This window comes from Streptomyces sp. NPDC090045 (assembly GCF_044747975.1).
In the GTDB taxonomy this organism is placed as follows: Bacteria; Actinomycetota; Actinomycetes; order Streptomycetales; family Streptomycetaceae; genus Streptomyces.
Map to the genome: position 1 here is coordinate 792096 of NZ_JBIVFA010000002.1, position 57517 is coordinate 849612.

The 57517-nt window shown below is 72.1% G+C and carries 47 protein-coding genes (1 of these 47 running past the window's edge); 26 read left to right on the top strand and 21 right to left on the bottom strand.

The genetic code is table 11. The annotated features are described in order from the left end of the window. On the top strand, positions 1-773 hold the 3' portion of the coding sequence (locus ACIPYQ_RS08620; protein WP_401247534.1) for a Bax inhibitor-1/YccA family protein. It extends 79 nt beyond the left edge of the window; only the last 773 of its 852 coding nucleotides appear in the window; the start codon falls outside the window, past its left edge; it ends in the stop codon at positions 771-773. 118 nt (positions 774-891) lie between these two features. On the opposite strand, the gene ACIPYQ_RS08625 is transcribed toward ACIPYQ_RS08620, so the two are convergent. Further along, the gene (locus tag ACIPYQ_RS08625; protein WP_319721871.1) at positions 892-1122 is read right to left on the bottom strand and encodes a DUF4287 domain-containing protein; all 231 of its coding nucleotides are present in this window, start codon (positions 1120-1122) and stop codon (positions 892-894) included. 101 nt (positions 1123-1223) lie between these two features. Between ACIPYQ_RS08625 and ACIPYQ_RS08630 the strand changes: the two genes are divergently transcribed. After that, entirely contained in the window at positions 1224-1568 is a 345-nt protein-coding gene (locus tag ACIPYQ_RS08630; protein ID WP_401247537.1) for a hypothetical protein, read from the top strand. Here ACIPYQ_RS08630 and ACIPYQ_RS08635 read toward each other — a convergent pair. From ACIPYQ_RS08635 to ACIPYQ_RS08645, 3 genes are all read right to left on the bottom strand, one after another. Continuing rightward, positions 1552-2367 (bottom strand): hypothetical protein, encoded by an 816-nt coding sequence (locus tag ACIPYQ_RS08635; protein WP_361756205.1) that lies wholly within the window; start codon positions 2365-2367, stop codon positions 1552-1554. The two genes, ACIPYQ_RS08630 and ACIPYQ_RS08635, sit on opposite strands and share 17 nt — an antisense overlap. Before the next feature lie 295 nt (positions 2368-2662). Beyond that, positions 2663-3883, bottom strand: a complete 1221-nt coding sequence (locus ACIPYQ_RS08640) for an acetyl-CoA C-acetyltransferase (RefSeq protein ID WP_361756063.1) — start codon at positions 3881-3883, stop codon at positions 2663-2665. Between the two features lie 236 nt (positions 3884-4119). After that, positions 4120-5130 carry an SGNH/GDSL hydrolase family protein gene (locus ACIPYQ_RS08645; protein ID WP_401247540.1) on the bottom strand — a complete coding sequence of 337 codons (1011 nt, stop codon included), beginning with the start codon at positions 5128-5130 and terminating at the stop codon, positions 4120-4122. Between the two features lie 128 nt (positions 5131-5258). Here ACIPYQ_RS08645 and ACIPYQ_RS08650 point away from each other — a divergent pair, with 128 nt between their 5' ends. Further along, complete coding sequence (locus ACIPYQ_RS08650) at positions 5259-6641, top strand: cystathionine beta-synthase (RefSeq protein ID WP_361756208.1); 1383 nt, start codon at positions 5259-5261, stop codon at positions 6639-6641. A 373-nt stretch (positions 6642-7014) separates the two neighbouring features. On the opposite strand, the gene ACIPYQ_RS08655 is transcribed toward ACIPYQ_RS08650, so the two are convergent. Continuing rightward, positions 7015-7395: a hypothetical protein gene (locus ACIPYQ_RS08655; protein ID WP_361756069.1), complete on the bottom strand. Its 381-nt coding sequence runs from the start codon at positions 7393-7395 to the stop codon at positions 7015-7017. A 140-nt stretch (positions 7396-7535) separates the two neighbouring features. Between ACIPYQ_RS08655 and ACIPYQ_RS08660 the strand changes: the two genes are divergently transcribed. Continuing rightward, the gene (locus ACIPYQ_RS08660) at positions 7536-8378 is read left to right on the top strand and encodes a MurR/RpiR family transcriptional regulator (protein ID WP_361756072.1); all 843 of its coding nucleotides are present in this window, start codon (positions 7536-7538) and stop codon (positions 8376-8378) included. A 3-nt stretch (positions 8379-8381) separates the two neighbouring features. Here the strand turns inward: ACIPYQ_RS08660 and ACIPYQ_RS08665 are convergent, their stop codons facing one another. Next, positions 8382-9563 (bottom strand): FAD-dependent oxidoreductase, encoded by a 1182-nt coding sequence (locus ACIPYQ_RS08665; RefSeq protein ID WP_401247544.1) that lies wholly within the window; start codon positions 9561-9563, stop codon positions 8382-8384. A gap of 105 nt (positions 9564-9668) precedes the next feature. Here ACIPYQ_RS08665 and ACIPYQ_RS08670 point away from each other — a divergent pair, with 105 nt between their 5' ends. Continuing rightward, complete coding sequence (locus ACIPYQ_RS08670; RefSeq protein WP_401247546.1) at positions 9669-10229, top strand: TetR family transcriptional regulator; 561 nt, start codon at positions 9669-9671, stop codon at positions 10227-10229. A gap of 183 nt (positions 10230-10412) precedes the next feature. Here ACIPYQ_RS08670 and ACIPYQ_RS08675 read toward each other — a convergent pair whose 3' ends face one another. Next, positions 10413-11774, bottom strand: a complete 1362-nt coding sequence (locus ACIPYQ_RS08675) for a diaminopimelate decarboxylase (RefSeq protein WP_401247549.1) — start codon at positions 11772-11774, stop codon at positions 10413-10415. Positions 11775-11869: 95 nt separating this feature from the next. On the opposite strand from ACIPYQ_RS08675, the gene hutU reads away from it, so the two are divergent. The 8 genes from hutU (at position 11870) to ACIPYQ_RS08715 (ending at position 21798) form a co-directional block, all read left to right on the top strand. Beyond that, entirely contained in the window at positions 11870-13534 is a 1665-nt protein-coding gene (gene hutU, locus ACIPYQ_RS08680; protein WP_361756078.1) for a urocanate hydratase, read from the top strand. Between the two features lie 11 nt (positions 13535-13545). Beyond that, positions 13546-14736 carry an allantoate amidohydrolase gene (locus tag ACIPYQ_RS08685; RefSeq protein WP_401247732.1) on the top strand — a complete coding sequence of 397 codons (1191 nt, stop codon included), beginning with the start codon at positions 13546-13548 and terminating at the stop codon, positions 14734-14736. Next, complete coding sequence (locus ACIPYQ_RS08690) at positions 14727-16067, top strand: formimidoylglutamate deiminase (protein ID WP_401247552.1); 1341 nt, start codon at positions 14727-14729, stop codon at positions 16065-16067. The genes ACIPYQ_RS08685 and ACIPYQ_RS08690 overlap by 10 nt, the downstream gene beginning before the upstream one ends. Positions 16068-16312: 245 nt before the next feature. Further along, positions 16313-17491 (top strand): imidazolonepropionase, encoded by a 1179-nt coding sequence (gene hutI, locus ACIPYQ_RS08695; RefSeq protein WP_401247555.1) that lies wholly within the window; start codon positions 16313-16315, stop codon positions 17489-17491. A 113-nt stretch (positions 17492-17604) separates the two neighbouring features. Then, positions 17605-18282: an LPXTG cell wall anchor domain-containing protein gene (locus ACIPYQ_RS08700; RefSeq protein ID WP_401247557.1), complete on the top strand. Its 678-nt coding sequence runs from the start codon at positions 17605-17607 to the stop codon at positions 18280-18282. A gap of 17 nt (positions 18283-18299) precedes the next feature. After that, positions 18300-19367 carry a hypothetical protein gene (locus ACIPYQ_RS08705; protein ID WP_401247560.1) on the top strand — a complete coding sequence of 356 codons (1068 nt, stop codon included), beginning with the start codon at positions 18300-18302 and terminating at the stop codon, positions 19365-19367. A 5-nt stretch (positions 19368-19372) separates the two neighbouring features. After that, a complete protein-coding gene (locus ACIPYQ_RS08710) occupies positions 19373-20506 on the top strand; it encodes a neocarzinostatin apoprotein domain-containing protein (RefSeq protein ID WP_401247735.1) in 1134 nt (377 codons plus the stop codon). 14 nt (positions 20507-20520) lie between these two features. Beyond that, positions 20521-21798, top strand: a complete 1278-nt coding sequence (locus tag ACIPYQ_RS08715; RefSeq protein ID WP_401247563.1) for a hypothetical protein — start codon at positions 20521-20523, stop codon at positions 21796-21798. Positions 21799-21874: 76 nt separating this feature from the next. Here ACIPYQ_RS08715 and ACIPYQ_RS08720 read toward each other — a convergent pair whose 3' ends face one another. Further along, positions 21875-23395, bottom strand: a complete 1521-nt coding sequence (locus ACIPYQ_RS08720; RefSeq protein ID WP_401247566.1) for a peptide MFS transporter — start codon at positions 23393-23395, stop codon at positions 21875-21877. Positions 23396-23894: 499 nt separating this feature from the next. Here ACIPYQ_RS08720 and ACIPYQ_RS08725 point away from each other — a divergent pair, with 499 nt between their 5' ends. Further along, complete coding sequence (locus ACIPYQ_RS08725) at positions 23895-24572, top strand: response regulator transcription factor (protein ID WP_401247569.1); 678 nt, start codon at positions 23895-23897, stop codon at positions 24570-24572. A 68-nt stretch (positions 24573-24640) separates the two neighbouring features. Next, on the top strand, positions 24641-25906 hold the full coding sequence (locus ACIPYQ_RS08730) for an ATP-binding protein (protein WP_361756099.1): 1266 nt from the start codon (positions 24641-24643) through the stop codon (positions 25904-25906). Positions 25907-25920: 14 nt separating this feature from the next. Here the strand turns inward: ACIPYQ_RS08730 and ACIPYQ_RS08735 are convergent, their stop codons facing one another. Beyond that, entirely contained in the window at positions 25921-26463 is a 543-nt protein-coding gene (locus ACIPYQ_RS08735; protein WP_401247573.1) for a GtrA family protein, read from the bottom strand. A gap of 187 nt (positions 26464-26650) precedes the next feature. Here ACIPYQ_RS08735 and ACIPYQ_RS08740 point away from each other — a divergent pair, with 187 nt between their 5' ends. Further along, on the top strand, positions 26651-27790 hold the full coding sequence (locus tag ACIPYQ_RS08740) for a 5-(carboxyamino)imidazole ribonucleotide synthase (RefSeq protein ID WP_401247576.1): 1140 nt from the start codon (positions 26651-26653) through the stop codon (positions 27788-27790). A 12-nt stretch (positions 27791-27802) separates the two neighbouring features. Here the strand turns inward: ACIPYQ_RS08740 and ACIPYQ_RS08745 are convergent, their stop codons facing one another. After that, on the bottom strand, positions 27803-29020 hold the full coding sequence (locus ACIPYQ_RS08745) for an RNA-guided endonuclease InsQ/TnpB family protein (RefSeq protein WP_401247579.1): 1218 nt from the start codon (positions 29018-29020) through the stop codon (positions 27803-27805). A 146-nt stretch (positions 29021-29166) separates the two neighbouring features. Here ACIPYQ_RS08745 and purE point away from each other — a divergent pair, with 146 nt between their 5' ends. From purE to ACIPYQ_RS08760, 3 genes are all read left to right on the top strand, one after another. Then, positions 29167-29703 (top strand): 5-(carboxyamino)imidazole ribonucleotide mutase, encoded by a 537-nt coding sequence (purE, locus tag ACIPYQ_RS08750; RefSeq protein ID WP_401247582.1) that lies wholly within the window; start codon positions 29167-29169, stop codon positions 29701-29703. Further along, entirely contained in the window at positions 29700-30878 is a 1179-nt protein-coding gene (locus ACIPYQ_RS08755; RefSeq protein WP_401247585.1) for a dipeptidase, read from the top strand. The genes purE and ACIPYQ_RS08755 overlap by 4 nt, the downstream gene beginning before the upstream one ends. Before the next feature lie 140 nt (positions 30879-31018). Next, a complete protein-coding gene (locus tag ACIPYQ_RS08760) occupies positions 31019-32089 on the top strand; it encodes a membrane dipeptidase (protein WP_401247588.1) in 1071 nt (356 codons plus the stop codon). 107 nt (positions 32090-32196) lie between these two features. Here ACIPYQ_RS08760 and ACIPYQ_RS08765 read toward each other — a convergent pair whose 3' ends face one another. Both ACIPYQ_RS08765 and ACIPYQ_RS08770 read right to left on the bottom strand, forming a co-directional pair. Then, positions 32197-35598, bottom strand: coding sequence for an Ig-like domain-containing protein (locus ACIPYQ_RS08765; protein ID WP_401247591.1), 3402 nt, complete (start codon positions 35596-35598; stop codon positions 32197-32199). Between the two features lie 362 nt (positions 35599-35960). After that, positions 35961-37304, bottom strand: coding sequence for a UDP-glucose dehydrogenase family protein (locus ACIPYQ_RS08770; RefSeq protein WP_401247593.1), 1344 nt, complete (start codon positions 37302-37304; stop codon positions 35961-35963). A gap of 206 nt (positions 37305-37510) precedes the next feature. On the opposite strand from ACIPYQ_RS08770, the gene ACIPYQ_RS08775 reads away from it, so the two are divergent. Together ACIPYQ_RS08775 and ACIPYQ_RS08780 are read left to right on the top strand one after the other, a co-directional pair. Continuing rightward, positions 37511-38683: an acyl-CoA dehydrogenase family protein gene (locus tag ACIPYQ_RS08775; protein WP_401247595.1), complete on the top strand. Its 1173-nt coding sequence runs from the start codon at positions 37511-37513 to the stop codon at positions 38681-38683. A gap of 108 nt (positions 38684-38791) precedes the next feature. Then, positions 38792-39874, top strand: a complete 1083-nt coding sequence (locus ACIPYQ_RS08780; RefSeq protein ID WP_361756152.1) for an NDP-sugar synthase — start codon at positions 38792-38794, stop codon at positions 39872-39874. Between the two features lie 30 nt (positions 39875-39904). On the opposite strand, the gene ACIPYQ_RS08785 is transcribed toward ACIPYQ_RS08780, so the two are convergent. Continuing rightward, positions 39905-41200 (bottom strand): LCP family protein, encoded by a 1296-nt coding sequence (locus tag ACIPYQ_RS08785; protein ID WP_401247598.1) that lies wholly within the window; start codon positions 41198-41200, stop codon positions 39905-39907. A gap of 106 nt (positions 41201-41306) precedes the next feature. Between ACIPYQ_RS08785 and ACIPYQ_RS08790 the strand changes: the two genes are divergently transcribed. After that, the gene (locus ACIPYQ_RS08790) at positions 41307-41843 is read left to right on the top strand and encodes an acyl-CoA thioesterase (protein WP_361756158.1); all 537 of its coding nucleotides are present in this window, start codon (positions 41307-41309) and stop codon (positions 41841-41843) included. Between the two features lie 49 nt (positions 41844-41892). Here the strand turns inward: ACIPYQ_RS08790 and ACIPYQ_RS08795 are convergent, their stop codons facing one another. Next, positions 41893-43275, bottom strand: coding sequence for an LCP family protein (locus ACIPYQ_RS08795; RefSeq protein WP_401247738.1), 1383 nt, complete (start codon positions 43273-43275; stop codon positions 41893-41895). Positions 43276-43565: 290 nt separating this feature from the next. Here ACIPYQ_RS08795 and ACIPYQ_RS08800 point away from each other — a divergent pair, with 290 nt between their 5' ends. Then, positions 43566-44591, top strand: a complete 1026-nt coding sequence (locus tag ACIPYQ_RS08800) for a glycosyltransferase family 2 protein (protein ID WP_362236101.1) — start codon at positions 43566-43568, stop codon at positions 44589-44591. A gap of 98 nt (positions 44592-44689) precedes the next feature. On the opposite strand, the gene ACIPYQ_RS08805 is transcribed toward ACIPYQ_RS08800, so the two are convergent. The 4 genes from ACIPYQ_RS08805 to ACIPYQ_RS08820 all read right to left on the bottom strand — a co-directional run bounded on the left by ACIPYQ_RS08805 (position 44690) and on the right by ACIPYQ_RS08820 (position 50688). Then, on the bottom strand, positions 44690-46411 hold the full coding sequence (locus ACIPYQ_RS08805; protein WP_361756163.1) for an LCP family protein: 1722 nt from the start codon (positions 46409-46411) through the stop codon (positions 44690-44692). A 60-nt stretch (positions 46412-46471) separates the two neighbouring features. Beyond that, a complete protein-coding gene (locus ACIPYQ_RS08810; RefSeq protein WP_401247602.1) occupies positions 46472-48223 on the bottom strand; it encodes an LCP family protein in 1752 nt (583 codons plus the stop codon). A 222-nt stretch (positions 48224-48445) separates the two neighbouring features. Beyond that, positions 48446-49861: an LCP family protein gene (locus ACIPYQ_RS08815; RefSeq protein ID WP_401247605.1), complete on the bottom strand. Its 1416-nt coding sequence runs from the start codon at positions 49859-49861 to the stop codon at positions 48446-48448. A gap of 74 nt (positions 49862-49935) precedes the next feature. Then, the gene (locus ACIPYQ_RS08820) at positions 49936-50688 is read right to left on the bottom strand and encodes a TIGR03089 family protein (RefSeq protein WP_401247608.1); all 753 of its coding nucleotides are present in this window, start codon (positions 50686-50688) and stop codon (positions 49936-49938) included. Positions 50689-50828: 140 nt separating this feature from the next. Between ACIPYQ_RS08820 and ACIPYQ_RS08825 the strand changes: the two genes are divergently transcribed. Beyond that, positions 50829-52232, top strand: coding sequence for a peptidoglycan recognition protein (locus ACIPYQ_RS08825; protein WP_401247611.1), 1404 nt, complete (start codon positions 50829-50831; stop codon positions 52230-52232). A 396-nt stretch (positions 52233-52628) separates the two neighbouring features. Next, positions 52629-53630, top strand: coding sequence for a DNA-3-methyladenine glycosylase family protein (locus tag ACIPYQ_RS08830; protein WP_401247614.1), 1002 nt, complete (start codon positions 52629-52631; stop codon positions 53628-53630). Positions 53631-53640: 10 nt separating this feature from the next. Here ACIPYQ_RS08830 and ACIPYQ_RS08835 read toward each other — a convergent pair whose 3' ends face one another. The 3 genes from ACIPYQ_RS08835 to ACIPYQ_RS08845 all read right to left on the bottom strand — a co-directional run bounded on the left by ACIPYQ_RS08835 (position 53641) and on the right by ACIPYQ_RS08845 (position 56582). Then, the gene (locus ACIPYQ_RS08835) at positions 53641-54897 is read right to left on the bottom strand and encodes a coenzyme F420-0:L-glutamate ligase (RefSeq protein WP_401247741.1); all 1257 of its coding nucleotides are present in this window, start codon (positions 54895-54897) and stop codon (positions 53641-53643) included. A gap of 53 nt (positions 54898-54950) precedes the next feature. Beyond that, positions 54951-55910 carry a 2-phospho-L-lactate transferase gene (cofD, locus tag ACIPYQ_RS08840; RefSeq protein WP_361756184.1) on the bottom strand — a complete coding sequence of 320 codons (960 nt, stop codon included), beginning with the start codon at positions 55908-55910 and terminating at the stop codon, positions 54951-54953. Between the two features lie 108 nt (positions 55911-56018). Continuing rightward, positions 56019-56582: a cysteine dioxygenase gene (locus tag ACIPYQ_RS08845; protein WP_401247618.1), complete on the bottom strand. Its 564-nt coding sequence runs from the start codon at positions 56580-56582 to the stop codon at positions 56019-56021. Positions 56583-57228: 646 nt separating this feature from the next. Here ACIPYQ_RS08845 and ACIPYQ_RS08850 point away from each other — a divergent pair. After that, entirely contained in the window at positions 57229-57492 is a 264-nt protein-coding gene (locus ACIPYQ_RS08850) for a WhiB family transcriptional regulator (protein WP_003983763.1), read from the top strand. The last annotated feature ends 25 nt before the right edge of the window (positions 57493-57517 follow it).

Genomic DNA, 57517 nt, shown 5'->3' on the forward strand with positions numbered 1-57517 from the left:
AGCACCAGCAGGCCGGGACCAACCCGTACGCGACGAACCCGTACGCGACCGACCCGGCCACGGGTATGCCGCAGGCACCGGCGCGCGCCAACGCGATGACCATGGACGACGTCGTGAGCCGTACGGCCATGACGCTCGGCACGCTCGTCGTGACGGCAACCCTCGCGTGGGTGTTCCTGCCCGTCGACCCCGGCAACATCAACAAGTCGTACGGCATCGCCATCGGCGCCATGCTGGTCGCGTTCGTCTTCGCGATGATCCAGTCCTTCAAGCGCAAGCCCTCCCCGGGTCTGATCCTGGCCTACGCGGCCTTCGAGGGCGTCTTCCTCGGGGTCATCAGCGCGGCCGTCAGCACCTACCTCGGCCCCGGCGTGGTCATGCAGGCCGTGATGGGCACGATGTGCGTCTTCGCCGCCGTGCTCCTCGGGTACAAGATGGGCTGGATCCGCGTCACCCGCCGCTTCTACGGCTTCGTGATGGCCGCGGCCCTTGGCTTCGTCCTCCTGATGCTCGTGAACATGCTCTTCGCGGTGTTCGGCGGCGGTGACGGCCTCGGCTTCCGCAGCGGCGGCCTCGGCCTCCTGTTCGGTGCCATCGGCGTCATCCTCGGCGCCTGCTTCCTCGCCCTCGACTTCAAGCAGGTCGAGGACGGCATCACCTACGGTGCCCCCCGCGAGGAGGCCTGGCTGGCGGCCTTCGCCCTCACCATGACCCTGGTGTGGATCTACGTGGAGATGCTGCGCATCTTCTCGATCCTCTCGGGCGACGACTAGCAGGACCCGCAGGCCGCCACGGCCTGCGCGCACCACCCGCAGCACGGGGAAGGCCCCGCGAGCACACGGCTCGCGGGGCCTTCCCGCGTCTAGGGGACACGGGGGTCGGGGGAGGGGTTCAGCCGAACCGGCGCGCTGCTCTGCGCAGGTCGTACTCGTGGATGATCGCCTTGGCCTGGCCGTACGACAGCTCGTGCGCGCCGCGGAGCCAGCTGACCTTCTCCTCGAACCGGACGAGTGAGGGGCCTTCGTCGACGGCGCGGAGCCAGTCGGAGACCTCACGACCGGTGGTCTGGGGGATTCTGTCGATCATGTTGCGGTGTGTCTGCTCGGAGAACTCTACGGACATGGGCGCCTCCGGAGGTATCGCCGTGCTGTTCTCTTCACGCCACCGTGCCGGAGAGTTCGCCCGTTGGCAATGGTGCCCGGGCGGCGCGTAAGGTCGGCCGGGTGCTTGATACTTCGCCCCTGACCGCCGTCGTGGAACGTTTCGCCGACCGGCTGCGGGCCGCGCCGCAGAGCCGCCTGCAGCAGGGAGCCGCCGCCGCGGCCCTGGAGCTGGCCCGAGAGCTCTCCGTACGGGCGCAGCGGCTGGAGACGCCCGGGCAGGCGCCGCGGGAGCTTCCGGACGCGGGCATCTTCGTCGTCGGGGACCAGGTGGCGGTGGCCGGCCTGGACCTCGCCGAGGCGCTGCGCGCCGCCGCCGGCGCCCCGGACGGCAAGACGGCCCCGTCCCTGATGCTGGACGAGGCCGTGGGGCTGGTGGAGCAGGCGGAGATCAGAGCGATGCGATGACGCGGTCCGCGAGGATGTAGACGTTGCTGTCGGGGTCCTCGGAGTCGCCGCAGGAGAAGGTCAGCGCGTAGGCGCCGGAGATGCCCGAGCCGCCGAGCAGGACCGGCGCGGTGCCCGAACGCAGGGCCTCGGCGAGGCGCTCCGCGGTCTCCCGGTGCCCGGGGGTCATGCACAGCGTCGTGCCGTCGGTGAAGACGTACACGTCGAGCGTGCCCAGCGGGCCGGGACGGACGTCCGCGAGGGCCGTACGGGCCTCCGCGAGCTCCTCCAGGCGGCTGACGGTGCGCTCGTGGTCGGCGCCGGGGTGCGAGGCCTGGACCGGTACGAAGTCGGGGTGCGAGGGGTGGCGCCGGCGGGCGGCGGCCAGCTCGGCCGAATCCTCGGGGTAGCCGGGGAGCTCGTCGAGGGCGTCCTCGCCCAGGACGGGCTCCAGACCCACCATGTCGGCCTGCCGGGGCAGGAAGACGGGGCTGTCCTCGCCGAGCCCGGCCAGGCCGCCCAGCAGCGACGGGGCGTCGGCGGCGTCACGGGCCTCCTGCGCGGCCCAGAAGGCACGCGCCTCGGCCAGCTCGCGCTCGCGCTCCTCGGCGAGGGCTTCGGCCACGGCGGCTCGTATCTCCGCGGCGGGGGACTCCACGGCGCTGCGGGCGTGCGGGACGGTCGCACCGCGGTGGTGGACCGGCGCAGCCAGCTCGGTGCGCAGGGCGGTGACCTGCTTGCGCAGACCGTGGACGGCGTGCAGCGCAGCAGCGCCCACGACCGCGGCAGCGGCAGTGGTCAGCAGCAGGGCAAGAGACATGGCGCTCACTGACTAACTCCTGAGGTGATTCGATCCCCCGACTTCCTACATCAGAGTGTCCCGACCTGGGAATGGCGTGCAGTGCATTACGTCACGAATTGGACAGGGCTTTGGTCACACCCGCGCCCCCCACATTGCCTCTGACCTGCATAAATGCCGATCCCCCAGGAGATAGGTCACATCCTGGGGGAGATTCGGTCACAGGTCGGCCGCGACGGGATTAGATCCGGTGTCAGTACGCCGCAAGGGATCCGGCCGGATCCCTTGCGGCGCCTGGGCGCCGGTCTTGATCCAATTAGCTCAGGCGCTCGATGACCATGGCCATGCCCTGGCCGCCGCCGACGCACATCGTCTCGAGGCCGAACTGCTTGTCGTGGAACTGCAGGCTGTTGATCAGAGTGCCGGTGATGCGGGCACCGGTCATCCCGAAGGGGTGACCGACGGCGATGGCCCCGCCGTTGACGTTCAGCTTGTCGAGGGGGATCTCCAGGTCCCGGTACGACGGGATGACCTGGGCCGCGAAGGCCTCGTTGATCTCGAAGAGGTCGATGTCGCCGACCGTCAGGCCGGCCCGCTTCAGGGCCTGCTTCGACGCCTCGACCGGGCCCAGGCCCATGATCTCGGGTGAGAGGGCGGTGACGCCGGTGGAGACGATCCGGGCCAGCGGGGTCAGGCCCAGCTCGCGGGCCTTGGTGTCGCTCATGATGACCAGCGCCGCGGCGCCGTCGTTGAGCGGGCAGCAGTTGCCGGCCGTGATCAGGCCGTCGGGGCGGAAGACGGGCTTGAGGCCCTGCACGCCCTCCAGGGTCACGCCGGCGCGCGGGCCGTCGTCGGTCGAGACGACCGTGCCGTCCGGGGTGGTGACCGGGGTGATCTCGCGGGCCCAGAAGCCGTTCTTGATGGCCTCTTCGGCGAGGTTCTGCGAGCGCACGCCGAACTCGTCCATGTCCTGACGGGTCACGCCCTTGAGGCGGGCCAGGTTCTCGGCGGTCTGCCCCATCGAGATGTACGCGTCGGGGATCAGGCCGTCCTCGCGCGGGTCGCGCCAGGAGGAGCCCTCGCTCTGCGCGACGGCGGCCGTACGGGCCTCCGCGTCGCCGAAGAGCGGGTTGTGCGTGTCCGGCAGGCCGTCCGAGGAGCCCTTCGCGAACCGGGAGACCGTCTCGACGCCCGCGGAGATGAAGACGTCGCCCTCGCCGGCCTTGATGGCGTGCAGGGCCATGCGGGAGGTCTGGAGCGAGGAGGAACAGTAACGGGTGATCGTGGTGCCCGGCAGGTAGTCCATGCCCATCTGCACGGCCACGATGCGGGCCAGGTTGTGACCCTGCTCGCCGCCCGGGAGGCCGCAGCCGAGCATCAGGTCGTCGATCTGGCGCGGGTCCAGCTCGGGGACCTTGGCGAGGGCGGCCTGGATGATCGTCGCGGTCAGGTCGTCCGGGCGGACGTCCTTGAGGGAGCCCTTGCCGGCACGCCCGATCGGGGAGCGGGCGGTGGAAACGATGACGGCTTCGGGCATCGGGACTCCAAGGGGGTGCGTCGTTGCGGGACCGCATGCGAAGTTACCGCCCCGTACGGTCGAGGTCACCGGGCGGGGGGTGTGATGCCGGTCGCTCCCGCGGGGGTTGCGGTCCATCGGGCGGGTCCTGCACGTCGTTATGTGCGGCGCCGCTGCTGGGGCCCTGCCCCGGACCCCGCTCCTCAAACGCCGGCGGGGCTGAGAGGCGTCGGTGGGGCTGTGGGGGTGTGGAGGGGTCAGGTGGGGTCGGGGACGCCGGCGGGTGTGGACGGGTCTTCGGCCTGGACGCGGCGCCGGCGGCGGTGTTTGAGGAGGACCCACGGGCCGCGGGCGGCCGTGACCTCCGTGCCCGCCTGGCCCGCGGCGGCGGACGCGGCCTTCGCCACCGGCAGCATGTCCTCGTCCCGGGACACGTCCAGCCGGTCCGACTCGGGCCACAGGCCGAGCGCCGCGCACAGCGTCGGCAGCACGGCCATGGCGGCGGTCGCGTACCCCTCCGCCGACGGGTGGTAGGAGTCCGGGCCGAACATCTCGCGCGGGTTCGCGGCGAACTCCGGGCCCAGCAGGTCACCCATGGAGACCGTACGGGCGCCCAGCGCGACCACTCCTATGGTTTGCGCGGCGGCCAGCTGGCGCGAGACCCGCCGGGCCACCCAGCGCAGCGGCTGGTACACCGGCTCGATCGTGCCCAGGTCCGGACAGGTGCCCACGACGACCTCGGCCCCCGCCATCCGCAGCCGCCGCACGGCCGAGGTCAGGCAGCGCACGGACTGGGTCGGCGGCAGCCGGCGCGTCACGTCGTTCGCGCCGATCATGATCACGCACACGTCCGGGGCGGGTCCCGAGTCGTTCAGCAGCAGCCCCACCTGCCGGTCCAGGTCGTCCGACATGGCCCCCGACAGGGCCACGTTGCGCAGCTCCACCGGCCGCTCGGCCACCGCCGCCAGCCCGGACGCCAGCAGGGCCGCCGGAGTCTGCCGGGCCCGCCGTACGCCGAGTCCCGCGGCCGTGGAATCGCCCAGCATGCCCAGGCGCAGCGGGCCCGGGCTCTGCTCGGGGCCGCCGAACTCGCTCCCGTAGAGCCCGTCGGCGCGCGGCGGCTCGCCCAGCCCGGTGCCCACCGTCCGCTTCGCGAACTGCACCTCCGCCAGCACCAGCCCCACCGCGGCGGCCCCGACCAGTCCGAGTCCGCCCCCGCCGTACGCTGCCCCCGCCGCGATCCGGCGGGCCGTTCTCGCCCTGGACACCCTTCAGGCCACCTCCTCGGTCCTCATTGACCCCTACCTGCCCCGTACACACGGTCGGCCAATCCCTTTGCGCATACTCTGGCCGTGCCTCCCGGAGAACCCGTGGAGTCCCCTCCTTGGAGAACATGGTGCAATTCCACGACTCGATGATCAGCCTCGTCGGCAACACCCCGCTGGTGAAGCTCAACCGTGTGACCGAAGGCCTGCAGGCCACCGTCCTTGCGAAGGTCGAGTACTTCAATCCCGGTGGATCCGTGAAGGACCGGATCGCCGTACGGATGATCGAGGCCGCCGAGCAGAGCGGAGCCCTCAAGCCCGGCGGCACCATCGTGGAGCCGACCAGCGGCAACACGGGTGTAGGACTCGCCATCGTGGCCCAGCAGAAGGGCTACAAGTGCATCTTCGTCTGCCCTGACAAGGTGTCCATGGACAAGATCAACGTGATGCGCGCGTACGGCGCCGAGGTCGTGGTCTGCCCGACCGCCGTCGACCCCGAGCACCCGGACTCGTACTACAACGTGTCCGACCGCCTCGCGCGCGAGCCCGGCGCCTGGAAGCCCGACCAGTACAGCAACCCGAACAACCCCCGTTCGCACTACGAGACCACCGGTCCCGAGCTGTGGGACCAGACGGACGGGAAGATCACCCACTTCGTCGCGGGCGTCGGCACCGGCGGCACGATCTCCGGTACCGGCAACTACCTCAAGGAGGTCAGCGGCGGGAAGGTCAAGGTCATCGGCGCCGACCCCGAGGGCTCGGTCTACTCCGGCGGCTCCGGCCGTCCGTACCTGGTCGAGGGCGTCGGTGAGGACTTCTGGCCGACCGCCTACGACCCGAACGTCACCGACGAGATCATCGCGGTGTCCGACAAGGACTCCTTCCAGATGACCCGCCGCCTCGCCAAGGAGGAGGGCCTGCTCGTCGGCGGCTCCTGCGGCATGGCCGTCGTGGCCGCGCTCAAGGCCGCCGAGGGCCTCGGGCCGGACGACGTGGTCGTCGTCCTGCTGCCGGACAGCGGCCGCGGCTACCTCAGCAAGATCTTCAGCGACGAGTGGATGGCGGGACACGGCTTCCTGGAGGAGGCCGGCCCCGCCGCGCGCATCGGCGACGTGCTGAACGACAAGGAGGGCGGCATCCCCTCCCTCGTCCACATGCACCCCGAGGAGACGGTCGGTCAGGCGATCGAGGTCCTGCGGGAGTACGGCGTCTCGCAGATGCCCATCGTCAAGCCGGGCGCCGGTCACCCGGACGTGATGGCCGCCGAGGTCATCGGCTCGGTCGTCGAGAAGGAGCTGCTGGCGGCGCTGTTCGCGCAGCGGGCCTCGCTGACCGACCCGCTGGAGAAGCACATGAGCTCGCCGCTGCCGCAGGTCGGCTCGGGCGAGCCCGTGTCCGAACTGATGGCGGTGCTCGGCGAGGCCGACGCGGCGATCGTGCTGGTCGAGGGCAAGCCCACCGGTGTGGTGAGCCGTCAGGACCTGCTGGCGTTCCTCGCCAAGTCCTCCAAGTAGCCCGTACGGAGCCGCGCGTGGCCTTCGCGCAAACGGTACGGGCATGACACGTGACGGCAGCACCGGCTTAACACGGCTCCGGCACAGTGGTGGTTGTCGGCAGGGAAGCCCGGGAGACCGGATCCCGGCCGGTACCACCGAACGGCGTACGCGCACCTCCGGAGCGGCTCCCGGACCGCGCGGACGCCACGGACGCGGACGGCCCTGACCCGGCCGTGTCCTTCGCGGGGACCGCCGTCGTCCCGCCCCTCGGGCAACCGAGGGTGCGGCGGTCCCCGCGCACCCCTTTTTGCGGCTCGGTTCGCCTCCGGGGCGCTTTGTGCCGGCCCCTTCGGCTCACTCGCCGGTGCGGGCGGTGGTGGCGGGGCCGGGGTCAGTCCCGGGGGACCTGCGTACCGCGCCGGGGGCGACGGGCGTGGATGAAGTTCACGCCCACGATTCCCACCCAGGTGACGATCAGCCCCGGCAGCCGTGCCTGCGTGGCGGCGATGGCCGACAGCGGGATCGCCAGGACCAGCGTGATGATCGCGAAGCCGAAGCGCTCGCCGAAGTTGCCGTCCGCCGGCGAGGCGGAGGGGCGGGTGTCGCCGCGGGCCGCGGACAGGCGTTCCTCCGCGAGGCGCCGCCGGACCTGGGTGTCGACCTTCTCGACGAACGAGTCCACCAGTGCGGCCTCGTACTCCGGACCCAGCTCCCGCCGGGCGTCCATCGTGGCGTCGAGTTCCTTCTTCAGCTCTTGGGCGTGGGCGTCCATGCCTCCACGGTAGGAACCGCCGCGGGCCCCGGCACTGGGGATAGCCCCCCTATCCGGATCGCGGGCACGGCTTGCTCCGCTGCATAACCGCATGCAGAGTGCTCCGTGACTGAATATCTCACCGGGACGGAGGGGACGGCATGAGTGACAGCCCGGCCGCGCGGCTGCAGAAGCTGTTCGAGGGGCACCGGCTGACGCCCACCCAGCGGCGGATCGCGCACTGCATGGTCCGCGGAGCGGCGGAGGTGCCCTTCCTGTCGAGCGTCGAACTCGCCGAGCTGGCCGGGGTGAGCCAGCCGTCGGTGACGCGGTTCGCGGTGGCGCTGGGCTTCGACGGGTATCCCGCGCTGCGCCGGCACTTGCGCGAGGTGGCTCCCGCCGAGCGGGTCGAGGCCGCGCAGGAGGACGCGTACAACGAGTACCAGCAGGCCGTGCTCGGCGAGATCGAGAACCTGCGGCAGCTGGCCGAGATGCTCGCCGATCCCGCGCCCGTCGAGGAGGCGGGGCGGCTGCTCGCCGCCTCGGCCCCGCTGCCGGTGCTCGGGCTGCGGGCGGCGTCCTCGCAGGCGCGCGGGTTCGCGTACTTCGCGGCCAAGGTGCACCCGGACGTGCGCCTCCTCGACGAGGGCGGCTCGATGCTCGCCGACCGGATCGACGCGGCCGCCGGCGCGGGGGCCTCGGCACTGCTGTGCTTCGCGCTGCCGCGCCATCCCCGGGAGGTGGCGGAGGCGCTGGAGCACGCGCGTGCGGCCGGGCTGACCGTGGTGACGGTCGCCGACTCGGCCTTCGCGCCCGTGGCCCGCCACTCGGACCTGCTGATCCCGGCGCCGGTCGGGACCGGGCTGGCGTTCGACACCGCGTGCGCGCCGATGCTGCTGGGGCGGGTCCTGCTGGAGGCGATGGCGGACGCCCTCCCGGACGCCCAGGCCCGCCTGGAAGCCTTCGACGCGCGGGCCGCGGCCCGGGGCCTCTTCGTGGAGTGAGCCTCAGCGGTAGTTGAGCTCCGCCAGCTCGGTGGCGAGGCGGTCGCGCAGCGCCGGGATGCGGGCGAGCAGCGGCAGCAGGGCGTTGCGCGCGGTGCGCAGGACCGGGTTCCGGGTGGTCGCGGCCCGGGTCATCCGGTGCGTGAAGGCCACCACGCGCCGGGCGACGGGGCGGCGCCGGGCCTCGTAGCCGTCGAGGTCCCCGGTGGCCAGGGCGCGGCCGAGGGCGTAGCCGTCCTGGATGCCGGTGTTCATGCCCTGACCGCCGGCCGGGCTGTGCACATGGGCCGCGTCCCCGGCGAGGAGCAGCCGTCCGGCGCGGTAGGCGGCGGCGACCCGGTGGTGGATCCGGAACCGGGAGGACCATACGAGCTCGCGGACGGCCGCCTGGCCGGGGACGCGCTCGTCCATCAGGTCCCGGACGAAGGCGAGGTCCGGTTCGGCGGGGGCCTCGGCGACGGCGGCGACGATCCGGTAGCGCCCTCCGGGCAGCGGGGCGATCACGGTGGGCCCGGCGGCGCCGAAGGCGAGCGTGACCTCGTGGGGGCCCGGGGCCCAGTCCATGACCACGTCGGCGAGGACGAAGGACTCCCCGTACGCGCTGCCCTCGAAGGCGATGCCGGCGGCCCCGCGGACCGCGCTGTGCATCCCGTCGGCGCCCACGACGTGGGCGGCGCGCAGGGTCTCGCCGGTGGCGGTGGTGAGGGTGGCCCCGTCCGCGTCCTGGGCCACGGCGGTCACCTCGTACGGGCGGTGGACCTCGCCGCCGAGCGCCCGCAGGCGGCTCAGCAGGACGGCCTCGGTCTCGTACTGGGGGACCATCAGGGCGTACGGGTGGGCGGTGGGCAGGCCGTCGAAGTCCACGGCGGCGAGCGGGCGGGCGCCGTCGCGGATCCGGAACCGGGAGACGGGGACGCCGCGGCCGACGAGGTCGGCGGTCAGGGCGCCGCTCGGGTCCAGCTCGTCGAGGACCTCCAGGGTGCGCGCGTGCACGACGGCGGCCCGGGTGGGGGTCCCCCCGGCGGAGCCAGGGGGAGTGTTGGCGCCCTCGGCCTGCCGGTCGAGGAGCACGAAGTCGATGCCGGCTTCCGCCAGGGTCACGGCGAGGGCGAGACCGGTGGGTCCGGCGCCGACCACGGCGACCTCGGTGCGGGCGGGGAGCGGGAGTGCGGCGGTGCGGGTCATGCGGGCCTCCTCCGGCGGGCCAACGATTGTTGGCCAACGACTGTTGGCATAAGGATGCGCCTGCCGCACTGGCATGTCAACGCTTGTTGGCCTATGGTTGTTGGCATGACAGAGCGACGCTCCTCCGACCAGACCAGGGCCGTGATCCTGCGCGCCGCGCGCGAGCGGTTCGCCGCCGAGGGGTACGAGCGCACGACCATCCGCGCCGTGGCGGCGGACGCGGAGATCGACCCGTCGATGGTCATGCGGTACTTCGGCAGCAAGGGGCAGCTCTTCGACACCGCCCTGGCGGTGGACCTGCGCCTGCCCGACCTGGGCGCCGTGCCGGCCGCCGAGCTCCCCGCCGCCCTCGTACGCCACTTCGTGGAGCGGTGGGAGGGCGACCCGGCCGATGACGCCCTGCTGGTGCTGCTGCGCTCCGCGGTCACCAACGAGCAGGCCGCGGCCCGGATGCGGGAGGTGTTCGCGGCGCAGGTCGCCCCGGCGCTGGCGGCCGCCCTCGGCCCGGAGCGGGCCGCGGCCGTGGCGGGCCTGGTCTCCGCGCAGCTTCTGGGCCTGGCCCTGACCCGCTACCTGCTGCACCTGCCCGCGGTCACCTCGCTGACTCCGGCCGAGGTCGTGGCGGGCCTGGCCCCTGCCCTGGCGGCCATCCTGTCGGCCCACTGAGCCCGCCACCCGACTGTGGCCCGCCACCGGTGCTGAAGGATCCGGGGCCCCGCCCCGCACCCCGCGCCTCAAGCGCCGGCGGGGCCAATTCAGCCCCGCCGGCGCTTGAGGCGGGCGAAGGGAAACGGGGTGGCACCCGGGAAACGGAGAAAGGGTGGGGCGGGGAGGGGCTCCGCGCAACGGCTACCGCAGGGCGTCGCGGAGCCCGCCACCCGCCTCCGCCACGATGTCCGCGACGGACTGCGCCGGCCTGGCAAGGCTGAAGCGGACCTCGCCCGACGCCGTGAGCGTGAAGCCGTGGACCGCCGGGCGGGGGAGGCTGTTGTAGCCGTAGTGCGCGGTGAAGAAGTACGCGCCGGTGTCCGGGACGCCGATCAGGTCCCCGGGGGCGAGCAGCGGCAGCTCGCGGGCCGTCGCGAGCAGGTCCCCCGCGAAGCAGGCCGGCCCCGCGACGTCCTGGGCGACCGGGTCGCCGCTCTTCGGGTCCCCCTTCGCGTCGTACGGCAGGATCCGCACCGGCCAGGCCGCCGGCGCGTACGCGGTGCGCGTCGCCAGCTGCACCCCGGCGTGGGTGAGCGCGATCGGGCGGGACCCGGTGGTCTTGGTGTACTCGACCCGGGCCAGCACGAGGCCGTGCTTGGCCAGCAGGGACCGGCCGAACTCCGTGACCAGGCCGTACGCGCCGGAGAAGAGTGCGGGGGCCGCCTCGCGCAGTGCGGCCACGTACGCGGCGAACCGGGGCGTCTCCTCGTCCGACGCGAAGTTCACCGGCAGGCCGCCGCCGATGTCGAGGGTGTCGACCTGGCGACGCCCGGCGGCCGCGTTGATCTCCTCCGCCAACGCGTGCAGGTCCCGTACGCCTTCCGCGATCAGGGCCAGGGGGACGCCCTGCGAGCCCGAGTGGACGTGCAGGCGGGTGAGCCACGGCCGGTCCAGGTACGCCCGTACGAGCCACTCGCGGGCGCCGGGATCGCGCAGGGCGATCCCGAACTTCGAGGTCGCCGTGGCGGTGGACAGCGCGTCGATGGCGCCGGCGCCGGTCTGCGGGTTGATCCGCAGGCCGATCGGCGCCGTGGTGGGCGCCTGCGCGACGAGCGCGTCGAGGCGGGCCAGCTCCTGCGGGTTGTCGGCGTTGACGGCGATGCCCAGGGCCAGGGCCTCGCGCAGCTCGGCCACCGTCTTGGCGGGGGAGTCCAGGACGGTCCGTCCGGCGGGCACCCCGGCGGCCCGGGCCAGCGCCAGCTCGCCGGGGCTGGCCACCTCGCAGCCGAGCCCGGCGTCCGCGAGCAGCCGCAGCACCGGGACGAGCGGGGCGGCCTTGACGGCGAAGGCGTGCAGGACGGGGGTGCCGGGGGCCAGGGCGGCCGCGAAGGCGCTGGTCAGGGCGGCGGCGGAGGCCCGGATCCCGGCGACGTCCAGCAGGCAGACCAGGGGTGGGGCGGGGTCGGCCCCGCCGACGATTCCCTGCTCGACAGCGGCTCGTACGGCCAGATCGCGGCGCGCGGCAGCGCTGCCGGCGGCCTTCTCGGTGCCCATGTCGGCCATCCCATCATTCGACCGGGCCGCCCGCAGCTGTTGACTGAATCTATTCAGGGCGGGAGGATGTGAATAGATTGACCAACATCGGAGGAGGCAACGCCATGTCAGGACCCCGCCCCGTACGTGCCGCGCGAGGCACCGAGCTCAGCACCCTGGGATGGCAGCAGGAGGCCGCGCTGCGGATGCTCCAGAACAACCTCGACCCCGAGGTCGCCGAGCACCCCGACAAGCTCGTCGTCTACGGCGGCACCGGCAAGGCCGCCCGCGACTGGCGCTCGTACGACGCGATGGTCCGCACCCTCCAGACCCTCAAGCAGGACGAGACGATGCTCGTCCAGTCCGGCCGCCCGGTCGGCGTGATGCAGACCCACGAGTGGGCGCCGCGCGTCCTGCTCGCCAACTCCAACCTCGTCGGCGACTGGGCCAACTGGGAGGAGTTCCGCCGCCTGGAGCAGCTGGGCCTGACCATGTACGGCCAGATGACGGCCGGTTCTTGGATCTACATCGGCACCCAGGGCATCCTCCAGGGCACCTACGAGACCTTCGCGGCCGTCGCCGCCAAGAAGTTCAACGGCACCCTCGCCGGCACCATCACCCTGACCGCCGGCCTCGGCGGCATGGGCGGCGCCCAGCCGCTGGCCGTGACGATGAACGACGGCGTCGCGATCTGCATCGACGTCGACCCGCGCGCCATCGAGCGCCGCATCGAGCACCGCTACCTGGACGTCAAGGCCGACAGCCTGCAGCACGCCCTGCAGCTGGCCGTCGAGGCCCGCGACGCCCGCAAGCCGCTCTCCATCGGCCTGCTCGGCAACGCCGCCGACCTGCTCCCGCAGATGCTGGCCGAGGGCGCCCCGATCGACATCGTGACGGACCAGACCTCCGCGCACGACCCGCTCGCCTACCTGCCGACCGGCGTCGACTTCGACGACATGGCCGCCTACGCCGCCAAGGACCCGGCCGGCTTCACCACCCGGGCCCGCGAGTCCATGGCCAAGCACGTCGAGGCCATGGTCGGCTTCATGGACGCCGGCGCCGAGGTCTTCGACTACGGCAACTCCATCCGCGGCGAGGCCCAGCTGGCCGGCTACGACCGCGCCTTCGCCTTCCCCGGCTTCGTCCCCGCCTACATCCGGCCGCTGTTCTGCGAGGGCAAGGGCCCCTTCCGCTGGGCCGCCCTGTCCGGCGAGGCCTCCGACATCCACAAGACCGACAAGGCACTGCTGGAGCTCTTCCCGGAGAACGAGTCCCTGCACCGCTGGATCAAGATGGCCGGCGAGCGCGTCCACTTCCAGGGCCTGCCCGCCCGCATCTGCTGGCTCGGCTACGGCGAGCGCGACAAGGCCGGCGAGCGCTTCAACGAGATGGTCGCCGACGGCACCCTCGCCGCCCCGCTGGTCATCGGCCGCGACCACCTCGACTGCGGCTCCGTCGCCTCCCCGTACCGCGAGACCGAGGCCATGCTCGACGGCTCCGACGCCATCGCCGACTGGCCGCTGCTCAACGCCATGGTCAACGTGGCCTCCGGCGCCTCCTGGGTCTCCATCCACCACGGCGGCGGCGTCGGCATGGGCCGCTCCATCCACGCGGGCCAGGTCACCGTCGCCGACGGCACCCCGCTGGCCGGCGAGAAGATCCGCCGCGTCCTCACCAACGACCCGGGCATGGGCGTCATCCGCCACGTCGACGCCGGCTACGACATCGCCGAGTCCGTCGCCGACGAGCGCGGCGTCCGCATCCCCATGCGCGAGGGCGACGACGCGTGACCTTCCACGAGATGTGGGCCGAGCTGGCGCCCATCGGCCGCAACGCCGACAGCGGCGGGTACCGCCGCTACGCCTGGAGCGGGGCCGACGCCGACTGCCGCACCTGGTTCCAGGAGCAGGCCGAGGCGCGCGGGCTGACGTACGAGACCGACCGCAACGGCAACCAGTGGGCCTGGCTCGGCGACCCCCTCGCGGGGGACGCCGTGGTCACCGGCTCGCACCTGGACTCCGTCCCCGACGGCGGGGCCTTCGACGGCCCCCTCGGCGTGGTGTCCTCCTTCGCGGCCCTGGACGAGCTGCGCAGGAGGGGCGCGGAGTTCTCCAGGCCGCTCGCCATCACCAACTTCGGTGACGAGGAAGGGGCCCGCTTCGGCCTCGCCTGCGTCGGCTCCCGGCTCGCCGCCGGGCAGCTGACCAAGGAGAAGGCGTACGAGCTCCGCGACGCCGACGGCATCGGCCTGCCGCAGGCCATGGAGGCCGCCGGATACGACCCCGAGGCCATCGGAGCCGACCCCGAACGCCTCGGCCGGATCGGCGCCTTCGTCGAACTCCACGTGGAACAGGGCCGCGCCCTGGACCTCTCCGGGGACCGCGTCGGCATCGCCTCCGCGATCTGGCCGCACGGCCGCTGGCGGTTCGACTTCCGCGGCGAGGCCAACCACGCCGGCACCACCCGGCTCGTCGACCGCCGCGACCCGATGCTCACGTACGCGGCGACCGTGCTGGCCGCCCGTACGGAGGCGGCCCTCGCCGGGGCCGTGGCCACCTTCGGGAAGATCTCGGTCGAGCCCAACGGGGTCAACGCCATCCCCTCGCTCGTGCGCGGCTGGCTCGACTCCCGGGCCGCCGACCAGGCCACCCTCGACACGGTCGTCACCGCCATCGAGAAGGCCGCCCGCGAGCGCGCCGACCAGGACGGCATCGACCTCGGCATCGTCCGGGAGTCCTTCACCCCGGTCGTCGAGTTCGAACACGCCCTGCGCGACGAGATGAACCGGATCCTGGGCGGGGCCGTCCCCGTCCTCGGCACCGGGGCGGGACACGACGCGGGAATCCTCTCCGCGGCCGTCCCGACCGCCATGCTGTTCGTACGGAACCCGACCGGCGTCTCCCACTCCCCGAAGGAGTTCGCCGCCGAGGACGACTGCGTGGCCGGCGTCCTCGCCCTCGCCGACGTACTGGAAGGCCTGGCATGTCGTTGACGACGTACTGGCTGGAGCACGCCTGGCTCGGCACGCATGTCGAGCCGGGCGTCGCCCTGGAGGTTGACGAGCAGGGCCGGATCGGGGCCCTGCGCACCGGGGTCGAGACCCCGCCGCCGGGCGCCGAGGTGCTGCGCGGCCTGACCCTGCCCGGGCTGGCCAACGCGCACAGTCACGCCTTCCACCGGGCCCTGCGCTCCACGGTCCAGGTCGGCTCCGGCACCTTCTGGACCTGGCGCGACCTCATGTACAAGGTCGCCCAGAACCTCACCCCCGACAGCTACTTCGCGCTCGCCCGCGCCGTCTACGCCGAGATGGCGCTGGCCGGCATCACCAACGTCGGCGAGTTCCACTACGTCCACCACGCGCCCGGCGGCGCCCCGTACGCCGACCCCAACGCCATGGGCGAGGCCCTGATCGAGGCCGCCGCCGCGGCCGGCATCCGGATCACCCTCCTCGACACGGCCTACCTGTCCTCCGGCTTCGGCGAGGCCCCCAACAGCCACCAGCTGCGCTTCTCCGACGGCACCGCCGAGGCCTGGGCCGAGCGAGTGTCGGCCCTCAAGCCCCGCGAGCACGCCCTGATCGGCGCCGCGATCCACTCGGTCCGCGCGGTACCCGCAGCCGAACTGGCCACCGTCGCCGGCTGGGCCGAGGAGCGCCGGGCGCCCCTGCACGTCCACCTCTCGGAGCAGACCGCCGAGAACGACGCCTGCCAGGCCGCCCACGGCCGCACGCCGACCCAGCTGCTGGCCGACCACGGGGTGCTCGGCCCGCGCACCACCGGCGTCCACAACACCCACCTCACCGACACGGACATCGCCCTCCTCGGCGGGAGCACCACCGGCACCTGCATGTGCCCCACCACCGAACGGGACCTCGCCGACGGCATCGGCCCGGCGACCCGCCTCCAGCACGCGGGCAGCCCGCTCTCGCTCGGCAGCGACAGCCACGCCGTGATCGACCTGCTGGAGGAGGCCCGCGCGATGGAGCTGAACGAGCGCCTGCGCAGCCGTACGCGGGGCCACTGGACGGCGAACGCCCTGCTCACCGCCGCCACCGCCGACGGCCATGCGGCACTGGGCCTGGGCGACGCGGGCCGCCTGGAGACCGGCGCGCTCGCGGACTTCACCACGATCGCACTGGACTCCGTCCGGACGGCGGGAGCGCCGGCCCGACTGGGCGCCGAGACGGCGGTCTTCGCCGCCACCGCCGCCGACGTCCGCCACACGGTGGTCGGCGGCCGCCACGTGGTCCGCGACGGCCACCACACCCTGGTCGGGAACGTCCCGACGGCCCTGTCCGAGTCCATCGCAGCCCTGCGCGCCTGACCGCTTCGCCTGCTTCCCGCAACCGGGGGCTCCGCCCCCAGACCCCCACGCCTCAAACGCCGGCGAGGCTGAAGATCGGGGCTCCGCCCCGGACCCCGCTCCTCAAACGCCGGAGGGGCTGGAAATCCAGCCCCGCCGGCGTTTGAGGAGCGGGCGCGGAGCGCCGTAGGGGGTCTGGGGCGGAGCCCCAGTTTCGGGAAGGGGCGGGGTGGGGGAACAAAACAACTCGACCACCGCGAGGAATCATGACCACCACCGCCATCACCAACATCGGCAGCCTCGTCACCAACGACCCCGCCCTCGGCGACGGAACCCCCCTCGGCCTGATCGAGAACGCCGCCGTCGTCATCGACGGCGACAAGGTCGCCTGGGTCGGCCCCGCCGGCAAGGCTCCGGCCGCGGACGAGAGCTTCGACGCGCAGGGTCGGGCCCTGATCCCCGGCTTCGTGGACTCCCACTCGCACCTCGTCTTCGCCGGCGACCGCACCCAGGAGTTCAACGCCCGGATGTCCGGCCGCGCCTACTCCGCCGGAGGCATCCGCACCACCGTCGCCGCCACCCGCGCCGCCACCGACGCGGAGCTGGAGGCGAACCTCGTCCGGCACCTCGACGAGGCCCGCCGCCAGGGCACCACCACCTTCGAGACCAAGTCCGGCTACGGCCTCACCGTCGCCGACGAGGCCCGTGCCCTGCGCATCGCCGCCGCGCACACCGAGGAGGTCACCTACCTCGGCGCGCACATCGTCTCCCCGGACTACGCCGAGGACCCGGCCGGCTACGTCGACCTCGTCACCGGCGAGATGCTGGCGGCCTGCGCCCCGTACGCCCGCTGGGTGGACGTCTTCTGCGAGAAGGGCGCCTTCGACGGCGACCAGGCCCGTGCGATCCTCACCGCGGGCGCCGCCGCCGGCCTGATCCCGCGCGTGCACGCCAACCAGCTGTCCTACGGCCCCGGCGTACAGCTCGCCGTGGAGCTGGAGGCCGCCTCCGCCGACCACTGCACCCACCTCACCGACGCCGACGTGGACGCCCTCGCCCAGGCCGCGGGGACCACGGTCGCCACCCTGCTGCCCGGTGCCGAGTTCTCCACCCGCGCGGTGTGGCCCGACGCCCGCCGCCTGATCGACGCGGGCGCCACCGTCGCGCTGTCCACGGACTGCAACCCCGGCTCCTCCTACACGAGTTCGATGCCCTTCTGCATCGCCCTCGCCGTGCGCGACATGCGGATGACCCCGGACGAGGCCCTGTGGTCGGCCACCGCCGGCGGCGCCCGCGCCCTGCGCCGCGCGGACATCGGCGTCGTGACCCCCGGAGCCCGTGCCGACCTGGCCCTCCTGGACGCCCCGAGCCACGTCCACCTCGCCTACCGCCCGGGCGTTCCGCTCGTCTCGGCCGTCTGGCAGCGGGGCCGCCGGGCGCACTGACGAACGGTCAATCCGGGGCTGTCCTTTGTCTTCCCTCCGTAAGACCCCGGGCGTACCTTGAGCCACCAATCTGATGTGTCGTCAGTTATTTGTGGCCCGAGGGGAAGACGAAGGTGTCCGACCGCAAACGCTCCACCGCGCTCGCGCTGGCCTCCGCGCTGGCCGGATCGGCGGTCCTGCTGGCCGCCCCCGCAGCCCACGCCGCCGTCGTCGACGTGGCGTACGACTGCAAGACCCCGATCGGGGACAAGTCGGCGATCTCGCCCATCGACATCAAGGCCGTCAAGGACGGCGAGGCGTACAAGCTGACGATGTCCTTCCAGAAGGGCGTCTCGTCCAGCCCCATCGAGCTGGGCAAGGGCGCGATGAGCCCCAGCGCCGTCATCCTCGTCGGCGGCGCCGAGAAGGTGTCCGTACCGGTCTCCGGCCCGCCCAACCCCGAGGCCGCGCCCGCCGACACACCCATCAAGATCACCGACCTCTCGGGCACCTACACGCCCAAGAAGAGCGGCAAGGTCACCTTCACCGCAGGCGTGCTCACCATCAAGGCGATGGGCACCACCACCACCTGCACCCCGGGCAACAGCCCCGGCCCGTCCCTGGAGCTCGAGGTCACGGCCGCAGGCGGCGGCGCCGCCCAGTCCGGCGGCGGCTCGGACGCGGACACCCTCCCGCAGACCGGACCCACCGACTCCGCCCTCGCCCTCGGCACCCTCGGCGGCACCGTGCTGCTCTCCGGCGTCGCCGGGGTGCTCTGGCTGACCCGGCGCGGCCAGCGGGCCCGGTCCTGAACGGAGCACCCCCGGCCATGCCCGTGCTCCACGCCCCCCACCGCCTCCGGCGCGCCGCCCTGATCCTGCTCGCCGCCACCGCCCTGTACGCGGGCCCCGCCCGGCCCGCGTACGGCGCGCCCACCGACGGACCGGGCTGGACCGCCGAACCCGCCGCCGGCCAGGCAGTCCCCCGCACCGGCGACCGCCCCGACTCCACGCGCCCGTACTCCACGCGCCCGTTCTTCACGCGCCCGTTCTTCTACCTGGCGGGCACCGCCGGCACCGTGCTGGAGGACCGCCTCGCCCTGGCCAACACCACCGACCAGGAGCACACCGTCACCCTGCGCGGGGCCGACGCCTACAACACCGCCGACGGCGCCTTCGCGGTGCGTCCCGCCGCCGGGTCCACCGGCGCCGGCGCCTGGATCAGCTTCGGCGCCGGAGCCACCGTGAAGATCCCGCCCCACACCCGCGCGGTGGTCCCCTTCACCGTCACCGTGCCGCCCTCGTCCCCGCCCGGCGACCACCCCGCCGCCGTGGTCGCCACCGAGGCCGGCCGCGAGGTGGGCGTACGGGTCCACCTGCGGGTCGGCGGCCCCACCCTGGCCGCCCTCACCGTCGAGGACGTCGCCGTACGGGGCCGGGGCGCGGCCGCGGTCGTCGCGTACACCCTGGTCAACCGCGGCAACGTCGCCCTCGCCCCCGAGCTGACCCTGCGCGCCGAGGGCCGCTTCGGCGAGGTACCGGGCCGCGGCGCCCGGGCCCTGCCCGTCGAACTGCTCCCGGGCCAGCGGGTCGAGCTGACCGAACCCTGGCCCGGGGCCCCGGTGCTCGACCGGGTCCGCGTGCGCCTCACCGTCACGGCCCCCGGCGGCGCCCGGGCCGAGGGGAGCGCCTCCGCCTGGTTCGTGCCGTGGCGGGCCGCCGGCTGGACGGGCCTCGGCCTGCTCGGCCTCGGCGGGACCACGCTGGCCGCGCTGTTCCTCGTACGGGGCCGGCGTACCCGGCCGGGCCCGTCCGGCGGCGAGGAGCCCGGAGAGACGTCCGCGCGGCCCGAACCGACCCCTGCACCGGAACACGAACTGACGGGAGCGTCCAGGTGAGCGCCATGGTCGGCGGCACGGTCCGCGGCAAGGCCGGCCCCACGGTCCGGTTCCTCCTGGCGGGGCTGGTGGGGCTGGCGGTGTGCGCCCTCGCGCTGTTCCCGGCCGCCCCGGCCGCGGCCGACGAGGGCAAGCCCACCGTCGCCCTCTCGCTCCAGGAGGCCGCCAAGGGCACCGAGATCACCGTCACCGGCACCGGGTGGCGGGCCAAGACGCTGGTGATGCTGCTGGTCTGCGGACAGAACATGATCGGCGGCACCAACAGCTGCGCCAACGCCGACGGCGCCGCCGTCTCCGTCGCCGCCGACGGACGCTTCGCCGCCCAGCTGGCCGTGGTCGCGCCGCCCAAGCCCTGCCCCTGCGTCGTCAACGTCACCTCCGTCAACGGCGACCAGTCCACCGTCGCGGCCCCCCTGAAGATCACCGACCACCCGGTGGCCGAACTGCCCGCCGAATCCGGCACGGCCCGCCTCGCGATGCTCACCGGGGTCCGGCTGGAGGGCGAGGACGGGGTGCTGACCTGGTTCGGCGCCCCGCCGAGCCGGAAGTTCAAGGTCACCGTCGGCAATCTCGGCTCGGCCCCGGTCAAGGACCCGGTCTTCCAGCTCGGCACCGCCCACGGGGTGTTCGCCCCGCTGTGGGAGGAGGTCCGGTGGAAGGGCACCATCCCGCCGGGCGGCAAGGCGGAGATCGCCCTCGACGTGGCCCTCACCGCCGGCGCCCACGGCGACTACACGATCTCCCTCAAGTACGGCGAGACCGTCGTGGCCACCCAGCCCTGGGGCGTGGACCGCCCGTACGGGGTGCTGCTCTTCTGGGGCCTGCTCCTGCTCGTGATCCCGGCCGCGGTCTTCCGCATCGGCATGGCCGTCGTCGACAAGGTCCGGCCGCGCGCCGTGCCCGCGGCCGGCCGCCACCGGGGGGCGCGCCCCGCGGAGGCCGCGTCGGCCGTGACGGCCCGGCTGCCCCGGCTGCCCGCCCTGCGCCCGGCCGCGCCGGCCCGCTCCGCGCAGCCGGCCGAGCCCCCTACGACCACCACGGCGGTCCTGCCGTGGTTCACCCCGGACAGCGCGCCGGAGACAGCACCACAGACGTCCGCACCGTCTGAGAACCGTTCGACGACGAAGGGACCATTGTGAAGACCCAACGGAGGGTGAGCGCGGCCGTGGTCGCGCTGCTGCTCGGCGGCGCGGGCATCGCCATCACGGCTTCTCCCGCCCAGGCCGCCGAGGCCACGTTCAAGGTCAAATGCGTGCCGCCGGCCGGCGGTGGGGACCCGGTGGAGGGCGAGACCACCGCCAAGGTCACCGCTCCGGCCACGGCCAAGGTCGGCGACGAGGTGGAGGTGGTCTGGGAGACCGTCAAACCGGCCTCGAACAACACCGACCTCATGGACATCCCGAAGGACGCGGTCCAGCCCACCGGATGGATCACGGTGGGTGGCGGCCAGGCGGGCGAGCTGAAGGTCGTCGGGGAGAAGAAGAACCCGCCGATCCCCAAGAAGGCCCCCATGGTCATGTCCGCCATGAAGGGCAAGCTGAAGCTCACCAAGGCCGGCAAGGTCACCCTGACCCCCGGCAAGTACGACGTCGCCGTCACCTTCCCCTTCGGCACGTTCGTCACCAAGTGCGCTCCCGTCGGTGAGGTGAAGGGCGGGGCCACCATCGACGTGACGGGCGGCTCCGGCGGCGACAACGGCGGTGCCAACAACGGCGGTGCCAACAACGGCGGTGCCAACAACGGAGGGGCGAACAACGGCGGCGCCGACAACGGCGGCGCGAACGGCGGCTCCGGCGGTCAGACCGACTTCCCGGGCAAGGCCGTCGACGTGAAGTTCGACTGCGGTGAAACGGTCCCCGGCGGCATCACCACCCCGGTCACCGTCAACGCCAAGAAGAACGGCGGCAGCTACGACCTGACGGTCAAGACGGCCAAGGACGCCATGAAGGCCCCGGTGCCACTGCCCAAGGGCGCGCTCAAGCCGTCGATGCAGATCAAGCTCGGCGGCGCCGACAGCGGCGCGGTCAAGGTCTCCGGACCGGGCAACCCCGAGCCGATCGCGCAGGGCGCCGGCGTCAGCCTGAGTGACATGACGGGCACCTACAAGCCCGGCAAGACGGGCAAGGTCACGCTGAGCCCGTCCGACATGACCATCGAGGTCACGATGGTCGCGGGCTCCGCCCCGCTCTCCGTGCCCTGCAAGGCGGCCACCAGCGGCGTCTCTCTGGAGCTGGACACCGTCGCCCAGGAGGGCGGCTCCGGCTCGCCGTCCACGTCGGGCGGCACCAGCGCCTCGGGCGGCCTCGCCGAGACCGGAGCCGAGGACGAGGGCGGCATCAAGGCCCTGGCCTTGGTCGCCGGCACCGTGATCCTGCTCGGCGGCGCGGTGTTCACCTTCACCCCGTGGCGCCGCCTGCGCGGCACCCGGTAACCCGCCCTGAGACGCGGAACGGCCCGGCACGCCTTTCGGTGTGCCGGGCCGTTCCGTCGTACGGGGCGCGAACGCGTCAGCCCATGCCGTCCATCAGCTGGTTGACCTTCTTGCGGTACATGAAGATCGCGAGGCCGGCGAGCACGGCGGCGACCGCCTGGAAGAGGATCACTCCGACGCCGTTCAGCTGCACGTCGGCCAGGCCCATCAGACCGGTGATGCAGTCACCCGCGGTGACGGCCAGGAACCAGACGCCCATCATCTGGGAGCCGTACTTCTGCGGCGCCATCTTCGTGGTCACCGACAGGCCGACCGGCGACAGGCACAGCTCGGCGAGCGTGTGCATCAGGAAGATGAGCACCAGCCACCACATGGTGACCTTGGTGTCGTTGCCGGCGGTCTGGCTCAGCGGCAGCGCGAAGACGAAGAACGAGGCGCCGACGATGATCAGGGCCACCGAGAACTTCACGATGGTGCTGGGCTCGCGGTTGCGGCGGGCCAGGGCCACCCACGCGGCGGCGAAGACCGGGGCCAGGGCCACCACGAAGAGCGGGTTCAGCGACTGGAAGATGGTGGTCGGGACTTCCCAGCCGAACAGGGCGCGCTCGGAGTTCTTGTCACCGAAGAGCGAGAGCGTCGAACCGCCCTGGTCGTAGATCATCCAGAAGACGGCAGCGGCCACGAAGAACCAGATGTAGGCGCTCATCCGGGTCTGCTCGACGGCGGACAGGTCCTTGTCCCGCTTGATGCGGGCCAGGACGGCGACCGGAATGATCAGACCGGCGATGGTGATCGGGTACAGCGCCCACTTGATGGTGAACATGTCCGCCGCGACCACGGCGCCGTAGAAGACGGCGATGACGGCGATGACGGCCAGGGCCTTGACGATCACGGCCTTGCGCTCGACCGCGGACAGCGGGTTCGGGACGATGCTGCTCTTCGGGCTCAGGGTGCGGCCGGCGAGCAGGAAGACCAGCAGGCCGATGCCCATGCCGACGGCGGCGAGGGCGAAGCCGAGGTGCCAGCTCACGAGCTCGCCGACCATGCCGATGCCGACCGGGGCGAGGAGGGCACCCACGTTGATGCCGATGTAGAAGATCGTGAAGCCGCTGTCACGCCGCGGGTCGTCCACACCCTTGTAGAGGTGGCCGACCATCGTGGAGATGTTGGCCTTCAGCAGACCGGAGCCGACCGCGACCAGCAGCAGGCCGACGAAGAACGCGAGCTGGCCGGGGACGGCGAGCGCCACGTGGCCCGCCATGATCACGAAGCTGGCGATGGCGACCGTCTTGCGGGCGCCCCAGACGCGGTCACCGAACCAGCCGCCGGGCATGGCCATGAGGTAGACCATGGCCACGTAGACGGAGTAGATCGCCGTGGCCGTCGCAGCGGTGAAGCCGAGGCCGCCGCCCTGGCTGCCGGTCGCGGCGTCGACGCCGCCGGAGACCAGGTACAGGACGAGAAGCGCACGCATGCCGTAGTAGGAGAAGCGCTCCCACATCTCGGTCATGAACAGCGTGGCCAGGCCGATCGGGTGGCCGAGGAGGGTCTTCTCGTGAGCGGGGCTCGGAGAAGCCGTCGTCAGGCTGGAAGCCATGGTCGATCCTTGCTTGCTCGGGACGCTTGGCTTCGTGAGCTCATCCGCGCCCGGTGGGGGGTGGCCGGCACCGGCGGACGGATCTCCCACCCCACGCCCGGGGGTCTCGCTCCCCATGGTGTCGGGGGCGAAGGGAAGATCCGCAACCGGGATCCACGCCCGCCCGCGCACCATCGCGCGAGGGGCCCGGCCCAGAGGTCATTCACTGTCGTCGAGCCCGGAACAGGTGAGTCCCAACAAGACTGCCTGTCCGGTCAGGACAGCAATAGAGACCCTTGGCTCGCTTTTCGGCACAAAGGTCCCTGAGGTAGTGCATCAGGCGTCTCGCCACCATACGACACGACACTGCGGCATATGAAAGGACTTGAGAGATGGATCACAAGGTGAGTCGGGAACCGTCTGGCCATATTCGAAGGCGCTTAGTAGTTCATAAGCCCAGTTCGGAAGGGGTGTGCAGGCAGGCCCCTCGATTCAGTCGCCGCGGACTACCATCACCCACATGACGCGTGTACTGCTCGCCGAGGACGACGCATCCATCTCGGAGCCCCTGGCCCGCGCCCTGCGCCGGGAGGGGTACGAGGTCGAGGTCCGGGAGGACGGCCCCACCGCCCTGGACGCGGGACTGCAGGGCGGCATCGACCTCGTCGTCCTGGACCTGGGCCTGCCGGGCATGGACGGGCTGGAAGTCGCCCGCCGGCTGCGGGCCGAGGGGCACGGCTTCCCGATCCTGGTCCTCACCGCCCGCGCGGACGAGGTCGACACGGTCGTCGGCCTGGACGCCGGCGCCGACGACTACGTGACCAAGCCCTTCCGGCTCGCCGAACTGCTGGCCCGGGTCCGGGCCCTGCTCCGCCGCGGCGCCAACGAGGCCGCCCAGCCCCCCGCCACCCACGGCGTGCGGATCGACGTCGAATCGCACCGCGCCTGGATGGGGGAGGAGGAGCTGCAGCTCACGGCGAAGGAGTTCGACCTGCTGCGCGTCCTGGTCCGCGACGCCGGCCGGGTCGTCACCCGCGACCAGCTCATGCGCGAGGTCTGGGACACCACCTGGTGGTCCTCCACCAAGACCCTCGACATGCACATCTCCTGGCTGCGCAAGAAGCTGGGCGACGACGCCGCGAACCCCCGCTACATCGCCACCGTCCGCGGCGTCGGCTTCCGCTTCGAGAAGAGCTGAGCCCACCCGCGACAGCCTGAGGCCCGCTCCGGTCCGCCCCGGACCGGCGCTAGGGCATGCTCTAAGGCATGCGCCGCCGCCTCATCAACTCCACGCTCGCCGTGGTGCTCGTCGTGATCGCCGTCTTCGGCGTCTCCCTCGTCATCGTGGAGACCCGGACCATCACCAGCAGCGCCCAGGACCGCATCGAGTCCGAGGCGCTGCGACTGGTGGGCATCGTCGAGGCGAACGTCCTGGAGCACAAGCCGGTCGACCCGGTCACCCTCGCCGAGCAGCTGGACGCCGGCCACTACGCCCGGATCACCATCCCCGGCCGGCCGGCCGTGGAGGTGGGCACCCCGATCCCCGACAGCGTCATCCGCGGCACCGCCCGCGGCGAACAGGGCGAGGTCGTGACCGTCGAGGAGTCCCGCGCCACGGTGACCAAGGAGGTCGGGCGGACCCTCGCGGTGGTCGGCGCGGTGGCCCTGCTGGCCGTCGTGGCGGCCGTACTGCTCGCCGTACGCCAGGCGAACCGGCTGGCCTCCCCGCTCACCGACCTCGCCGAGACGGCGGAGCGGCTCGGCTCGGGCGACCCGCGCCCCCGGCACAAGCGGTACGGGGTCCCCGAGCTCGACCGCGTCGCCGACGTACTGGACTCCAGCGCCGAGCGGATCGGCCGGATGCTGACCGCCGAGCGGCGGCTCGCCGCGGACGCCTCGCACCAGCTGCGGACCCCCCTCACCGCCCTGTCCATGCGGCTGGAGGAGATCACGGTCACCGAGGACCTGGAGACCGTGCGGGAGGAGGCGACGATCGCCCTCACCCAGGTGGAGCGGCTCACGGACGTGGTGCAGCGGCTGCTCACGAACTCGCGGGACCCGCGGACGGGCTCCGCGGTCCCCTTCGACCTCGACGAGGTCGTCAAGCAGCAGGTGGAGGAGTGGCGGCCCGCCTACCGCAGTGCGGGCCGGGCCATCGTGCGCTCCGGGAAGCAGGGCGTGCGCGCCGTCGGCACCCCGGGCGCGGTCTCGCAGGTGCTGGCCACGCTGGTGGAGAACGCCCTGATGCACGGTGGCGGCACGGTCGCCCTGCGCACCCGCGTCATCGGCAACCAGGCGGTGCTGGAGGTCACGGACGAGGGGCCGGGGGTCCCGCCGGACCTCGGCAACCGGATCTTCGAGCGGGCCATCAGCGGCCGCAACTCCACCGGGATCGGCCTCGCGGTCGCCCGGGACCTCGCGGAGGCGGACGGGGGACGCCTGGAGCTGCTCCAGACGCAGCCGCCGGTGTTCGCGCTGTTCCTCAGCCGGACGGCGCCGGACCGGGCCGAGCCGGAGACCACCGTGCGCTAGGCGGCCGGCGCGTCCTAGTTGTTCGCGGGCTCCGGCTCGGGCAGCGGCTCCGGCCGGCGCTCGGGCCTGGGCAGCGGAGCGGGCCCCGGCAGCGGCTCGGCGGCCTCGGGCCGCGCCTCGGGCAGGGCCTTGAAGACCCAGGTCCGGTACGACCAGAAGCGGAACACGGTGGCGGTGCCGATGCCGATGAACTTGAAGACGTTGCTGGCCACCGAGCCGTCCCAGCCGAAGCCGTAGGTGGCGGTGTACAGCACGCCGTTCTCGATGACCAGACCGATCGCGCTGAACGCGGCGAAGAGGGACAGCTCACGGGTGCGGCCGCTCTTGGCGCGGTCCCGGTAGGCGAAGTAGCGGAAGCCGAGGTAGTTCGTGGCGATGGCCACGACGGTGGCTATCACGCTCGCGCGCACCACCTGGAGGTCGGTCGTGTGCCGGATCAGGTTGAAGACACCCAGGTTGACCAGCACACCCAGACCACCGACCGCCCCGAACTTGGCGACCTCGCGCACGAGACCGCGTACGCGTTCGAGAACTGATCCGTTCTCCGGCGTGCTCATCAGAAGGCCAGTCCCTGTCGGTCACCGCCCCGCTAAGGGCGTCCGGTGTTCTCCGTCAACCCGCCCATCGTAAGTGTCCCCCCACAGCCCCGTCTGTGCCTTCGGACACCGTGCGACGCACGGCACACCGACTGGTCCGGGCCAGGGCACGTCCGGATGGCGGAATACCGGCGGATACCCTGGAGGAGTGACGTTCCCGGTAGTCGGCATGGTCGGCGGCGGTCAGCTCGCCCGCATGACCCACGAGGCGGGCATCCCCCTCGGCATCAGATTCAAGCTCCTCAGTGACACCCCGCAGGACTCGGCGGCCCAGGTCGTGAGCGATGTCGTCATCGGCGACTATCGCGACCTGGAGACGTTGCGTGCCTTCGCGCGCGGCTGTGACGTGATCACCTTCGACCACGAGCACGTGCCCATCGAGCACCTGCGGGCCCTGGAAGCGGACGGCATCCCCGTCCGCCCGGGGCCCGACGCGTTGATGCACGCCGCCGACAAGGGGGTGATGCGCGCGAAGCTCGACGAGATCGGTGCGCCCAGCCCCCGCCACCGGATCGTGAGCGATCCGGCGGACGCGGCGGCCTTCGCGGACGAGGTCGGCGGGTTCCCCGTCATCCTCAAGACCGTGCGGGGCGGGTACGACGGCAAGGGCGTGTGGTTCGTCCGCACCCCCGAGGACGCGGAGGCCCCCTTCAAGGCGGGCGTCCCGGTCCTCGCGGAGGAGAAGGTCGATTTCGTCCGCGAGCTCGCGGCGAACATCGTCCGCTCCCCGCACGGCCAGGCGGTGGCCTACCCCGTCGTCGAGTCCCGCCAGGTGGACGGGGTCTGCGACACGGTGATCGCCCCCGCCCCGGACCTCTCGGAGAGCCTGGCGGGCGAGGCCCAGGCCCTCGCCCTGCGCATCGCCAAGGAACTCGGCGTGACCGGCCACCTGGCCGTGGAACTGTTCGAGACCACCGACGGCCGGATCCTGGTCAACGAACTGGCGATGCGCCCGCACAACAGCGGCCACTGGACCCAGGACGGCGCCGTCACCTCCCAGTTCGCCAACCACGTCCGCGCGGTCCTGGACCTCCCCCTGGGCGACCCGCGCCCCCGGGCCCGCTGGACGGTCATGGCGAACGTGCTGGGCGGGGACTACCCCGACATGTACGCGGCGTACCTGCACTGCATGGCCCACGACCCCCAGCTGAAGATCCACATGTACGGCAAGGACGTGAAACACGGCCGCAAGGTCGGCCACGTCAACACCTACGGCGACGACCTGGACGATGTGCTGGAGCGCGCACGCCACGCTGCCGACTACCTCAGAGGAACGGTCACCGCTTGACCTGCCCCTTCCCTAGCGGGAGGGGGTACCCACTCTCACGGGTGGGGTTTCCTGCTTCACCACGGACTGCCCCGGCCGAGAGGAGGACTCCCGTTGAGGTCTTACACCCGCTCCACAGGCAGTGACCGCCAGCCCGGCGGCCAGAAGGTTGATCGCTGCGTTCTCATCCCGGTCGTGGGTGGTCCCGCAGCTCTCACACGTCCACTCACGGACGTTCAGGGGCATCTTGTCGGCGATGGCCCCGCAGGCCGAGCACACCTTCGAGCTGGGGAACCACCGGTTCACGGTGATCAGCTCCCGCCCGTACCAGGCCGTCTTGTACTCCAGCATGCGCCGCAGCTCTCGCCAGCCCGCGTCGCCGAGGGCGCGCGCGAGGCGGTGGTTCCTGAGCATGTCGCGGACGGTCAGGTCCTCAATCACGAGCGTTTGGTTCTCGCGCACGAGTCGAGTCGTCAGCTTGTGCAGATGATCCCGCCGCCGGTCGGCGATCCGGGCGTGGATCCTGGCCACCCGGATGCGGGCCTTCGCCCGGTTGTTACTGCCCTTCTCCGTTCGCGACAGCGCCCGCTGGGCGCGCGTCAGGCGCTCCCGATCCTTGCGCTCGTGCCTCGGGTTCTGGACCTTCTCTCCGGTGGAGAGCGTGACCAGAGCCGTCAGTCCGACGTCGATGCCGATCGCGTTGGTCGTGTCCGGCATCGGAGATGGGGTGTCCTCACAGAGCAGGGACACGAACCAGCGTCCCGCACGGTCACGGGAGACCGTGACCGTGGACGGCATCGCCCCCGCAGGCAGGGGCCGGGACCACTCGATGTCCAACGGCTCGGTCATCTTCGCGAGCGTCAGCCGGCCGTCCGCGTAGCGGAAGGCACTGCGCGTATATTCGGCGCTTGCCCGGGACTTCCGTTTCGTTTTGAAGCGCGGGTGCCTCGCCCTTTTGCCCCAGAATCGAACGAATGCCGCCTGCAGGTGCCTGAGCGTCTGCTGGAGCGGTACCGAGGACACCTCAGCCAGAAAGGCCAGCTCCTCGGTCTTCTTCCACACGGTGAGCATGGCCGACGTCTGCCCGAAGCCAACTCGCTCCTGACTGGTCGACCACGCCTCGGCTCGGGCGGCGAGGGCCAGGTTGTAGACCTTCCGCACGCAGCCGAACGTCCGCGACAGCTCCGTTGCCTGCGCGTCGTTTGGATGGAAGCGGTACTTGAAAGCCCGCTTCACAGAAGAAGCCCCCACGTCCCGGACGCTAGAGCCGGTCATGATCCGAACACAAGCCCAGGTCACAGCATCACGGAGCGGTACATCGCCGCTGCACGGCTCCGGGCCGTGGATGCGTTTCCTACCCCGGCCGAGCCCGGGGATTCCCACGCAAGGAGATCGGGATGAGCACGTCCCCCGCAGCCCCCGTCGTCGGCATCGTCATGGGATCCGATTCGGACTGGCCCGTCATGGAGGCGGCCGCGCAGGCCCTCGACGAGTTCGAGATCCCCTACGAGGTCGACGTCGTCTCCGCGCACCGGATGCCGCGCGAGATGATCGCGTACGGGGAGGGGGCCGCCGACCGCGGTCTGAAGGCGATCATCGCGGGCGCGGGCGGGGCCGCCCACCTGCCCGGCATGCTCGCCTCGGTCACCCCGCTGCCCGTCATCGGAGTGCCGGTGCCGCTGAAGTACCTCGACGGCATGGACTCGCTGATGTCGATCGTCCAGATGCCCGCAGGGGTTCCCGTCGCCACCGTCTCGGTCGCCGGGGCGCGCAACGCGGGCCTGCTGGCCGTACGGATGCTGGCCGCCCACGACAAGGACCTCCTCGCCCGGATGCGCGACTTCCAGCAGGAGCTCAACGACCAGGCCACCGAGAAGGGCAAGCGGCTGCGTACGAAGGTCGCGAACGCGGAGTCCTTCGGGTTCGGCAAGTGAGCGCCGCGCAGCGTCTGGACGAGGCGCGCGAGCTGCTGGCCGAGCACCCCGTCGTGGACGGCCACAACGACCTGCCCTGGGCGCTGCGCCAGCAGGTGCGCTACGACCTGGCGCGACGGGACATCGCGGGCGACCAGTCCGCCCACCTGCACACCGACATCCCGCGGCTGCGCGCCGGCGGGGTCGGCGCGCAGTTCTGGTCCGTGTACGTCCGCTCCGACTACGCCGGCGACGAGGCCGTCAGCGCCACGCTGGAGCAGATCGACGTGGTCGCCCAGCTGATCGACCGTTACCCCGGCGACCTCGTGCGGGCGCTGACGGCGGACGACATGGAGGCGGCCCGCGCCGACGGCCGGATCGCCTCGCTGATGGGCGCCGAGGGCGGCCACTCCATCAACAACTCGCTCGCCACGCTGCGCGCCCTGCACCAGCTGGGCGTGCGGTACATGACGCTCACGCACAACGACACGATCGACTGGGCGGACTCGGCGACCGACGAGCCCCGGCACGGCGGCCTGAGCGACTTCGGCCGCGAGGTCGTCCGCGAGATGAACCGCGTCGGCATGCTGGTGGACCTCTCGCACGTCGCCGCGACGACGATGCGGGACGCCCTCGCGGTCTCGGCCGCGCCGGTGGTCTTCTCGCACTCCTCCGCGCGGGCCGTCTGCGACCACCCGCGCAACATCCCCGACGACGTGCTGGCGCTGCTGCCGGCCAACGGCGGGGTGGCGATGGCCACCTTCGTCCCGAAGTTCATCCTCCCGGCGGCGGTCGAATGGACCCTGGCCGCGGACGAGAACCTGCGGGCGCACGGCTTCCACCACCTGGACACCACCCCCGAGGCGATGGCCCTGCACCGGGCCTTCGAGGCGGAGCGCCCGCGCCCGGTGGCCACGGCCGCCACGGTGGCCGACCACCTGGACCACATGCGCGAGGTGGCCGGGGTCGACCACATCGGCATCGGCGGCGACTACGACGGCACGGCCTTCACCCCGTCCGGGCTGGACGACGTGGCCGGCTACCCGAACCTGGTCGCCGAGCTGCTGGCGCGCGGCTGGTCCAGGGCCGATCTGGCGAAGCTGACCTGGTCCAACGCGGTACGGGTGCTGCGCGACGCGGAAGCGGTGTCGCGCGACCTCTCGGCCACGCGGGGCCCGTCGAACGCGGTGATCTAGCGGCAGGACGGCGGATGTGGTGACTGGGTGTGACCTGTGGGGTCACCCGAACGCCACATCCGCCGGGCGTCCCTCCCGTCCCACGTGTCACGGTGGCACCATCTCTCCTCCCTGCTGCCGCCGAGACCGGAGCCAACGCCATGGCCGACCTGCAGGACGAACCCCACTCCGTGGGCATCGGAGCCGAAGACCTCTCCGCACCCGAGGTGCCGGCGAGCGCCCTCGACCGGGCCGTCGCACTGCTGTCCGTCCATCCCGTGGCGGACGGGTGCAACACCCTCGTCTGGACCCTGCGCCAGAGCCCGTACCACGACATCGACACCCCCGACGTCAATGTCGACACCGACATCCCGCGGCTGCGCGCCGGGGGAGTCGGGGCCCAGTTCTGGTCCCTCCTCGTACCGCCGGGCCGACCGCGCGCGGACACCACCGGTGACCAGGCGGTCTCCGACGCCCTGGAACAGATCGACGTGGCGCTGGCCCTGGTGCACCGCTACCCCGACAGCCTGTGCCTGGCGCTCAGCGCCGACGACATGGCGGACGCCCGCAACCGCGGCCGGATCGCCTCGTTCCTGGGCCCGGTGCCCGGCCGCACGCTGACCGACTCGCTGGGCGCGCTGCGCGCCTTCCACACGCTGGGCGTACGGATCCTCGCGCCCGCGGGAGCGCCCTGGGCGCAGGACGAGCTGACGGCCTTCGGCCACGAGGTGGTCCGGGAGGCGAACCGGCTGGCGATGATGCTGGACCTGACCGGCTGCCCGCCGGCGGTCGCCTGCCAGATCGCGGGGGCGTCCAAGTCCCCGGTGATCATCTCGAACACGGCGGCGGCCGCGCTGAACCCGCATCCGGCGAACGTGCCCGACGAGGTGCTGCTCGCGCTGGGCGAGGCGAACGGCCTCGCGATGGTCACCTTCGACGCCGCACGCACCGGGGACTCCCTGCACGCGGTCGCGGACCACCTCGACCACGTACGGGCCGTCGCGGGCCCGAACGGCGTCGGCCTCGGCGCCGCCTTCGGCACCGAACCGCAGGGCCCCCACCCGGCCGGCCTGACCGACCCCTCGGGCTACCCGCGACTGATCGCGGAACTCCTCGACCGAGGCTGGCCGGAATCCGACCTGGCCCTCCTGACCTGGGGCAACGCCCTCCGCGTGGTCCGCGACTCGGAATTCACGGCCCGCCGCTCGAAGGCCGGCCCCGCCGGCGCCTAGTACCGCCACCGCCACGGCACCGAGACGCACCGCGCCCCGTCCCGGTGGTCCGGGACGGGGCGCGGCTTCCGAACGGCGGCGAGGGCTTCCCGTCCGCTGCTCGCGTGCTAGGGCTTCCAGTCGAAGGGGTTCTCGCCGTGAGGCTTGGGCCTGCCTCCCTTGCCCTTGTCCCCGTGTTCGACCCTGAGGTCCTCGATCTCGGCGAAGTCGATGCGGGTCTCGGCACCGGTCGTCTTCGGGTACTTGACGAAGACCGATCCCTTGGCCGACTTCTCGTCGGACACCTCGTACAGCACGGCCTCGGGCGAGCCGCCGCGAACGATCAGCGCGTCGCCCTTCGGGGGCGGGACCTTGCTGGGGGGACCTCCGTCGACGGACAGCTGGGCGCTGACCGTGTCCTGGACGGTGAGGTCCACCGTGTCCTGGCCGCCGCGCGAGACGACACCGATCCGCTCGGTCTCGCCCGTGGTGATCCTGAGGCCGAGCAGCGGCGCCAGGGCCGGGGTACGGAGCATCGGCAACGCCTCGACCCGGAGCGTGGTGAACACGTCCACGACGCTGCGGATCACGTCCTGCCGTGTGGTTCCCACGATGGTGACCTCGTCGTCACCGCCGTCGGGGCTGACCAGAACGTCGCCCGCCACGTGGGAGAAGTTCAGCACCTGGGCGGAGTTCGAGCGGGTCAGCCGTCCGCTGTCGGCGCTGGTCGGGGTGAACGTCAGCTGCTCGTCGGCCGTGCCGCCCTGAACGCTCACGCCGTGACCGTTCGCGTCGAGGTTCACCACGGGGATACCGCGGATGCCGACGAAACCGCCCGGGATACCGGGGTAGCCCGTCACGGTCTCCTGGCCGACATGGACGAGCAGGTCACCGGTCGCGCCCGTGAGGGTGAGCGAGTGCTGGGCGATGGTCACCGCGAGGGACGGCGACGTCGGGCTCACATTGCCGGCGAGGTCCTCCAGCCCCACGGTGAAGTCGTACGTCCCGTCGTCGAGCGGGGCGCTGACGACCTCGTAGGTGCCGCCCGAGGTGACGGTGTCCTTGCCGACCACGGTCGGGCCGACGATCCCCGCCGGATCGGCGCTCAGCCGCACCAGTGCGTTGGGTTCGACCGACGAGCCCTGGAAGGCGGGCTTGGCGATCGTCGTGACGTTGTCGATGTCGTTGCCGCCGGTGTCGCTGGACGCGAGCAGGTCCGGGGCCGCCGGGCGGGCCGGGGCGGTGGTGTCGAGCATGATCAGCAGCCGGTGCGCGCTCTCCGCACCGGAGCCGATGACGTGGGAGACGCCGGCGGTCTGCGGGTTGTCGGACGGGTCGACGATCACCACCTCGGCGGTGATCTGGTTCTCCCCCTCCACCAGGACGGGGTCCAGCTGGATCCGGTAGAGCCCGGGCTTCGTGACCGGGTTCACCGGCTGTGCGAAGCCGACGAGTTCCCCGTCGCGCTCCACGGCCACCTTGTAGCCGGGGGTGTCGTCGGCGAGCGTGGCCGTCGCGTTCTGCGGCGACAACGGGATGCCCGCGGCCCGCAGTTCCGAGTCGTCGACCCGGAGGAAGAGCTCCGGCCCGGCGGTCCTGGTGACGTCGTCGTTGTCGAAGCGGCCCGAGTCGGACCCGCGCGCCAGATCGAGACCGAAGGGTTCGGGGGCCGCGCGGTTGACGACGCGGAGGTCGTACGTGGCCTGCGCCGGGTCCGTCGGCGAGGCGTCACCGGGCGCGGTCGGGTCGGCGATGCCGGCGTCGCTCACCACGACGAAGTACGGCTCGTCCTTGACGACCGGGATCGCGAGCCTGCTGGTGGAACTGCCCGGCCTGGTCGTGGCGACGGTGCCGGTGGCGACGTTGTTGCCGAACTTGTCGTACGCGCGGACCTGGAGCCCGGAGATCACCTCGTTGAAGGCGATCTCGGTCTGCAGGTGCCCGGTGTGGCGGGGTTCGATCCGGAAGAAGTCGACGTCGGTCGGGCTGTGCAGGGTCAGCCGCGGCTTGGTGACCCGGTTGTTCGTGCCGAGCGCGGTGGCGACGGCGGTGTCGATCGACTCGTTCGGTTCGAAGGTGTCGGGGAAGGCCCCGAGCAGCGAGAAGGTGTCGTAGTAGGTGGTCTGGGCGCCCTGGGCGGGGTTCGTGCCCGTCGGCGGGGTGGCGTTGCCGGTCCAGGTCGCGTAGCCGATCCCGTCGACGGCCCACACGCCGTTGTACTCGCCGATGCGCAGCGTCTGCTGGGCGGACGCGGTCACGGTGCCGCAGTTCGGGTTGTTCCCGAAACGGCACCGGGCGTTCAGGTCGGGGTCGAAGGCGTCGTCGCTGATCCTGAAGTCCTGCGACCAGGTGGCTCCGCCGTCCCGGCTCGCCGTCCCGTAGACCTCGAGCAGGAAGTTGTTGTTCCCGTTCGGCCCGGTGCCGCCGTTGCGCCGGCCGCTGCGGGTGTCGTACCAGTGGGCGACGATGTTCCCGTCCTGGTCGATGTGCGCGGTGGGCATGAGGGCGAGGGTCTGGCCCGGTCCGTGGTCGACCCTGACGGGTGCGGCGAAGGAGACGCCGTTGTCCGTGGAGCGGGCGATGCGGACGTCGCCGTCGTCGCCGGTTCCGAAGGTGTTGTCGGGGTCGTCGTTGGCGACGACGTAGACGTTGCCGGGCCGGGCCGGGTCGGGCAGGATCCAGGGCTGCATCGAGCCCTGGAGCCAGAAGTCCGTCCCCGGGACGTCGCCCGCGCCGTCCTGCACGTTGCAGGAGACGCTGGCCTCTCCGGCGGTGAACGCCGTGTTCCGCTGCACGACGGTGCCGCCGGCGAAGTCGACCCCGCCGGAGCCGTCACGGAGGACCTGCACGGTGCCCTGAGTGGGCACCCCGTCGGTCCCCTCGTTGCAGATGTTGGCGTGGTAGGCGACGTAGAGATCGCCGTTCGGGCCGACCGCCGCGTGGGAGGGCCAGCTGTCGTTGTCCGCGGCGACGGAGAGGACGCTCGGCGCCGACCACGTGGTGCCGCCGTTCACGGACCGGGAGAACCGGATCTGCCACGGGGCACCGAGGTCCGACCAGACGACGTAGAGGTTGTCCCGGTAGGGGCTGGTGGGGTTGGCGTCGGCCACCAGCCACTGCTTGTCCTGGTTGTTCGGGTCCGTCGGGTCGCTCACCACGACGGGGGTGTACGTCTGGTTCCCCGTCGTCGTGAGGTCGTTGATCCGGGCGACCCCCACCCCGAAGCGGTTGGCGGTGTTGTTGAAGCTCGTCGAGAGGTGCGTGACGAACAGGCGCCCCTGCGAGTCGAAGGCGAGGGACGGGTCCCCGCTACAGGGGAGGGTCGTCGTCCGCGTGATCGGGAAGTTGTCCTTCCCGAAGTTGTTGTCGATGCGGACCGTGCACCCCCGCATGACGGCCACCTGAGACGGTCTGCGGGGATTGGCCGTGGCGTTGTGCGGCTCGAAGCCGGTTTCGAGTGCCTGGTCGTCGCCGGCCAGCGCCGGGGGCGCGGCCCCCACGAACAACAGACCCTGCAACACGAGGAGCATGCTGCCGACAAGGGTGAGGGCACGCCGTTGAACCTTGCTGTTCAGCATGCGACCCCTCTGGTTCCGCTCATCCCTCTCCTTCCGACCCGGCCGCGGCACCTGCACCCGGACGGCCTGTGGATCTTGCGAGAGGGACTGTGGCAGCGCGCCGCCAGGGGCTGCGCGGGTCGGCGGCCGAGTCACGGAAATTCACCGGAATCCCGACCAGAATCACCCGTACGGCATATCCAGCCCCGCCGGCGTTTGAGGCGTGGGGGCCCGGGGCAGCGCCCCCTGGGGGTCCCCCCGGACGGAGTCTGGGGGAGGCGCCGCACCCGGCATGCGACCGCGTCGGGCAGATCCGCCGAGCAACCCCGCAGGGGTCAGGCGCGCGGGCGCCCCATCGCCCGGTACGTCCAGCCCGCGGCGCGCCACCGTACGGGATCCAGCGCGTTGCGACCGTCCAGCACCAGCCGGTCCGTCACGACGCCCGCCAGCTCCGCCGGGTCCAGCTCCCGGAACTCGCGCCACTCGGTGAGGTGGAGGACGACCTCCGCCCCCCGGGCCGCCGCCAGCGCGGAGTCCGCGTACCCGAGGGTCGGGAAGACGCGGCGGGCGTTGTCCATGCCCTTGGGGTCGTAGACGGTGACCTGCCCGCCCTGGAGGTGGATCTGCCCGGCCACGTTCAGCGCGGGCGAGTCCCGTACGTCGTCCGAGTCCGGCTTGAAGGTGGCGCCGAGCACCGCGACCCGCTTGCCGAGGAACGACCCGCCCACGGCCTCCCGCGCCAGCTCGACCATGTGCCCGCGCCGCCGCATGTTGATGGAGTCGACCTCGCGCAGGAAGGTCAGCGCCTGGTCGGCGCCCAGCTCACCGGCGCGCGCCATGAAGGCCCGGATGTCCTTGGGGAGGCAGCCGCCGCCGAAGCCGATGCCGGCGCGCAGGAACTTCGAGCCGATCCGCTCGTCGTAGCCGATGGCCTCCGCCAGCTTCACCACGTCGCCGCCGGCGGCCTCGCACACCTCCGCCATCGCGTTGATGAAGGAGATCTTCGTCGCGAGGAAGGAGTTGGCGGCGGTCTTGACGAGCTCGGCGGTCGGGAAGTCCGTGACGACCAGCGGGGTGCCCTCGGACATCGGCGTCTCGTACACCTCGCGCAGCAGCTTCTCGCCGCGCTCGCCCTGGACGCCGATCACGATCCGGTCGGGGTGCAGGGTGTCCTGGACCGCGAAGCCCTCCCGCAGGAACTCCGGGTTCCAGGCGAGCTCCACGTCCTCGCCCGCTGGGGACAGCTCGGCCAGCTTCGCCGCCAGCCGCTGCGCCGAGCCCACCGGCACGGTGGACTTGCCGACCACCAGGACGGGGCGGGTCAGGTGCGGGGCCAGCGAGGCCATCGCGGAGTCGACGTAGGACATGTCGCAGGCGTACTCGCCGTGCTTCTGCGGGGTGTTCACGCACACGAAGTGGACGTCGCCGAACTCCCCGACCTCCTCCCAGGAGGTGGTGAACCGCAGCCGCCCCGTCGAGCCCGGCAGCCCGGCCACGTGCTGGGCCAGCAGTTCCTCCAGTCCGGGCTCGTACATCGGCACCCGGCCCGACGCCAGCATCTCGATCTTCTCGGGCACCACGTCCAGGCCCAGCACCTCGAACCCCAGCTCCGCCATCGCCGCGGCGTGGGTCGCGCCGAGGTATCCGGTGCCGATCACTGTGATCCTGAGGGGGGCCATGGGTGCTCCAGAGGTGCGGGGCCGTTTGCGGCCACTGAGCATAGTCGGGCCCACCAGCGGGGACGTTCCCCAGGAGCCCACCGCTGTCGACACCGCTGTCACCCATCTCACGTGGGCTGTGCATATCGCCATCCGTGACCGGGCCACTAAGCTTGGGTTACTTAACGGTAGTTAGCATCACGCATCACCCTGGGGAGTGAGAGATCTTGGCGGGTTCTGCCGACTTCGACCTGTACCGCCCGGCCGAGGAGCACGACATGCTCCGCGAGTCGGTCCGCTCGCTCGCCGAGGCGAAGATCCTGCCGTTCGCCGCCGCGGTCGACGAGGAGTCCCGCTTCCCGCAGGAGGCCCTCGACGCCCTGGTCGCCAGCGACCTGCACGCCGTCCACGTGCCCGAGACCTACGGCGGCGCGGGCGCCGACGCCCTCGCCACCGTGATCGTGATCGAGGAGGTGGCCCGCGTCTGCGCGTCCTCCTCCCTCATCCCGGCCGTCAACAAGCTCGGCTCGCTCCCGGTGATCCTCTCCGGCTCCGAGGAGCTCAAGGCCAAGTACCTCGGCCCGCTGGCCAAGGGCGACGCGATGTTCTCGTACGCGCTCTCCGAGCCGGACGCGGGCTCCGACGCCGCCGGCATGAAGACCCGCGCCGTGCGCGACGGGGACTTCTGGGTCCTCAACGGCGTCAAGCGCTGGATCACCAACGCGGGCGTCTCCGAGTACTACACGGTCATGGCCGTCACCGACCCGGAGAAGCGCTCCAAGGGCATCAGCGCCTTCGTCGTCGAGAAGGGCGACGAGGGCGTGTCCTTCGGCGCCCCGGAGAAGAAGCTCGGCATCAAGGGCTCCCCGACGCGCGAGGTCTACCTCGACAACGTCCGGATCCCCGCCGACCGCATGATCGGCGCCGAGGGCACCGGCTTCGCCACCGCGATGAAGACCCTGGACCACACCCGCATCACCATCGCGGCCCAGGCGCTCGGCATCGCCCAGGGCGCCCTGGACTACGCCAAGGGCTACGTCCAGGAGCGCAAGCAGTTCGGCAAGCCGATCGGCGACTTCCAGGGCGTGCAGTTCATGCTCGCGGACATGGCCATGAAGATCGAGGCCGCCCGCCAGCTGACGTACGCGGCCGCCGCGAAGTCCGAGCGCGTCTCCGCCGGAGGCGACAAGGAGGACCTCACCTTCTTCGGCGCCGCGGCCAAGTGCTTCGCCTCCGACGTGGCCATGGAGGTCACCACGGACGCCGTCCAGCTCCTCGGCGGTTACGGCTACACCCGTGACTACCCGGTGGAGCGCATGATGCGCGATGCGAAGATCACGCAGATCTACGAGGGCACCAACCAGGTCCAGCGGATCGTCATGGCCCGCAACCTGCCGTAACGTCCTCCCAGGCCGGAGGCGGATGCGCATATCCGTCTCCGGCCTTTGCACGCCCCGGATGGGCTAAATTTGGACCTTCGTACGCCGGAATCGGTTGGGGAGAACGCAATGACGGAAGCGATCCTGCTGGTCGGCGGACAAGGGACGCGTCTGCGTCCGGTGACGGTGAACACGCCCAAGCCGATGGTGCCGACGGCCGGAGTTCCCTTCCTCGCCCACCAGATAGCCAGGGCCGCCGCCGCCGGCGTCACCCACATCGTGATGGCCACCTGCTACCTCGCCGAGGTCTTCGAGCCCTACTTCGGCGACGGATCCGCCTTCGGCCTCACCCTCGAGTACGTCGTCGAGGACGAGCCCCTCGGCACCGGCGGGGCCATCCGCAATGCCGGCCGGCGCCTGACCGGCGGCCCGGACTCCTCCGTCCTCGTCTTCAACGGCGACATCCTCACCGGCCTGGACATCGCGGCCCTCGTCGAGGCGCACGAGGCGGCCGACGCGGACGTCTCCCTGCACCTGGTCCGCGTCGAGGACCCGCGCGCCTTCGGCCTGGTCCCCACCGACTCCGAGGGGCGGGTGCTGGCCTTCACCGAGAAGCCGCAGACCCCCGAGGAGATCATCACCGACCAGATCAACGCCGGCTGCTACGTCTTCCGCCGCAGCGTGATCGACTCCATCCCGGCCGGCCGTCCGGTCTCCGTCGAGCGCGAGACCTTCCCCGGCCTGCTCGCCTCCGGGGCCAAGCTGCACGGCGTCACCGAGAACACGTACTGGATGGACCTCGGCAAGCCCGAGTCCATCATCCAGGCCTCCGCCGACCTGGTCCGCGGCGTGGTCCCCTCCCCGGCCGTCCCCGGACGCCGCGGCGAGTCCCTGGTGCTGCCCGGCGCCCACGTGGCGGCCGGGGCCAAGCTGTCGGGGGGCACCGTCGTGGGAGCGGGCGCCCGGATCGAGGCCGGAGCGGTCGTCCAGGGCACCATCGTGCTCGACGGGGCGGTCATCGGCCCGGACGCCCAGGTGAGCGCCAGCCTGATCGGCGCCGGCTCCGCGGTGGGCGCGCGGACCGTTCTGGACGGCGCCGTCATCGGCGACGGGGCCGTGGTGGGGGCCGACAACGAACTGCGCTCCGGGGCCCGGGTGTGGTGCGAGGCGCAGCTGCCCGCCGCCGCCATCCGCTTCTCCCCGGACGCCTGACGCGGGTCCGGGGAGCGGGTACCGCCGCGGTCAGTTGCCGCGGACGGTGACCTTCTCGTCGTTCTGGATCTGCTTCACCAGCTGCTGCACCTTCGCCTTGTCCCAGACGAGGTTGCCGCCGCGCTGCCCGGAGATCGGCATGTTCATCGACACGCCGTCACCGCCGTTGACGCCCTTCATCGCGAAGAACATCTGGCCCATGTCGTACAGGCCCATGTCCTTGTCGACGATGAGCGTGTCCAGGCCGGCGCCGAGCAGCGGGTAGAGGTCGAACGGGTTGAGGACCGTGGACGGGGTCGCCGCCTGGCTGGCCAGCGCCGACAGGAACTTCTGCTGGTTCTTCGTCCGCTGCAGGTCCGACTCGGCGAAGGCGTAGCGGGTCCGTACGAAGGCCAGCGACTGCTCGCCGTTGAGGGTCTGCTTGCCCGCCTTGAAGTCGGCGCCCGACTTCTCGTCCTTGAAGCCCTCCTCGATGTCCAGCTCCACGCCGCCCAGCGCGTCCACGATGTTCGCGAAGCCGGCGAAGCCGATCTCCGCGTAGTGGTCGATGCGCAGGCCGGTGTTGTGCTCCACCGTCCGCACGAGCAGCTCCGGGCCGTCCTCGGCGTACGCCGCGTTGAGCTTGACCCGGCGCCCCTGGGCGGGGAACTTCTTGCCGGACTGCGAGCCGACGAAGGAGGGGATCTCCACGTCCGAGTCGCGCGGCAGCGAGATCATGGTGTTTCCGCTGGAGCACTTTGCCAGGATCATCATCGAGTCGGTCCGCTTGCCCTCGGCCGAGCCCGTGTGGAGCTTCTTCTTCTCCTCGTCGGACATGCCCTCGCGGCTGTCGGAGCCCACGATCAGGTACGTCGTGCAGTCGCCCTCCTTGGGGCGCTCGATGACCTTGGAGAGGTCCACCTCGCGGCGCACCTTGGAGTCCGCCCAGAAGTAGGTGGAGACCGTGGTCACGAGCAGGGCGGAGACCAGCACGATCGAGCCGATCTTGATCCGCTTGCGCCAGTCCGGGGCGGGGCCGGGCGCGCGTCCGGGGCGGCCGGGTCCCGAGGGCCCGCCGGGACCGGCCGGACCGCCCGGGGCGCCGCCGGCGGGCGACCCGTAGACCTGGCCGGTGTTGTAACCGCTGTCGTAACCGCCGTACGTGTCGTGGCCGCCGGCCTGCTGCGGAGGCACGCCGTACGCGGGCGGCGGGCCCGCCGGGCGCTGCGGGCGCGGGGGCTGCTGCGGCTGCCGCTGGACGTGCCGCATCCGCCGGGCGCCCTCGGGCTGAGGCTGGGCGCTGCCGCGCCCGTAGCCGTCGTCACGACCTTCTGGCCAGTCATTCATGCGCCCTAGGATGCCTGCCCGGGCGGGCCGACCGACAGCCCGGGGCGGGATCCGTACCGGGGCTGTTGCGAAGCTGATGCCTCTGATACGGCTCTAAGGTGTCCGTATGACACAGATACCGGGCGAGCTGCCCGGGAAGCCGACCGCGGCCTCCCGTACGACCCTCAGCCACATCATGACCGCGAACGACACCAACCTCCTCGGCACGGTGCACGGTGGCGTGATCATGAAGCTGGTGGACGACGCGGCGGGCGCCGTGGCCGGACGCCACTCCGGCGGCCCTGCGGTCACCGCCTCCATGGACGAGATGGCCTTCCTCGCCCCCGTGCGCGTGGGCGACCTCGTCCACGTGAAGGCGCAGTGCAACTGGACCGGCCGCTCCTCCATGGAGATCGGCGTACGGGTCCTCGCGGAGCGGTGGAACGAGTCCACGCCCGCCACCCAGGTCGGCAGCGCCTACCTCGTCTTCGCGGCCGTCGACGCCGACGGCAAGCCCCGCCAGGTCCCGCCGGTGCTCCCGGAGACGGAACGGGACGAGCGGCGCTACCAGGAGGCCCAGATCCGCCGCACCCACCGGCTCGCCCGCCGCCAGGCGATCATGGCGCTGCGCGAGGAGCGCGCGGCCCAGGGCTTCGACGACTGACGGCCGGCCCCGACCGGCCCAGCCCTGACCGCAGGACGGCCCGGGGCGGCTACGTCCCGCAGACCACCTGGTCGCCGGTGACCACCCCGAAGGTGCCCTGGTACGGGTCCTCCGCGCGGACCGGCACGACCTTGCGGTAGTCCGAGCCGGCGACGACCAGCACCGTGCGGCCCTGGCCCGCCACCGCCCGCAGCTCGCTGCCCGGCAGGGCGGTGGCCACCGACCGGGCGGAGCGGTCCCAGCGCGGGTCGTACGTGATCACCGTGCGCCTGACGTCGCGGCTGGCGCCGTTGCCCGGGGCCCGGGTGGTGTCGAAGCCGGTGGCGCGCAGCGCCGCGTCGACCCGCCCGCCCAGCCCGTCGATGCGCGTCCCGTTCTCCACCTGGACCCGGACCTGCTGCGGGGGCACGTCCACCGGGACCGCCGGGGGCCGGGCGGCGCCGGACTTCCCGGGCTTCGGCGGAGCCAGCGGCCGGTCCTCCCGCAGGGCCTCGAACAGCTTGGCCGCCTTCGGCTCGTCCCACTTCACGGTGGAACCGATGCCCTTGACGCGGAACGAGGGATTGCCGACCGGCACCGAGGCGAACTCCGACGAGGACGGGGTGAAGTCCCGCATCGCCTGTCCGAGCGCCAGCATCTGCTCCGAGCCGAAGTCCTTGTCGGCGCGCACCGAGCCGAGCAGGGTGGAGCTGACCTCCTTGAACTTGACCGGGTTCAGCAGCACCCCGCCGCCGGTGGCCTGCTTGATCAGGGCGGCGATGAACCGCTGCTGACGCTGCATCCGGCCGAGGTCGGAGGCGCCGTCGACATGGCGCGAGCGCACGTACTGCAGGGCCTGTCCGCCGGTGAGGCGGTGGGTGCCGGGCAGCAGGTCGAGGCCGGTGTTCGGGTCGCGCATGGTCTTGGCCGTGCAGATGTCCACGCCGCCCATCGCGTCGACCGTCTTCATGAAGCTGGTGAAGTCGACCTCCAGGTAGTGGTCGATCTTCACCCGGGTCATGTTCTCGACGGTCCGCACGGTCAGGTTGGGGCCGCCCTCCGCGTACGCCGCGTTCAGCTTCAGGGGGTGGGCCCGGTGCGCCTTGCCGGTGACCAGGTCCCGATGGGCGGGCACCTCGGCGTAGCTGTCGCGGGGCAGGCTGATCACGCTGGCCCGCTCCTTGTCGGCCGACAGGTGCACCAGCATGATCGTGTCCGTGCAGTGGCAGGGCGCCCCGCCCAGGCGGTACTCGCGCTTCTCCTCCGGGGAGATCTTCTCCCGGCCGTCGGTGCCCACGAGCAGGAAGTTGAGGCCGTGCCCGGCCTGGGGGCGGTTCTTCATGTCCTTGAACGGGTCCACCCGCTCGATCCCGGTGTCCAGGCCGGTCATCACGGCGTGCCCGACGGCCCCGGAGCCCAGCACCACCACCGAGACCCCGGCCGCGAGCCGCACCCCCCACCGGGGGCGCTCGCCCCGGCGCCGGGCCGGACCGCCGCCACCGCCGCGCCGTGCGCGCTGCGGCTGGGACGGCCCGGCGGGACGGGTGGGACGGTGCGGCTGGGGCACGGTGGACACCTCCGCGGGAGCAGCAGGGAGACCGGTCGGGGGTCGAGTCGGATTCAGCGGATTCGACAGAACAGTAGGCCCATACGATCAGCCGTTGTCCTTACCGATCACTCGGCGCGCACCTGGTTCCCCCGTACGCGGTAACGTGACACCGATACCCGACCTTGAAGGACCACATGCCCGCCCAGCAGCCCGCAGTCTCGGTGATCATGCCGGTGCTCAATGAGGAGCACTACCTCCGCGATTCCGTCCGCCACATCCTGGAACAGGAGTATGCGGGCGAGATGGAGGTGGTGATCGCACTCGGGCCGTCCACGGACCGCACCGACGAGATCGCCGCCGAACTCGTCGCCGAGGATCCCCGAGTCCACACCGTCCCGAATCCCACCGGCCGGACCCCGGCGGCGCTCAACGCCGCCATCAAGGCTTCGCGTCACCCGATCGTGGTACGCGTCGACGGCCACGGCATGCTCTCGCCGAACTACATCGCCACCGCCGTCCGCCTCCTGGAGGAGACCGGTGCGCAGAACGTCGGCGGGATCATGCACGCCGAAGGCGAGAACGCCTGGGAAGAGGCCGTCGCCGCCGCGATGACCTCGAAGATCGGCGTCGGCAACGCGCCCTTCCACACCGGCGGCCAGGCGGGACCGGCCGAGACCGTCTACCTCGGTGTCTTCCGCCGCGAGGCGCTGGAACAGCAGGGCGGATACAACGAGGAGTTCATCCGCGCCCAGGACTGGGAGCTGAACTTCCGCATCCGCGAAGCCGGCGGCCTCATCTGGTTCTCGCCGGAGCTGAAGGTCCAGTACCGCCCCCGGCGCTCCGTCAAGGCCCTGGCCAAGCAGTACAAGGACTACGGGCGCTGGCGGCACGTGGTGGCCCGCTACCACTCGGGCTCCATCAACCTGCGCTACCTGGCCCCGCCGACCCTGGTCTGCGCGCTCGCCGCGGGCGTGGTCGTGGGCGTGACGGTCACCCCCCTGGGCTTCGCCCTCCCGGCCGGCTACCTCGCGGCGATCGCCGTGGGTTCCGTGCCCGCCGGCAAGGGGCTGCCGCTGAAGGCCCGGGCCCAGATCCCCGTGGCCCTCGCGACCATGCACCTGTGCTGGGGCTTCGGCTTCCTGACCAGCCCGCGGTCCCTGGCGAACAAGCTCATCGCGAGCCGCCGCCCGGCCGTCCACCGGGACTCCTCGCAGGTCTGACCCGCGCGTGCGGACGTACGGAGGGGCCCGGCAGGGAGGCTGTGCGAACAGCCTCCGCGCCGGGCCCCTTCCGCGTGCTCAGGGGGTCCGGGGACCCGCTACCAGGTGAAGCCCGGCTGGATCGCCATGCAGGCCTTGTCGTTGTCGCCGTTGAGCGCGTGGGCGGACGTCGGGGCCACGGTCGGGGCGGGCGGCGGCGGGGTCGGAGCGTCCCCGGTCCGCCAGTCCTTGCCGACGAACAGGACGATCCCGGAGACCTCGCCCGACTTCTGCACCGAGGTGGCCGGCAGACCGAGCGCCGTGGCCACGGCCGCCGCGTCGGCCGCCTGGCCGTCGGTGGCGAAGCGGACCACCGTGGTGTCCTCGGCCCCGGTCTGGGTGTCGGCGCCGGCCTTGGTGAAGCCCTTGGCGGCGAGCACCGCGACCACGTCGTTGGCCCGGTTCTTCACCCTGGCCTGGGCACCGTCCTTGCCGGCGGTGGCGTTGCGGACGCTGACCACGATCTTCGCCGGCGCGGAGGCGGGGGCGGTGGTCGGGGCGGTCGTCGGGGCGGTGGTCGGCTGCTGGGACGGGGAAGCGGGGGCACCGCTCGCGCCCGGCGAGGGGGAGGCGCCGCCCTCCGGGGTACCGGAGCCCTTGCCGTCCAGCGCGATGTCCTCGCGGACCATCCGGAACAGGTCCTCGGCCTCGCCCGCCATGGGCTCGACGCGTCCGTCCAGACCGGGCTTCGTGCTGTAGACCCAGGGCATGGTGGTCATGGTGATCCGCCCCGGCGGAACCTTCTTGAGCTCCATGCTGAGGTCGTACAGCTTGTCGATCTTGTTCAGGCCGGTGTCCACGACCATGGCCTGGATCGCCGCCTGCGCCAGGCTGTTGAGCTTCACCGGGTTGGTGAGCTTGGCGTTCTTGCGGAACTCGCGGGCCATCGAGTTCATGTACTGGTGCTGGGCGTGGGTGCGCCCGATGTCGGTGCCGTCCTCGAATCCGTAGCGGGTGCGCAGCCACTGCAGGGCCACCTCGCCCTGGATGATGTTCTCGCCCTTCGGCAGCTTCAGGCCCGAGCCCTTGCCGTCGCGGGTGCGGGAGTGCACGTTCTGCTCGACGCAGACCGGGACGCCGCCGATGGCGTCCGCCATGGACACCACGCCCTTGAAGTCGATCATCATGAAGTGATCGATGGGGATCTTGGTCAGCTCGGTCCACGCGGCGACGGTGCAGCCCGGTCCGCCGCGCTGCAGGGACTCGTTGGTCTGGACGAGCCCCTTGCTGGCCGGGTGCACCTTGCCGTTCGGCTCGGTGCACTTGGGCATCATCAGCATCGTGTCGCGCGGCATCGAGACCACGGACATGTTGCTGCGGTCGGCCGACAGGTGCAGCAGCATCTGCACGTCCGCGAGGGGCGGGCCGTCGAAGGTGTCCGTGCCCCCGCCCAGTGCCTGGTTCTCCGCGTCGTTGCGCGCGTCGGAGCCGATGAGCAGGATGTTCAGCGGGGTCTGCCCGAAGGCGTTGGGCTTGGAGCCGCCCAGTTTGGTCTCGCCGAGGTTCAGCGCGTCCGTGTGGATGCTGCCGTTCAGATGGCGGTAGTACAGGTATCCGGCCGCCGCCGTCCCGAGTATGAGCAGGGACAGGACGGAGGACACCCAGCGCAGCACGCGCCGCCGCCCGCGCCTGGTGGGGCGCTCGCGGGCGGCCGCACGCCGGACGGCCCTGGAGCCGCCCCGTGGTGCGGGCACCACGCCGGGCGCGTCCGCCCCGCCGCCGGATATCTCCCCGGTGGCCTGGGCGGTCGCCCCCTCCCCCCGCACGCTGCTGTGCCTCACGCGTCCCCCCTCAAGATCCTTCTCGGTCGTCAGTGTGCCGGTACGACCGGCTGCGTCCTGCTATTTGGCGCAGACGGCCTTGTCGGCCTGGGCCTGCTGGACGTCGTCGGACAGCGCCGGCACGGCCGGGGCCGCCGACAGCGGGGCTCCCGGCTCCGTGAAGTCCGGACCGAGCGTCAGCTTCATCGGGGCCTTCGCCGCCGCGTCCGCCGTCCCCATCTTCAGCGCGGTGGTCGGCAGCCCCATGGCGTCCGCCAGCGCCCGGGCCTGGTCGGCCTGGTTGGGCGCGTACTCCAGCTGCGTGGCACCGACCTTCGCCGGGGCGTTGCCCTGGTTGCTCGCCTTGGACATGCCCTTGTTGTTCTGGAGCCAGTTCAGGGTCGTGGAGGCGGCGCCCTTGGGCCCGCCGCCGTTGTAGACGCTCACCCGTACGTCGCCCGCGGGCGCCCGGTTGCCCTGGAGCAGGGCGTCCTGCTTGGCCTTCGCGTCCGCGTCGGCCGCCTCCTTCGCGGCCTGCTCCTTCTTCTCGACCTCCGTGAGCGAGACGTCCCCCCGGATCATCTGCAGCAGCGGGTCGGCCAGGGACTTCTCGACGACGACGGTCGCCTTGCTGCCCTCCGGTTCGGCCGGATTGTCCTTCACGGGCAGGGTGGTGAAGGTGACGTTCTTCGTGTCGATGCCCTTCAACTCACCTGCCAGGTCGGTGAGTTTGGAGATGGACCCGATCCCCGAGTCCACGGCCAGCGACTTGGTGGCCGCCTCCGCGAGGGACAGGAACTTCTTGGGGCTGGTCAGCGTCTCCTTGGACTTCATCTCACGCATCATCGAACCCAGGAACTGCTGCTGGATCCTGATCCGGTCGAGGTCGCTGTTGTTGCCGAAGCCGTGCCGGGTGCGGACGAAGGCGAGGGCCTGCTCGCCCTCCAGCCGGTGTTCGCCGGCGTCCAGCTTGAGGTGGGAACCCTCCTCGTCGTTGACGGGCTTGGCCAGGCACACCGGTACTCCGCCGACCGCCGTGCTCAGCGTCTTGACGGCGTTGAAGTCGGCCATCATGAAGTGGTCGACCTCGATGCCGGTGAGTTCCTTGACCGTGCGCATGGTGCAGCCCGCGTCGCGGCCCTCCTGGCCCAGGCTGGTGTTGAAGCGGGTGCTCTTGGTGGGCGCGATCGTCTTCGTCGAACCGTCCGGCTGCTTCGTCGGGCAGGCCGGGATGTTGGTGATCAGGTCGCGGGGGATGGACAGCGCGGTCGCGTTCGTCCGGTCCTTCGAGACGTGGAACAGGATCGTGGTGTCGGCGTGGCCGACGCTGTCCTTGTCCCCGTAGTTCTCGTTGCCCGCGCCGGTGCGCTTGTCGGTGCCGATGACCAGGATGTTGATGGCCTGGTCCTTCTTGAAGCCGCCGGTGCCCGCTCCCGCGACGTCGGTGACGCTGAGGTTGCCGTTCAGGTGGTCGTAGTAGAGGTACGCCGCCGCGGCGCCGCCGACCAGCAGGAACGCCAGCGTCCCACTGGTGATCAGCAGTGCCTTCTTACGGCGTCCGCCGCCACCGCCGCCCTTGCGTGAGCGGCCGCTCCGGCGGCCGGGCGGGCCGTCGCCACGGCGCGGCTTCGGTACGCCGGGAGAGGGGGCGGTGGGAGAGGGGGCGGTGGGAGCGGCGGGAGCCGAGGCCGATCTGCGGGGTGCGGCGACCTTGGGCCGCTGCTGCGCAGCGGAGTCGCCCAGTTGCAGTTCGTAGCTGCCTGTGCGGGGATTGAGCACCCACTGGTCGGCGGGGTCGATCTCGTCCGCCCGTCCACGGCTTTGCGCATCCACGGTTGCTCGAATCCTCCGTCGGTGCCTCGCGACGCGCCTCCCCCAGGCGCCCGGTCAACGATCCGGCTGCTGGTGCCCTGTCTCTGGTCCGGCCGGGCACCGGATCGCTCACCTTATCCGCCCTGTTCGGCTGCAAACCATGCTGGTGACAAATTCCACTCCCCTTATAACGGGGTGAACCACCCATCCCACTCGGTTCGGTCACCGGCTTTTGGGATTGCTTTACCGGCAGTCGGCGTTCTCCGCCGTGGTGCCGGTAAAGGTGGGGACGGGAACGGGGGGTGTCGTGGTTCCGCCGGGGGGTGTGGCCGTCGTCGCCCCGGTGGTGGTGGCCGGTTCGGTGCCGTCCGCGGGTGCGTCCGCGGATGCGTCCCCGGACGTGCCCGCGGGGGTGGAAGCGGGCGGGAACGAGGGGTTGGGAGTGGCGGGAGCGGGAGTGTTCACGGGCTCCGGCGGGGCGACCGTCACCGGCTGGTCGGTCCGCAGTTGCTCGAACAGCCGCGCCGCGTCGGGCTCCGCCAGCTCGTCCCGGTTCGGGTCGGCGGAGTAGGGCCGGCGGGGCACGGTCAGGAACTGCACCTGACCGGTGGGTATGTCCCGTATGCCCCGCACGAGTTCGTACAGGCCGCGCAGCGAGGCCAGCCCCGGGTCCGTGGTCACCGAGGAGGTCGCCGCGTCCAGCAGCGGATACAGCCGCGCCGGATTCAGCAGAACCCCGTTGCTCTTCACCTTCTTGACGAGCGAGCCGAGGAACTGCTGCTGGCGCTCCATCCGTTCGGTGTCGCTCCCGTCGCCCAGGCTGTACCGGGCGCGGACGAAGCCCAGCGCCTGCTCGCCCTGGAGGGTCTGCCGCCCGGCGGCCAGCTTCAGCTTGGCCTCGGAGTCGTTCACCGGCGCCTTGAGGCAGATCTCCACGCCGCCGATGGCGTCGACCATCTTCTTGAACCCGCCGAAGTCGATCACCATGTGGTGGTCGATCCGGATCCCGGTGAGCTTCTCCACGGTACGGATAGTGCAGGCGGCCCCGCCCCACTGGAACGCCCAGTTGAACTGCGCGAACCGATCGCCGGTGCGGCTCCCGTCCGCCTTCAGGCAGGGCGGGATCTCCGTCATCAGGTCCCGCGGTATCGACACCGCGGTCGCGCTCCTGCGGTCCTGCGGCAGGTGCAGCAGGATCGTGGTGTCCGAGCGCTGGGTGCCCTCGTCCTGTCCGTACGGGGCGTTGTCCTTGCCGGAGCGCGAGTCCGAGCCGATCAGCAGGATGTTCTGTGAGTCGGTGGCGAGGTGCGCCGGGCGGTCGCGCTCGTAACGGCCCAGCTCGGCCGCCGCCGAGGTGTCCTCGGTGATGTTCCCGTCGAGCTTGTTGTAGAGCCACCAGCCGGTGGCCGCCCCCGCCAGGACCAGGAAGGCCAGCCCCAGGCCGATCCAGCGCAGCAGCCGGCGCCTGCGGTTCCGCGGGGGCCGTCCGGCGCCCCCGGCCGCATCGGTGGCGCCCGGTATGCCTGCGCTGCCCGTCACTGGCGTCCGTCCCCTCGCCGCTACGACCTCAGGCCCGGCCGTACGGGTGAGTGCGGCCACTGCCGATCCTGCCCCCGGGTCGCCGGAGCAGCCTGGGGGCAGGGTCGTGTCTAGAGCCATTCGGGTGACAAATCGCCCGTTGTCGTAGTTGAGCGGTGTGGGTGACGGGCACCGGCGCCGAACCCTTGACCCGCCTAGACGGTGTGGGTGACGCGCTCGCTCTCGACCCGCTGGGCCAGCGCCTGCGCCGGCAGCCGGTCCAGGTTCCGGCACAGCACCACGGACCCGCCCGCGGCCAGCGCGGCGTAGAGCCCGGCCGAGAGCCCGTCCCAGGTGTCGTAGCCGAGCCCGGTCAGTACCCGCGACTCCGCGCCCAGGCCGAGCTCGGCCGCGTCCTCGCGGGCGCGGGCGGTGAGCTCCGCGTACGAGAGCTCCTCGCCGCCGACGACCAGCCCGGGGCCCTCGGCGTCCACCGGCACGAAGGGGGCGAAGCGGTCGCCCTGGCCGGGCACCTCCACCGCGTAGTCCGCGTACCCGGCCGGCGGCGCCTGCGGGAAGCGCCCGCCCAGCGGCCGCAGCGCGAGCGCCACCCGCTCGCCGCCGCACGCCAGGCCCTGCTCCAGCGTGTCCGGCCCGCTGACGACGAGGTCCGCACCGGCCGGATCGCCGCCGATCTCGGCCACGACCCCGACCGAGGAGCAGGCGAGCAGCCAGACGGCGCTCTGCCAGTGCGCCGGGAGCAGCAGCGCGAGCCGGTCACCGGGCTCGGCGCCCAGGTCGCCCTGGAGCAGATTGGCGGTCTTGGCCACCCAATTGGCGAAGGTCGCGACGGACAATTCGACGCGCTCGCCGGTGGCGTCGTCGTAGAAGGTGACGAGCGGGCGGCCCGGATCGGCGGCGAGCGCGGATCGCAGCAGGTCGGCAGGGGTGCGGTCAATGGCGTTCACCCGGCACAGGGTACGCGGGGCCGTCCCCCGTACGGGGGCCGCCGGCTCCACCGTACGGGGGAGGGGTACCCGCTCCACCACCGGACACACCGTCAGTTCTCGGATGGCGCCGGGCCGTGCGGGTGCTCACCATCCTTGTCATGCGTGGATTCCTTGCTTCCTCGATCGGCGTCGCGACGGCCGCCGCACTGGCCCTGCCCCTCGCGCTCCCTACTCCGGCCCTGGCCGCCCCCGGCACGGGCGCGGTCGCACCCGTGACCCCGGGCGGGTCCACCCAGTCGCTGCCGCTCGTCCCCCTGGGACCCTCGGCGAACCGCACCCCCGGCGTCCCCGGCATGAGCGCCTCGCCCCGCGGAGCCGAGACGCAGGGCCTGGCCGCTCGCGAGGTCAAGACGTTCTCGCTGGTCGGCGTCGTCTGGGACGACGCCGGTACCGAACTCCACGGCCGGGTCCAGGTCCGTACCCGCTCCGTCCGGACCGCCACGTGGTCCGACTGGCAGGACGTCGAGATCCACAACAGCGAGCACGCGGCCGACCCCGGCGCGGCGGAACGCGCGTCCGGCCGCGTCCGCGGCGCCACCGCCCCGCTGTGGGTCGGCGAGTCCGACGGCGTCGAGGTCCGCGTCCAGGCGGAACCCGGCGACGCCCCGGCCACCCGCCCCGGATCCCGGCTGCCCTCGGGCATGCGGATCGAACTCGTCGACCCCGGCGCGGAAGTGCCCGCCCGGGCCGCGGACGGCAAGAACGGCGGCCCCGTCGGCGACGACAAGGGCGAAGTGGTCGCACCCGGCATGACGATGGAGACGGCCGAGTCCTCCGCGGCGAACCTGCCGCACGCCGCACTCGGCGCCGACGAGATCACCGAGCTGAACAAGGCCGACTCCACCGCCGACGCGGTCTTCGCGAGCGACGGCGAACTCACCGCGGCCGCCGCCCCGTTCATCGGCCCGCGCCCGCGGATCGTCACCCGCAAGGGGTGGGGCGCGGACGAGTCCCTGCGCGAGAAGGCCTTCGTCTACACCAACACGGTGAAGGCGGCCTTCGTCCACCACAGCGCCTCCGGCAACAACTACGCCTGCAAGGACGCCCCGGCGGTGCTGCGCAGCCTGTACCGCTACCACGTGATCAGCAGCGGCTGGCGCGACTTCGGCTACAACTTCGCCGTCGACAAGTGCGGCACGGTCTACGAGGGCCGCGCGGGCGGCGTCTCCAAGGCGGTGCTCGGCGCCCACACCATGGGCTTCAACACGAACAGCATGGGCATCGCGGTGCTCGGCACGTACAGCTCCGCGGCTCCCCCGGCGGTGGCGGTCGACGCGGTCGCCCGCCTCACGGCCTGGAAGCTCGGCCTCTTCGGCCGCGACCCGCGCGCGAAGACGACCCTGACGTCGGGCGGCGGCAACCGCTACCCCAAGGGCAGAAACGTTTCGATGAACGTCATCTCGGGCCACCGCGACGGCTTCGCGACGGAATGCCCGGGCAAGAAGCTGTACGGCAAACTCCCGACGACGCGCACGAACTCGGCAAAACTCCAAGGCCGCTAGCCTCCGGCGGCCCGCAGTCTCCATACGCGCGCCCCGCCCCCGCCGAACGCTGCCAGGACTCCGCCCCGGAACCCCCGACGGCGCTCCGCGCCCGCGCCTCAATCGCCGGCGGGGCTGGGTGTTGCCGGGCTCGGCCCCGGACCTTTTACGGCGCTCCGCGCCCGCGCCTCAAACGCCGGCGAGGCTGGAATTGCCGCTCCGCGGCAAACCAGCCCGCCGGGCGGCACATCTCAGCGCAGCTCCGCCAAATCCAGCCCCGCCGGCGTTTGAGGCGGTCTTTTCAGCCCCTCCGGCGTTTGAGGAGCGGGGTGCGGGGGCGGAGCCCCGGTCTTGTCCGGTCCGGGCGGAGCCCGGCGGGGTGCGGGGCGGAGCGCCCGGCAGGGCTACGCTCGACGCATGGCCGGCCGATTCGATCCGCTCACCCGTACCGCCGTGCGCGGCGGCCGCACCGACGTCCCGCCCGGCCAAGGCGCAACCGCCGGCGCCGGCGCAAAGGAACGCCTGTGGACCCCCGAAGGTCCCCTCGACCTCGGCCTCACCCTCGGCCCCCTCAGACGCGGCCCCGCCGACCCCACCTTCCGCACCACCCCCGACGGCTCGGTCTGGCGCACCGCCCGCACCCCGCAGGGCCCGGCCACCCTCCGCGTGGCCCGCGGCGCGGGCGGGCAGGTGCGCGCCGAGGCCTGGGGCCCCGGCGCCGACTGGTTCCTCGAACAGCTCCCCGTGCTCCTCGGCGCCGCCGATGACCCGGCCGTCTTCGTCCCCCGCCACCGCCTCGTGCACGCCAGCCACCGCCGCCGCCCCGGCCTGCGCCTCACCCGCACCGGCATGGTCCTGGAGTCCCTGATCCCCACGGTCCTGGAGCAGAAGGTCACCTCCGACGAGGCCTACCGCTCCTGGCGCCGCCTCGTCCGGCAGTACGGCGAGCCCGCGCCCGGGCCGCAGGACCAGGACCTGTACGTCGTGCCCGACGCCCGCACCTGGGCCATGATCCCGTCCTGGGACTGGCACAGGGCCGGGGTCGACGCGAAGCGCTCCGCCACCATCGTCCGGGCCGCCCGCGTGGCGAACCGCCTGGAGGAGGCCGCCGCCATGGGCCCGGCCGAGGCCGCGCGACGGCTGGAGGCCGTCCCAGGCATCGGCCCGTGGACCTCCGCCGAAACCCTTCAGCGCAGCAACGGCGACCCCGACGCCGTCACCACCGGCGACCTGCACCTCCCCGGAATCATCGGCTACGCCCTCGTCGGGGACCGCGACACCGACGACGACGCCATGCTGGAGCTCCTCGCCCCGTACGCCGGGCAGCGCCACCGCGCCGCCCGGCTCATCCTCCTCGCGGGCCACACCCCGCCCCGCCGCACGCCCCGCATGCCGCGCAGCGACATCGGCCGGCTCTGACCCCGGGGGCTCAGCGCACCCGGATGAAGTCCTCCGCCGACCGGACCGCCCGTTCGGCGGGTGCCGCGGCCGGGTGACCCACCGCCACCGCCCCCATCGGGTCCCAGTCCTGCGGCAGCCCGAGCACCTCCCGCACCACGTCCCGGCAGAACATCGTCGAGGACACCCACGCCGACCCCAGCCGCTCCCCGGCCAGCGCGACCAGCAGGTTCTGTACGCCCGCGCCCATCGCGACCACGAACATCTCCCGCTCGGCCGCGTCCCGCCGCGCGTGCCCGTAGTGGTGCGCGCCGTCCGTCACCAGGCACGGCACGACCAGGTAGGGGGCGTTGCGCAGCACGTCCCCGCGCCGCACCCGCTTGGCCACGGACTCCTCGGACTTGCCGTCCGCCCGCAGGTCCGCGATCCACGCGTCCCGCATCGCGTCGAGCAGCTCCGTCCGCGAGGCCTCGGACTCCAGCAGCACGAACCGCCACGGCGTCGTGTGGTGCGGGGCCGGGGCCGTCACGGCCGCGGCCACCGCCCGCCGTACCGCGCCCGGGTCCACCGGCTCCGCCGTGAAGGTCCGTACGGTACGGCGCTGCGTGACGGCTTCCCGTACGGCCTCCGAGGTGCCCAGCCGGAACATGTCGTCGGCGGGGGTCCGCACCAGGTCCCGCGCCGAGGTGCCCTCGCCGAGGACGTGGGCCAGGCCGCGCACGACGGCCACGGGCAGCCCGGCCGCCTTGCCCTTGACCAGGTCGCCGGCGGCGGCGAGCTCGTCCGCGGTCGCCACCACCGTCGCGCTGAGCGGATTGCCGTGCGCGTCCGTGCCCCCGCGCAGGTCGTCCAGGACCCGCACGCCGGCCGAGCCGATGGCCACGTCGGTGAGCCCGGTGCGCCACGGCCGCCCGAAGGTGTCGGTGACGACCACGCCCACGTCGACGGAGAGGACGTCGCGCACCCCGGCGCGGATCGCGGCGGCCGAGGCGTCGGGGTCCTCGGGCAGCAGCAGCACCGTGCCGGGGGCGGTGTTGGAGGCGTCCACCCCGGCGGCGGCCATCACCAGGCCCTGCCGGTTCTCGACGATGCGCAGGGGGCCCCGGCGCGCGACCACCCGTACGGTCTCCGCGTCTATGGCCTCCTCGCGGGAGTCCGCCTCCACGATCCGGCCCTCGGCCTTGGAGACGATCTTCGAGGTGACGAGCAGGACGTCCCCGTCGCGCAGATCGGGTGCGGCCGTCGTGATCAGCTTCGCCAGGTCGTCCCCGGGCCTGACCTCCGGCATCCCGACGACGGCCCGCACCTCGTACGAGGGAGCGTGCCCCGGGGTCGGCTCCGTCACCGGGAGGCCTCCGCCAGTTCCAGCGCGGCCCGCGCCATCTCGGCGGTGGCCTCCAGGTCGGTCATCATCAGCGGCACCGCGCGGCAGGTGATCCCGGCGGCCTCCACCTCGGCAACGGCGTCCGCGTCGGCGGTGTCCACGAGCCAGCCGTCGAGCAGCCCGGTCCCGTAGTGCAGGGCCACGGCCGCTGCCGTGGCCTCGACGCCGACCGCGGCCAGCACCTTGTCGGCCATCCCGCGCACGGGCGCGCCCCCGACGATGGGGGAGAGGCCGATCACGGGCGCCCCGGCGGCGGCAACCGCTTCCCGGATGCCGGGCACGGAGAGGATCGTCCCGACCGAGACCACCGGGTTCGACGGCGGGAAGAGGATCACGTCGGCGGCGGCGATGGCCTCCAGCACGCCCGGGGCGGGCTTGGCCTGCTCGGCGCCCACCGGTACGACGGCCTCCGCGTCCACCGCGGCGCGCAGCCGGACCCAGTACTCCTGGAAGTGGATGACGCGGCGCTCCCCGGTGCCCGCCTCGGTGATCGCGACGTGGGTCTCGACCCGGTCGTCGGACATGGGCAGCAGCCGCACCCCGGGCTGCCAGCGGTCGCAGAGGGCCTCGGTGACGGCGCTCAGCGGGTAGCCCGCGCCGAGCATCTGCGTACGGACGATGTGGGTGGCGAAGTCGCGGTCGCCGAGGCCGAACCAGGTGGGTCCGACCCCGTACGCCGCGAGCTCCTCCTTGACGGTGAAGGACTCGTCGGTGCGGCCCCAGCCCTGCTCCTCGTTGATGCCACCGCCGAGGGTGTACATCACCGTGTCGAGGTCGGGGCACACCTTGAGCCCGAACAGGTGGATGTCGTCACCGGTGTTGCCGATGACCGTGATGTCCGCGTCGGGCACTGCCGACTTGAGTCCGCGAAGGAACCGGGCGCCGCCTATACCGCCGGCCAGAACAACAATGCGCATGCAGACAGTCTGTCAGCCGGAGGCTGTCGCTGAGGGGTGGTGGTCGGTGGGGGCACCTCCCAGCGGTAGCTGGGGGAGGGTGGGGCCGTCAGCGGAGCGACGAGTGGGTCAGGCGGGTACGGACTCGGATTCGGCCGGGGAGCAGCTGTGCATCGGCATCTCGGTCAGACCGGGGAAGTACACGTGCAGGCTGACCGCGCCGTCGAGGGTGTCGTTGACGACCTCGTGCGCGAAGCCGGGGGCGAGGACGCGCTGGGATCCGGGGCGGTGGGTGAGCCGTCCGCGTGACGTGTGCTCGGTGAGCTCGCCTTCGAGCACGGTCAGGACGCCGGAGGAGGCGCCGTGGTCGTGCGGGCCGCTGCCCTGGCCGGGGACCCAGCTGAGCAGCCAGACCTCGTAGCCGGGGCCGGTGCGCAGCCGGTGGTACCAGCGGGTGGTGGCGTCGTACTGGACGAGGTGCTCCCAGGAGGCGCGGTCCTCGGCGATGGAGCGGGCGAGGCCGACGAACTCGGCGACGGTGGCCGGGTGTTCCCGGGCGGGCTGGAGGAGGTGCTGGACGGCGAGGATGTCGCCGGCGATCTGCAGGTCGCTCTCGACGGGCGCGGCGGCCGCGGGAGCGGCGGAGGCGGGGGCCGCGGTGGGGGCGGGGGTGGCGCTGTGCGTGCTGTTCATCGTGGGGGTTACCTCGACGGATGTCAGTCGTGCTGGCGGTTGCTGTGGGGGCGGGCCGGAGCTCACGGGAGCCGGGGCTCCGGGGGCATCAACAGCTGCAACAGCAACAGCGAACCTGGGCAGCGCACAGGAACCCACGAATGGGGGTCCGGGTGGCGACTGCGGGCGCTGACATGCGAACAAGGAGAACGGGTGGAGGGTCGGACTGTCAACCCAATGTCCGGTTTGGGGTAAAAGTTTCACCTCATCCGGTTACTGTGCGCGGAGAAAGGTTTGTGCACCCCGGGGCAGGGGATGTGGCGCTGTGCCGGAGCTCAACCAGCCTGCTCCTAAACCCGGACACGTCATCTCGTGACCAGAATGTGATCTGCGCCGCTTCTCGGGTCCGATCGCAACCCCGCCCACGGGCGGCGCGTGGATAACGGGTGAAGGGAGCAGTCTCGCGACACCTGATGCATGTGTCACGATTTTTGGCGATATGAACACTTTCTGCATACGCTTGGTTCCGCAGAGTGAATAAGGGGCCCAATAGCAGATCCCGGCTTGACTGCTCCGGAGCCACGCACTTGTAATTTCACTCGTGTCGTTACGTAGCGATCAGTAACGGCATCACCACGGGGACGCACAGACAGAGCGAGGGGCGCACATGACCGAGCTGTTTCAGGAACTGCTGGTCGAGGAGGCGGACGAGGAGCTCGGATGGCAGGAGCGCGCTCTGTGCGCCCAGACCGACCCCGAGTCCTTCTTCCCCGAGAAGGGCGGCTCGACCCGCGAGGCCAAGAAGGTCTGCCTCGCCTGCGAAGTCCGCTCCGAATGCCTTGAGTACGCCCTCGCCAACGACGAGCGATTCGGCATCTGGGGCGGCCTGTCCGAGCGCGAACGCCGCCGGCTGAAAAAGGCAGCGGTCTGAAACGGCCGAGGCGCCACCGGCCCGG

Bases quoted from the DNA above. Each gene is read 5' to 3' on its own strand.
- ACIPYQ_RS08625 (WP_319721871.1), bottom strand. From the start codon at position 1,122: ATGTCCGTAGAGTTCTCCGAGCAGACACACCGCAACATGATCGACAGA.
- ACIPYQ_RS08635 (WP_361756205.1), bottom strand. From the start codon at position 2,367: ATGTCTCTTGCCCTGCTGCTGACCACTGCCGCTGCCGCGGTCGTGGGC.
- ACIPYQ_RS08640 (WP_361756063.1), bottom strand. From the start codon at position 3,883: ATGCCCGAAGCCGTCATCGTTTCCACCGCCCGCTCCCCGATCGGGCGT.
- ACIPYQ_RS08655 (WP_361756069.1), bottom strand. From the start codon at position 7,395: ATGGACGCCCACGCCCAAGAGCTGAAGAAGGAACTCGACGCCACGATG.
- ACIPYQ_RS08660 (WP_361756072.1), top strand. From the start codon at position 7,536: ATGAGTGACAGCCCGGCCGCGCGGCTGCAGAAGCTGTTCGAGGGGCAC.
- ACIPYQ_RS08665 (WP_401247544.1), bottom strand. From the start codon at position 9,563: ATGACCCGCACCGCCGCACTCCCGCTCCCCGCCCGCACCGAGGTCGCC.
- ACIPYQ_RS08670 (WP_401247546.1), top strand. From the start codon at position 9,669: ATGACAGAGCGACGCTCCTCCGACCAGACCAGGGCCGTGATCCTGCGC.
- ACIPYQ_RS08675 (WP_401247549.1), bottom strand. From the start codon at position 11,774: ATGGCCGACATGGGCACCGAGAAGGCCGCCGGCAGCGCTGCCGCGCGC.
- hutU (WP_361756078.1), top strand. From the start codon at position 11,870: ATGTCAGGACCCCGCCCCGTACGTGCCGCGCGAGGCACCGAGCTCAGC.
- ACIPYQ_RS08685 (WP_401247732.1), top strand. From the start codon at position 13,546: ATGTGGGCCGAGCTGGCGCCCATCGGCCGCAACGCCGACAGCGGCGGG.
- ACIPYQ_RS08690 (WP_401247552.1), top strand. From the start codon at position 14,727: ATGTCGTTGACGACGTACTGGCTGGAGCACGCCTGGCTCGGCACGCAT.
- hutI (WP_401247555.1), top strand. From the start codon at position 16,313: ATGACCACCACCGCCATCACCAACATCGGCAGCCTCGTCACCAACGAC.
- ACIPYQ_RS08705 (WP_401247560.1), top strand. From the start codon at position 18,300: ATGCCCGTGCTCCACGCCCCCCACCGCCTCCGGCGCGCCGCCCTGATC.
- ACIPYQ_RS08710 (WP_401247735.1), top strand. From the start codon at position 19,373: ATGGTCGGCGGCACGGTCCGCGGCAAGGCCGGCCCCACGGTCCGGTTC.
- ACIPYQ_RS08720 (WP_401247566.1), bottom strand. From the start codon at position 23,395: ATGGCTTCCAGCCTGACGACGGCTTCTCCGAGCCCCGCTCACGAGAAG.
- ACIPYQ_RS08725 (WP_401247569.1), top strand. From the start codon at position 23,895: ATGACGCGTGTACTGCTCGCCGAGGACGACGCATCCATCTCGGAGCCC.
- ACIPYQ_RS08730 (WP_361756099.1), top strand. From the start codon at position 24,641: ATGCGCCGCCGCCTCATCAACTCCACGCTCGCCGTGGTGCTCGTCGTG.
- ACIPYQ_RS08735 (WP_401247573.1), bottom strand. From the start codon at position 26,463: ATGAGCACGCCGGAGAACGGATCAGTTCTCGAACGCGTACGCGGTCTC.
- purE (WP_401247582.1), top strand. From the start codon at position 29,167: ATGAGCACGTCCCCCGCAGCCCCCGTCGTCGGCATCGTCATGGGATCC.
- ACIPYQ_RS08760 (WP_401247588.1), top strand. From the start codon at position 31,019: ATGGCCGACCTGCAGGACGAACCCCACTCCGTGGGCATCGGAGCCGAA.
- ACIPYQ_RS08765 (WP_401247591.1), bottom strand. From the start codon at position 35,598: ATGCTCCTCGTGTTGCAGGGTCTGTTGTTCGTGGGGGCCGCGCCCCCG.
- ACIPYQ_RS08770 (WP_401247593.1), bottom strand. From the start codon at position 37,304: ATGGCCCCCCTCAGGATCACAGTGATCGGCACCGGATACCTCGGCGCG.
- ACIPYQ_RS08780 (WP_361756152.1), top strand. From the start codon at position 38,792: ATGACGGAAGCGATCCTGCTGGTCGGCGGACAAGGGACGCGTCTGCGT.
- ACIPYQ_RS08785 (WP_401247598.1), bottom strand. From the start codon at position 41,200: ATGAATGACTGGCCAGAAGGTCGTGACGACGGCTACGGGCGCGGCAGC.
- ACIPYQ_RS08790 (WP_361756158.1), top strand. From the start codon at position 41,307: ATGACACAGATACCGGGCGAGCTGCCCGGGAAGCCGACCGCGGCCTCC.
- ACIPYQ_RS08800 (WP_362236101.1), top strand. From the start codon at position 43,566: ATGCCCGCCCAGCAGCCCGCAGTCTCGGTGATCATGCCGGTGCTCAAT.
- ACIPYQ_RS08815 (WP_401247605.1), bottom strand. From the start codon at position 49,861: ATGGCTCTAGACACGACCCTGCCCCCAGGCTGCTCCGGCGACCCGGGG.
- ACIPYQ_RS08825 (WP_401247611.1), top strand. From the start codon at position 50,829: ATGCGTGGATTCCTTGCTTCCTCGATCGGCGTCGCGACGGCCGCCGCA.
- ACIPYQ_RS08830 (WP_401247614.1), top strand. From the start codon at position 52,629: ATGGCCGGCCGATTCGATCCGCTCACCCGTACCGCCGTGCGCGGCGGC.
- ACIPYQ_RS08835 (WP_401247741.1), bottom strand. From the start codon at position 54,897: ATGCCGGAGGTCAGGCCCGGGGACGACCTGGCGAAGCTGATCACGACG.
- cofD (WP_361756184.1), bottom strand. From the start codon at position 55,910: ATGCGCATTGTTGTTCTGGCCGGCGGTATAGGCGGCGCCCGGTTCCTT.
- ACIPYQ_RS08845 (WP_401247618.1), bottom strand. From the start codon at position 56,582: ATGAACAGCACGCACAGCGCCACCCCCGCCCCCACCGCGGCCCCCGCC.
- ACIPYQ_RS08850 (WP_003983763.1), top strand. From the start codon at position 57,229: ATGACCGAGCTGTTTCAGGAACTGCTGGTCGAGGAGGCGGACGAGGAG.